Source organism: Haemophilus sp. HMSC61B11, from assembly GCF_001838615.1.
Taxonomy (GTDB): Bacteria; Pseudomonadota; Gammaproteobacteria; order Enterobacterales; family Pasteurellaceae; genus Haemophilus_D; species Haemophilus_D parainfluenzae_AD.
On the sequence record NZ_KV837971.1, the window covers coordinates 288,244 to 345,914 of the forward strand.

Annotated in this window: 49 protein-coding genes; 15 read left to right on the forward strand and 34 right to left on the reverse strand. The window is 39.2% G+C overall.

Annotation, left to right across the window (positions count from 1 at the left end):
* On the forward strand, positions 1-1,843 hold a 1,843-nt coding region (locus tag HMPREF3263_RS05590), incomplete at its 5' end, for a TonB-dependent receptor plug domain-containing protein (protein ID WP_256337413.1).
* A gap of 53 nt (positions 1,844-1,896) precedes the next feature.
* Here HMPREF3263_RS05590 and hldE read toward each other — a convergent pair.
* Complete coding sequence (gene hldE, locus HMPREF3263_RS05595) at positions 1,897-3,327, reverse strand: bifunctional D-glycero-beta-D-manno-heptose-7-phosphate kinase/D-glycero-beta-D-manno-heptose 1-phosphate adenylyltransferase HldE (protein WP_070853076.1); 1,431 nt, start codon at positions 3,325-3,327, stop codon at positions 1,897-1,899.
* A 97-nt stretch (positions 3,328-3,424) separates the two neighbouring features.
* Between hldE and HMPREF3263_RS05600 the strand changes: the two genes are divergently transcribed.
* From HMPREF3263_RS05600 to rnb, 4 genes are all read left to right on the forward strand, one after another.
* Positions 3,425-4,360 (forward strand): Kdo(2)-lipid IV(A) acyltransferase, encoded by a 936-nt coding sequence (locus HMPREF3263_RS05600; protein WP_070853077.1) that lies wholly within the window; start codon positions 3,425-3,427, stop codon positions 4,358-4,360.
* A 245-nt stretch (positions 4,361-4,605) separates the two neighbouring features.
* On the forward strand, positions 4,606-5,361 hold the full coding sequence (locus HMPREF3263_RS05605; protein WP_070853078.1) for a Nif3-like dinuclear metal center hexameric protein: 756 nt from the start codon (positions 4,606-4,608) through the stop codon (positions 5,359-5,361).
* Positions 5,362-5,446: 85 nt separating this feature from the next.
* Positions 5,447-6,235: an SDR family oxidoreductase gene (locus HMPREF3263_RS05610; RefSeq protein WP_005635869.1), complete on the forward strand. Its 789-nt coding sequence runs from the start codon at positions 5,447-5,449 to the stop codon at positions 6,233-6,235.
* A 66-nt stretch (positions 6,236-6,301) separates the two neighbouring features.
* Positions 6,302-8,281: an exoribonuclease II gene (rnb, locus tag HMPREF3263_RS05615; RefSeq protein ID WP_070853079.1), complete on the forward strand. Its 1,980-nt coding sequence runs from the start codon at positions 6,302-6,304 to the stop codon at positions 8,279-8,281.
* Between the two features lie 202 nt (positions 8,282-8,483).
* Here the strand turns inward: rnb and HMPREF3263_RS05620 are convergent, their stop codons facing one another.
* Genes HMPREF3263_RS05620 through malQ form a run of 3 tightly spaced genes read right to left on the reverse strand, consistent with a single transcriptional unit; the run spans position 8,484 to position 14,736 of the window.
* A complete protein-coding gene (locus tag HMPREF3263_RS05620; protein ID WP_005698781.1) occupies positions 8,484-10,151 on the reverse strand; it encodes a PTS transporter subunit IIBC in 1,668 nt (555 codons plus the stop codon).
* Between the two features lie 10 nt (positions 10,152-10,161).
* Positions 10,162-10,953 carry an endonuclease/exonuclease/phosphatase family protein gene (locus HMPREF3263_RS05625; RefSeq protein ID WP_005698783.1) on the reverse strand — a complete coding sequence of 264 codons (792 nt, stop codon included), beginning with the start codon at positions 10,951-10,953 and terminating at the stop codon, positions 10,162-10,164.
* Between the two features lie 9 nt (positions 10,954-10,962).
* Positions 10,963-14,736, reverse strand: a complete 3,774-nt coding sequence (gene malQ / locus HMPREF3263_RS10600) for a 4-alpha-glucanotransferase (RefSeq protein WP_005698729.1) — start codon at positions 14,734-14,736, stop codon at positions 10,963-10,965.
* Positions 14,737-14,931: 195 nt separating this feature from the next.
* Here malQ and HMPREF3263_RS05635 point away from each other — a divergent pair, with 195 nt between their 5' ends.
* Positions 14,932-15,645, forward strand: coding sequence for a UTRA domain-containing protein (locus HMPREF3263_RS05635; protein ID WP_032804129.1), 714 nt, complete (start codon positions 14,932-14,934; stop codon positions 15,643-15,645).
* A gap of 77 nt (positions 15,646-15,722) precedes the next feature.
* Here HMPREF3263_RS05635 and tehA read toward each other — a convergent pair whose 3' ends face one another.
* The gene (gene tehA, locus HMPREF3263_RS05640) at positions 15,723-16,667 is read right to left on the reverse strand and encodes a dicarboxylate transporter/tellurite-resistance protein TehA (RefSeq protein WP_005698756.1); all 945 of its coding nucleotides are present in this window, start codon (positions 16,665-16,667) and stop codon (positions 15,723-15,725) included.
* 155 nt (positions 16,668-16,822) lie between these two features.
* The gene (serS, locus tag HMPREF3263_RS05645) at positions 16,823-18,112 is read right to left on the reverse strand and encodes a serine--tRNA ligase (protein WP_005698735.1); all 1,290 of its coding nucleotides are present in this window, start codon (positions 18,110-18,112) and stop codon (positions 16,823-16,825) included.
* Between the two features lie 238 nt (positions 18,113-18,350).
* Between serS and HMPREF3263_RS05650 the strand changes: the two genes are divergently transcribed.
* Entirely contained in the window at positions 18,351-18,569 is a 219-nt protein-coding gene (locus tag HMPREF3263_RS05650; RefSeq protein ID WP_005698801.1) for an HP1242/YdcH family protein, read from the forward strand.
* Positions 18,570-18,620: 51 nt separating this feature from the next.
* Here the strand turns inward: HMPREF3263_RS05650 and HMPREF3263_RS05655 are convergent, their stop codons facing one another.
* Entirely contained in the window at positions 18,621-19,499 is an 879-nt protein-coding gene (locus HMPREF3263_RS05655; protein WP_005698797.1) for a DMT family transporter, read from the reverse strand.
* Complete coding sequence (locus HMPREF3263_RS05660; RefSeq protein WP_070853080.1) at positions 19,499-20,299, reverse strand: hypothetical protein; 801 nt, start codon at positions 20,297-20,299, stop codon at positions 19,499-19,501. The genes HMPREF3263_RS05655 and HMPREF3263_RS05660 overlap by 1 nt, the downstream gene beginning before the upstream one ends.
* A 133-nt stretch (positions 20,300-20,432) precedes the next feature.
* On the opposite strand from HMPREF3263_RS05660, the gene HMPREF3263_RS05665 reads away from it, so the two are divergent.
* Positions 20,433-21,095 carry a trimeric intracellular cation channel family protein gene (locus tag HMPREF3263_RS05665; RefSeq protein ID WP_005698795.1) on the forward strand — a complete coding sequence of 221 codons (663 nt, stop codon included), beginning with the start codon at positions 20,433-20,435 and terminating at the stop codon, positions 21,093-21,095.
* 15 nt (positions 21,096-21,110) lie between these two features.
* A complete protein-coding gene (proA, locus tag HMPREF3263_RS05670; protein WP_070853081.1) occupies positions 21,111-22,364 on the forward strand; it encodes a glutamate-5-semialdehyde dehydrogenase in 1,254 nt (417 codons plus the stop codon).
* 66 nt (positions 22,365-22,430) lie between these two features.
* On the opposite strand, the gene HMPREF3263_RS05675 is transcribed toward proA, so the two are convergent.
* The 10 genes from HMPREF3263_RS05675 to seqA all read right to left on the reverse strand — a co-directional run bounded on the left by HMPREF3263_RS05675 (position 22,431) and on the right by seqA (position 35,265).
* Positions 22,431-23,279, reverse strand: coding sequence for a DUF808 domain-containing protein (locus HMPREF3263_RS05675; RefSeq protein WP_005695749.1), 849 nt, complete (start codon positions 23,277-23,279; stop codon positions 22,431-22,433).
* A gap of 40 nt (positions 23,280-23,319) precedes the next feature.
* The gene (gene dnaX, locus HMPREF3263_RS05680; RefSeq protein ID WP_049371265.1) at positions 23,320-25,464 is read right to left on the reverse strand and encodes a DNA polymerase III subunit gamma/tau; all 2,145 of its coding nucleotides are present in this window, start codon (positions 25,462-25,464) and stop codon (positions 23,320-23,322) included.
* Between the two features lie 16 nt (positions 25,465-25,480).
* Positions 25,481-26,023 (reverse strand): adenine phosphoribosyltransferase, encoded by a 543-nt coding sequence (gene apt / locus HMPREF3263_RS05685; protein WP_049371266.1) that lies wholly within the window; start codon positions 26,021-26,023, stop codon positions 25,481-25,483.
* A gap of 113 nt (positions 26,024-26,136) precedes the next feature.
* Positions 26,137-27,096 (reverse strand): lauroyl-Kdo(2)-lipid IV(A) myristoyltransferase, encoded by a 960-nt coding sequence (lpxM, locus tag HMPREF3263_RS05690; RefSeq protein WP_049371267.1) that lies wholly within the window; start codon positions 27,094-27,096, stop codon positions 26,137-26,139.
* Between the two features lie 9 nt (positions 27,097-27,105).
* Positions 27,106-27,873, reverse strand: a complete 768-nt coding sequence (locus tag HMPREF3263_RS05695) for a TSUP family transporter (protein WP_049371268.1) — start codon at positions 27,871-27,873, stop codon at positions 27,106-27,108.
* A gap of 10 nt (positions 27,874-27,883) precedes the next feature.
* Positions 27,884-28,756, reverse strand: a complete 873-nt coding sequence (gene mepA, locus HMPREF3263_RS05700) for a penicillin-insensitive murein endopeptidase (RefSeq protein WP_049371269.1) — start codon at positions 28,754-28,756, stop codon at positions 27,884-27,886.
* A 63-nt stretch (positions 28,757-28,819) separates the two neighbouring features.
* Positions 28,820-29,893 (reverse strand): chorismate synthase, encoded by a 1,074-nt coding sequence (gene aroC / locus HMPREF3263_RS05705; RefSeq protein ID WP_049371270.1) that lies wholly within the window; start codon positions 29,891-29,893, stop codon positions 28,820-28,822.
* 15 nt (positions 29,894-29,908) lie between these two features.
* The gene (gene mscK / locus HMPREF3263_RS05710; RefSeq protein ID WP_049371271.1) at positions 29,909-33,253 is read right to left on the reverse strand and encodes a mechanosensitive channel MscK; all 3,345 of its coding nucleotides are present in this window, start codon (positions 33,251-33,253) and stop codon (positions 29,909-29,911) included.
* A gap of 13 nt (positions 33,254-33,266) precedes the next feature.
* Positions 33,267-34,619, reverse strand: coding sequence for an o-succinylbenzoate--CoA ligase (menE, locus tag HMPREF3263_RS05715; RefSeq protein ID WP_049371272.1), 1,353 nt, complete (start codon positions 34,617-34,619; stop codon positions 33,267-33,269).
* Positions 34,620-34,623: 4 nt separating this feature from the next.
* Entirely contained in the window at positions 34,624-35,265 is a 642-nt protein-coding gene (gene seqA / locus HMPREF3263_RS05720) for a replication initiation negative regulator SeqA (protein ID WP_049371273.1), read from the reverse strand.
* A gap of 70 nt (positions 35,266-35,335) precedes the next feature.
* Here seqA and HMPREF3263_RS05725 point away from each other — a divergent pair, with 70 nt between their 5' ends.
* The 3 genes from HMPREF3263_RS05725 (at position 35,336) to fur (ending at position 37,238) form a co-directional block, all read left to right on the forward strand.
* Complete coding sequence (locus tag HMPREF3263_RS05725; RefSeq protein WP_049371274.1) at positions 35,336-36,121, forward strand: alpha/beta fold hydrolase; 786 nt, start codon at positions 35,336-35,338, stop codon at positions 36,119-36,121.
* Between the two features lie 124 nt (positions 36,122-36,245).
* On the forward strand, positions 36,246-36,770 hold the full coding sequence (gene fldA / locus HMPREF3263_RS05730) for a flavodoxin FldA (RefSeq protein ID WP_005695733.1): 525 nt from the start codon (positions 36,246-36,248) through the stop codon (positions 36,768-36,770).
* A 33-nt stretch (positions 36,771-36,803) separates the two neighbouring features.
* Positions 36,804-37,238 (forward strand): ferric iron uptake transcriptional regulator, encoded by a 435-nt coding sequence (gene fur / locus HMPREF3263_RS05735; RefSeq protein ID WP_005695732.1) that lies wholly within the window; start codon positions 36,804-36,806, stop codon positions 37,236-37,238.
* Between the two features lie 93 nt (positions 37,239-37,331).
* Here fur and cysI read toward each other — a convergent pair whose 3' ends face one another.
* The 7 genes from cysI to HMPREF3263_RS05770 all read right to left on the reverse strand — a co-directional run bounded on the left by cysI (position 37,332) and on the right by HMPREF3263_RS05770 (position 46,618).
* Positions 37,332-39,098 (reverse strand): assimilatory sulfite reductase (NADPH) hemoprotein subunit, encoded by a 1,767-nt coding sequence (cysI, locus tag HMPREF3263_RS05740; RefSeq protein WP_049371275.1) that lies wholly within the window; start codon positions 39,096-39,098, stop codon positions 37,332-37,334.
* A gap of 17 nt (positions 39,099-39,115) precedes the next feature.
* On the reverse strand, positions 39,116-40,909 hold the full coding sequence (locus HMPREF3263_RS05745; RefSeq protein ID WP_070853082.1) for an assimilatory sulfite reductase (NADPH) flavoprotein subunit: 1,794 nt from the start codon (positions 40,907-40,909) through the stop codon (positions 39,116-39,118).
* A 60-nt stretch (positions 40,910-40,969) separates the two neighbouring features.
* On the reverse strand, positions 40,970-42,253 hold the full coding sequence (locus HMPREF3263_RS05750; RefSeq protein WP_070853083.1) for a sulfate adenylyltransferase subunit 1: 1,284 nt from the start codon (positions 42,251-42,253) through the stop codon (positions 40,970-40,972).
* A 227-nt stretch (positions 42,254-42,480) separates the two neighbouring features.
* On the reverse strand, positions 42,481-43,404 hold the full coding sequence (gene cysD, locus HMPREF3263_RS05755; protein WP_049362808.1) for a sulfate adenylyltransferase subunit CysD: 924 nt from the start codon (positions 43,402-43,404) through the stop codon (positions 42,481-42,483).
* A gap of 20 nt (positions 43,405-43,424) precedes the next feature.
* Positions 43,425-44,096, reverse strand: coding sequence for a phosphoadenylyl-sulfate reductase (locus tag HMPREF3263_RS05760; RefSeq protein ID WP_256337416.1), 672 nt, complete (start codon positions 44,094-44,096; stop codon positions 43,425-43,427).
* Between the two features lie 72 nt (positions 44,097-44,168).
* A complete protein-coding gene (gene cysG / locus HMPREF3263_RS05765) occupies positions 44,169-45,599 on the reverse strand; it encodes a siroheme synthase CysG (RefSeq protein WP_070853085.1) in 1,431 nt (476 codons plus the stop codon).
* Between the two features lie 11 nt (positions 45,600-45,610).
* A complete protein-coding gene (locus tag HMPREF3263_RS05770; protein ID WP_070853086.1) occupies positions 45,611-46,618 on the reverse strand; it encodes a sulfate ABC transporter substrate-binding protein in 1,008 nt (335 codons plus the stop codon).
* Between the two features lie 257 nt (positions 46,619-46,875).
* Between HMPREF3263_RS05770 and cysT the strand changes: the two genes are divergently transcribed.
* From cysT to HMPREF3263_RS05785, 3 genes are read left to right on the forward strand one after another with little or no spacing between them, the layout of a single operon-like run.
* Positions 46,876-47,697: a sulfate ABC transporter permease subunit CysT gene (gene cysT, locus HMPREF3263_RS05775; RefSeq protein WP_070853087.1), complete on the forward strand. Its 822-nt coding sequence runs from the start codon at positions 46,876-46,878 to the stop codon at positions 47,695-47,697.
* A 9-nt stretch (positions 47,698-47,706) separates the two neighbouring features.
* A complete protein-coding gene (cysW, locus tag HMPREF3263_RS05780; RefSeq protein WP_005695722.1) occupies positions 47,707-48,522 on the forward strand; it encodes a sulfate ABC transporter permease subunit CysW in 816 nt (271 codons plus the stop codon).
* A 17-nt stretch (positions 48,523-48,539) separates the two neighbouring features.
* Complete coding sequence (locus tag HMPREF3263_RS05785) at positions 48,540-49,616, forward strand: sulfate/molybdate ABC transporter ATP-binding protein (protein WP_070853088.1); 1,077 nt, start codon at positions 48,540-48,542, stop codon at positions 49,614-49,616.
* A 54-nt stretch (positions 49,617-49,670) separates the two neighbouring features.
* Here the strand turns inward: HMPREF3263_RS05785 and argG are convergent, their stop codons facing one another.
* The 9 genes from argG to HMPREF3263_RS05830 form a co-directional block, all read right to left on the reverse strand.
* Positions 49,671-51,005, reverse strand: coding sequence for an argininosuccinate synthase (gene argG / locus HMPREF3263_RS05790; RefSeq protein ID WP_005698733.1), 1,335 nt, complete (start codon positions 51,003-51,005; stop codon positions 49,671-49,673).
* Between the two features lie 51 nt (positions 51,006-51,056).
* On the reverse strand, positions 51,057-51,887 hold the full coding sequence (locus tag HMPREF3263_RS05795; protein WP_005698771.1) for a Rossmann-fold NAD(P)-binding domain-containing protein: 831 nt from the start codon (positions 51,885-51,887) through the stop codon (positions 51,057-51,059).
* Between the two features lie 72 nt (positions 51,888-51,959).
* Entirely contained in the window at positions 51,960-52,820 is an 861-nt protein-coding gene (locus tag HMPREF3263_RS05800; RefSeq protein WP_005698757.1) for a phosphoribosylaminoimidazolesuccinocarboxamide synthase, read from the reverse strand.
* Positions 52,821-52,965: 145 nt separating this feature from the next.
* Positions 52,966-53,499 carry a pentapeptide repeat-containing protein gene (locus HMPREF3263_RS05805; protein WP_005698777.1) on the reverse strand — a complete coding sequence of 178 codons (534 nt, stop codon included), beginning with the start codon at positions 53,497-53,499 and terminating at the stop codon, positions 52,966-52,968.
* Positions 53,500-53,531: 32 nt separating this feature from the next.
* Positions 53,532-54,572, reverse strand: coding sequence for a tetratricopeptide repeat protein (locus tag HMPREF3263_RS05810; protein ID WP_005698787.1), 1,041 nt, complete (start codon positions 54,570-54,572; stop codon positions 53,532-53,534).
* A gap of 22 nt (positions 54,573-54,594) precedes the next feature.
* Positions 54,595-55,995 carry a DUF4384 domain-containing protein gene (locus HMPREF3263_RS05815; RefSeq protein ID WP_005698798.1) on the reverse strand — a complete coding sequence of 467 codons (1,401 nt, stop codon included), beginning with the start codon at positions 55,993-55,995 and terminating at the stop codon, positions 54,595-54,597.
* Positions 55,996-56,195: 200 nt separating this feature from the next.
* Positions 56,196-56,570 (reverse strand): hypothetical protein, encoded by a 375-nt coding sequence (locus tag HMPREF3263_RS05820; RefSeq protein WP_005695714.1) that lies wholly within the window; start codon positions 56,568-56,570, stop codon positions 56,196-56,198.
* 80 nt (positions 56,571-56,650) lie between these two features.
* Entirely contained in the window at positions 56,651-56,947 is a 297-nt protein-coding gene (locus tag HMPREF3263_RS05825; RefSeq protein ID WP_005695713.1) for a hypothetical protein, read from the reverse strand.
* A 92-nt stretch (positions 56,948-57,039) separates the two neighbouring features.
* A complete protein-coding gene (locus HMPREF3263_RS05830) occupies positions 57,040-57,420 on the reverse strand; it encodes a hypothetical protein (RefSeq protein ID WP_005698794.1) in 381 nt (126 codons plus the stop codon).
* Positions 57,421-57,671 lie beyond the last annotated feature (251 nt).

The following is a 57,671-nucleotide window of genomic DNA, read 5'->3' on the forward strand; positions in this document are numbered from 1 at the left end:
AAAAAATAACCAAGATCGTGTGTCTGATATAGCCAAAAGCACACCAGGTGTATTTGTCGAACATGGTGGCGCACGCAACGAATACAACTTATTAGTACGTGGTTTTAATGCTCGCCGGGTACCCGTATTTATGGATGGTATTCCTGTTTATGTCCCTTATGATGGTGAAATGGACTTAGGTCGTTTTACCACCTTTGATTTATCTCGCATTGATATTTCTAAAGGCGCAAGCTCTGTGCTTTATGGCGCCAATACGATGGGTGGTGCAGTAAATTTAATTTCCAAAAAACCAACTCAACCCTTCGAAGGTTCTATTGGCTATGGCTTTTCACACGGTAAAAGTGGTGGCACAGCAACCAATAAAACAGATTTTAATTTAGGCACTAAACAAGAACTATTCTATGCGCAAATAAGTGGTTCTTTTGTTGAAAAACAAGGCTTACAACTTTCTCACCATTATCAACAAATCAATCCAAAAGGTGATGATGGCGGTCGAGCCGAAAATTCTAAACAACGTGATAAAAAATTAAGTTTAAAAGTCGCTTATACGCCAAATGAGAATGATGAATACGCACTGGCGTTCTCCACACAAAAAGGCACCAAAGAATCACCTTTCTATTCTGGCGCTGATAGCTTTGAACGCTATTGGCGCTGGCCGATGTGGGACAAAGACAGTATCTATTTCCTTTCCCATACTGAATTTGACGATCATCATCTCACATTGAACACGAAGGCATTTTACGACACCTTTAAAAATGACCTACGTGCTTTTGATGATGCCACATTCAGCACTCAAAAGAAAAAATCGAGCTTTAATAGCTATTACCGTGATTATTCCTACGGTGCAGGCTTTGATTTAGGTGGCGATTTAACCTCCAAAGACCGCTTAAAATTCTCTACCCTCATTAAATATGACGTGCATCGCGAACATAATGATGATGAACCGACCGCAGTCGATAAAGATCGTACCTACAGCTTTGGTTTAGAAAATACTCATCGTTTTAATGAGCAAACCTCTCTGATTACGGGCATCAGCTACGACAAACGTGATTCAAACCGTGCAGAGAAATTTGAAAAACAATGTGTTTCAACTCACCAAAAAAATGCGATTTGCCCGTTTGATATCGGTAATAAACACACCTTTAATTATCAAATCAAACTTGCTCATCATTTCTCTGAACATGATGAATTTGCACTAAGTTTTGCGAAGAAAACACGTTTTGCCACAATGAAAGAACGTTATTCTCGCCGATTTGGTCGTACTGAGCCGAATCCATTCTTAAGCCCAGAAACCGCTTACCATTACGAAGCTAGTTATATGCATACCTTTGGCAATTGGTTAAGAGTGGATAGCGCACTTTTCTATTCTGAAGTAAAAGATGCCATTGAAGAAGTCGCGATTAGCAAAAAACTCAATCAATATCAAAATGTAGGCAAAGAAGCCTTTAAAGGTGCTGAATTAGCCGTGAATCTTTTTGCAACAGATAATTTAACGTTAGGGGCAAACTACACCTATACGCATGCAAAAAATAAAACCCAAGATACCATTGTGAAGAATGTGCCAAAACATAAATTCTTTGCATTTGTTGATTGGAAAATATTACCAAACCTTTCACTTTATGTGAGCCAAGAAGCGGAACATGGCCGTTATTATTTAGATGGCGGTGAAACCGTGAAGCTCTCTGGTTTTGGAAACAGCAATGCGAAATTAATCTATGAACCGGTTTCAGGATTAAGTTTAGAAGCGGGTGTATCGAACCTCTTTGATAAAAACTACTACTATCAAGCAGGTTACCCAGAAGAAGGACGCGTTTATTTCGGCAATATCCGATATAAATTCTAAAATAAAAAACGGGCAACTTGTGAAACAGGTTGCCCGTTGTTTTTATAAAGTTATTAGTCCTTCAGCGCTTTGATTTTCTCAATCACGTTTGTGGTTGAACAGCCATTTTCGAAATTCAATACACGAACATCACCGCCATTTGCCCACACTTCTTTACTGCCAGCAATCTCTTCTGGTTTGTAATCGCCGCCTTTTACCAATAAATCTGGTAAAATATCGCCGATTAAACGTTGTGGTGTATCTTCATCAAAAGAAACCACCCAATCCACTGAAGCTAAACCAGCCAATACTGCCATGCGTGCATTCAGATTGTTAATTGGGCGACTTTCGCCTTTTAAGCGTTTGACTGAATCATCCGTATTCACGGCAACAATTAAACGATCACCAAGTTTGCGAGCATTTTCTAAATAAGACACGTGACCAGGGTGAAGAATATCGAAACAACCATTTGTCATCACAATTTTCTCACCACGCGCTTTAGCATGAGCTACTGCAGTTTTTAACTGACTTTCTGACATAATACCGAAGCCTGTTTCAGAACGACCATGGATCGCATTCTCTAATTCCACGGTAGAAACAGTTGATGTACCCAATTTACCGACCACAATACCTGCAGCCACATTAGCTAAATAGCAAGATTCTTCAAAAGAACGACCATCTGCAAGTGCGGTTGCTAAGACACTGATTACCGTATCACCCGCACCTGTTACATCAAACACTTCTTTTGCAACAGTTGGTAGATGGAACGGTTCTTGATTTGGACGAAGTAATGTCATGCCTTTTTCAGAACGCGTCACTAAAAGTGCGGTCAATTCGATATCTGAAATTAATTTTAAACCTTTCTCAATGATCTCTTCTTCAGAATCACACTTACCTACTACGGCTTCAAATTCTGACATATTTGGTGTCAGTAAAGTAGCACCACGGTAACGCTCAAAATCCGTACCTTTTGGATCGATCAACACGGGAACGTTCGCTTTACGTGCAATTTGGATCATCTTTTGCACATCTTTTAACGTGCCTTTGCCATAATCAGAAAGCACCAATGCACCAAAGTTTTTCACTTCCGCTTCTAATTTTGCAAGCAACTCTTGGCATTCCACATTTTTGAAATCTTCTTCAAAATCTAAACGAAGTAATTGTTGATGACGAGACAAAATACGTAATTTCGTAATCGTTGGATGAGTATTCAATGCTACAAAATTACAATCAATTTTTTGGTGCTGTAATAAATTGGTTAAGGCTGTCCCTGTTTCATCTTGACCAATTAAACCTAAAATTTGCACAGGTACATTAAGAGAAGCAATATTCATTGCCACGTTTGCTGCACCACCTGCACGCTCTTCATTATCTTGTACGCGAACCACAGGAACCGGTGCTTCCGGTGAAATACGATTAGTCGCACCAAACCAGTAACGGTCAAGCATCACATCGCCTAACACTAGTACTTTTGCTTGATTAAAATTGGCAGAATATTGAGCCATTTTGAAATCTCTCTGTTGGAATAATAAAAATTTGGCGCAATTTTACCACAACTCAAATTTGCGATAAACTACACGCCGAACTAACCAGAAAAGAATTATGAAAAACGAAAAACTCCCTCAATTTCAACCGCACTTTCTAGCCCCAAAATACTGGGGATTTTGGCTTGGTGTGGCGATTTGGCGAAGCCTTTTGTTACTTCCCTATCCAATTCTACGTCATATCGGCAATGGCTTAGGCTTGCTTTTCTCAAAATTAAAAGTGGGAAAACGTCGTGCGGCGATTGCCCGTCGAAATCTTGAGCTCTGCTTCCCTGAAATGCCCGATCAAGAACGTGAAGCTATTTTGCAAGAAAACTTACGTGCTATTGGGATGGCGATTATTGAAACCGGCATGGCATGGTTTTGGTCTGATGCTCGCATCAAAAAATGGTCAAAAATTGAAGGGTTAAATTATTTAAAAGAAAACGCCAAAGACGGCATCATATTTGTAGGCGTCCATTTTCTTACACTTGAATTAGGCGCGCGTATTGTGGGCTTACATCATCCTGGCGTAGGCGTTTATCGTCCCAATGACAATCCTGTATTGGATTGGTTACAAATCAAAGGTCGCTTACGTTCAAACAAAGACATGCTGAATCGAAAAGATCTGCGTGGTATGCTCAAAGCCTTACGTAAAGGTGAAACCATTTGGTATGCGCCCGATCACGATTACGGCAGAAAAAATGCGGTATTTGTGCCTTTCTTTGCAGTAAAAGAAGCCGCAACTACGACAGGCAGTTATTATCTGCTTAAATCTGCACCAAATTGTAAAGTTGTCCCTTTTGCTCCATTGCGTAATAAAGACGGCTCAGGCTATACGGTCAGTATTTCTCCACCAGTGGATTTTTCCGATCTTTCAGATGAAACAGCAATCGCTGCAAGAATGAATAAAGTTGTGGAAAAAGAAATCTTAAAAGGCGTGGAACAATACATGTGGTTACACCGCCGATTTAAAACGCGTCCAACTGAAGATGAGCCAAGTTTGTATTCATAAGTGCGGTTGATTTTTCATCTATTTTCGAACACAAAAACGACATATCGAAAAATAAGGAAAATTTTCCTTATTTTTTTCTTGATCTTTATATAATTAAATATATAATGAATCTCGTTTTAGATAGTAAACTTGTTTTATTACAAACACACTACTGGCTAGTGCATTCCCCCCCCACTCCTTTTGCACTAGCCATTTTTTTTTAAATCCCTTACCATATCTCACCTTTTTCTTTTCTCTCAAAAATGATGAACAATCTAGAACTTGAACGTTTACTAAACGAAAAACTTAGCACAGACAGAATAAATGATTACGCCCCTAACGGTTTGCAAGTAGAAGGCAAAGCAGAGATCAAAAAGATCATCACGGGTGTCACCGCAAGCCAAGCTTTGATTGATTATGCCGTTGCACAACAAGCTGATGCGGTGCTTGTCCACCACGGCTATTTTTGGAAAAGTGAAAATCCATGTATTCGCGGCATGAAAGGCAAACGCATCAAAACGTTGCTTGTGAATGATATCAATTTATACGGCTACCACTTGCCTTTGGATGTCCACCCAGAATTAGGTAACAACGCAAAACTTGCTCAGTTATTAGGGATTAGCGATCTTCAACCTTTAGAAAATAGCTCAACTAGCATTCCTGTTTGGGGAACGTTAAAAGATCCTGTTACCGCTGAAGAATTCGCACAACATATTGAACAAGTGCTTCACCGTAAACCCTTAATTTGCACAGAAAACGGACCGCACTTAATCCGTAAAGTAGGCATTTGTACCGGTGGCGGACAAGGCTATATTGATTTAGCGGCAGCACAAGGTTGTGATGCCTTTATTACGGGCGAAGTTTCGGAGCAAACAATTCACTCAGCTCGTGAGCAAGGTATTCATTTCTTTGCGGCTGGTCACCATGCAACAGAACGCTACGGCATTAAGGCATTAGGTGAATGGCTAGCGGCTGAATATGGCTTGGATGTAGAATTTAAAGATATTGATAATCCAGCCTAACTGGTACAAAGTGTGATTGATTGCCGAAAGCACACAAAACAAGTATAATCTCGTCGATTTTTTTAACTCAAACATAGGAGAAAATATGGGTTTCTTAACTGGTAAACGTATTTTAGTAACAGGTCTTGCAAGCAACCGTTCTATCGCTTACGGGATCGCAAAAGCAATGAAAGAACAAGGTGCTGAACTTGCTTTCACTTATTTAAACGATAAATTACAACCACGCGTAGAAGAATTTGCAAAAGAATTTGGTTCTGACATCGTCCTTCCTTTAGACGTAGCGACCGATGAAAGCATCCAAAATTGCTTTGCAGAATTAAGCAAACGTTGGGAAAAATTTGATGGTTTCGTACACGCTATTGCATTCGCACCAGGCGATCAATTAGATGGTGATTACGTAAACGCAGCAACTCGTGAAGGCTACCGTATCGCTCATGACATCAGTGCATTCAGCTTTGTTGCTATGGCACAAGCGGCACGTCCTTACTTAAATCCAAATGCAGCGTTATTAACCCTTTCTTACTTAGGAGCAGAGCGCGCAATTCCTAACTACAACGTGATGTGTTTAGCGAAAGCGTCTCTTGAAGCGGCAACTCGTGTAATGGCGGCTGATTTAGGTAAAGAAGGTATTCGTGTGAATGCAATCTCTGCAGGTCCAATCCGTACCTTAGCGGCATCAGGTATTAAAAACTTAAAGAAAATGCTTGCTACATTCGAGAAAACCGCAGCATTACGCCGTACAGTTACTATCGAAGATGTGGGTAATTCAGCAGCATTCTTATGCTCTGATTTAGCATCTGGTATTACTGGTGAAATCGTTCACGTAGATGCAGGCTTCAGCATCACCGCAATGGGCGAATTAGGCGAAGAATAATTTTTCGTACAAGCTATTTTTAGGCAGGCTTTTCAGTCTGCCTTTTCTCTTTTTTTAAATATAACTATGTTCCAAGATAATCCATTACTCGCACAACTTAAGCAACAAATCCACGACAGCAAAGAACACGTTGAAGGCGTGGTAAAAAGTACAGATAAAGCTTATGGTTTTTTAGAGTGCGATAAAAAAAGCTACTTTATTGCCCCGCCTGCGATGAAAAAAGTAATGCACGGTGACAAAATCAAAGCCGCCATTGAAAAGCAAGGCGATAAAGAACAAGCTGAACCTGAAGAATTAATTGAACCAATGCTCACTCGCTTTATTGCCAAAGTGCGGTTCAATAAAGACAAGAAATTGCAAGTTTTAGTTGATCATCCAAGTATCAACCAACCTATTGGGGCACAGCAAGCTAAATCCGTCAAAGAAGAACTACAAGAAGGCGACTGGGTCGTAGCAAATTTGAAAACGCACCCATTACGTGATGATCGCTTTTTCTATGCCACCATCAATCAATTTATCTGCCGTGCTGATGATGAATTAGCCCCTTGGTGGGTGACATTGGCACGCCATGAGCAATCTCGTCATCCTGTGCAAGGTGCAGAAAATTATGAAATATTAGATCAACAAACACGTGAAGATCTGACCGCACTTCATTTTGTTACTATTGACTCTGAAAGCACACAGGATATGGACGATGCTCTTTATATTGAACCTATCGAGCAAAATGGTACGCAAACCGGCTGGCGATTAGTCGTTGCCATTGCGGATCCCACAGCTTACATTGCATTAGATTCACAAATTGAAAAAGATGCGAAACAGCGTTGTTTCACCAATTATTTGCCTGGCTTTAACATTCCTATGTTGCCGCGTGAATTATCCGATGAATTATGTTCATTAATGGCAAATGAAACTCGCCCTGCTTTAGTGTGTTACATTGAAACGGATCTTGAAGGTAATATTACGGCTAAACCGCATTTTGTATCGGCTTATGTACAATCTAAAGCAAAACTAGCCTATAACAAAATCTCAGATTATTTAGAACAAGTACCGGATGCATGGCAACCGGAAACACCTGAAATTGCCCAGCAAATTGATTGGTTACATCAATTTACTAAAGCACGTATTCAATGGCGAAAAACGCATTCTCTTTTATTTAAAGAGAAACCAGACTACTCTTTTATTCTCGCTGAAAATGGCAAAGTGAAAGAAATTAAAGCGGAATATCGCCGTATTGCAAATCAAATCGTGGAAGAATCCATGATCATTGCCAACATTTGTGCCGCCCAATTCTTAGCGGAGCATGCTAAAACCGGTATTTTCAATACACACACTGGTTTTGATAAAAAATTCTTAGAAAATGCACATAATTTCTTAATGGCAAATTTAGCCAATGAAGAAAATCAAGCTGAACTTGCTGAACGTTATTCGGTAGAAAATTTGGCAACCTTAAAAGGTTATTGCCAAATGCGTCATGATATTGAACCGATTGAAGGTGACTATTTAGAATTCCGTTTACGTCGTTATTTAACCTTTGCGGAATTTAAATCAGAACTTGCTCCACATTTTGGGCTTGGATTAGAAGGTTATGCGACCTGGACATCGCCTATCCGTAAATATTCCGATATGGTGAACCATCGTTTAATTAAAGCCGTGCTCACACAGCAAGCTTGTGAAAAACCACAAGATGAAGTCCTTGCTCGCTTACAAGAAGCCCGTCGTCAAAATCGCTTGGTCGAACGTGATATCGCAGATTGGTTATATTGTCGCTATCTTGCTGACAAAGTCGCTGAAAATGCTGAATTTGATGCAGAGGTACAAGATGTGATGCGTGGTGGTTTACGTGTTCAATTATTAGAAAATGGTGCATCCATGTTCGTACCAGCTTCCACGTTGCATCCAAATAAAGATGAAATGCAAGTGAATGCTGATGAATTAGCGCTGTATATTCAAGGGGAGCGCCGTTACAAAATCGGTGATTTAGTGAAAGTAAAACTCACCGAAGTACGAGAAGAAACTCGCAGTATTGTCGGTCAATTAATCATTTAATAACCACTTCCTTTCTAATACTACAAATACCGCTCGTTACACAACGGGCGGTATTCTTTTATAGCACCAAAGTTGTGACAATATTTTTTACATTGATAGTATTATTTTGTGAATGGAATGAGGATGAGCAATATCGAGATGAAGTATTTATAATGATATCCCCGCCTTGAAGAGCGGGGATAAGATGAGGATTTAGGCAGAATTACATTTTAGGAATATCAACGCCAGATGAAAGCACGTCTTGAATATCCGATTTTAAGACATCTGCTTTTGGACCATAAATCGCTTGGATACCAGAGCCTTTCACAATAAAGCCCATTGCACCTGCTTGTTTCCAACTTGCTTCATCACCCACTAACTCTGGATTATGTACGGTGATACGTAAACGTGTCATACAAGCATCAACATCTGCAATGTTATTACGTCCACCAAGCAAGTTGATGATTTGGATAACTTGCGTACTAGCATTCGCCACTTTTGGCTCATTGCTAGGAGCTTCATCTGAAGAACCTTTTGCATCATAGTTACCATTACGGCCCGCTGTGGCAAGGTTAAATTTCTTAATCATAAAGTTCGCGATAAAGAACATAGCCACTGCAAAGAGGATCGATACCCAAATAAAGTTGATTACATCCATACCAATACCAGCTTTAATCGCCATCGGTGTACGCGTTAAGAACTCAATGTTACCGAATGAATGCACGCGTAAGTCCACAATATCTGCCATGGCGAAAGCACAACCTTGTACTAAAGCATAAACAATATAAAGCGGTAATGCGACAAACATAAACATATATTCAATTGGTTCAGTTACGCCTGTTAAGAACACCGCAAGTGCTGATGAAAGGAAAATACCTTTATAGAGTTTTTTCTTGTCTTCATCTACGTTGATATACATCGCAAGTGTCAAGCCCATTAGGATACCGGTTGAACCAATCATTTGCCCTACTTTGAAGCGAGCAGGTGTTACGGTTGAAAGAAGTTCATTATATTGCGTTAAATTACCTGCATCTTTAAGGTTAATTAAGTCAGTCACCCATGCGAGCCAAAGTGGATCTTGACCAAAGACCTGTTTACCTTGTTGCGCACCGGTTAAGAATTCATAAGTACCGCCTAATGAAGTGTAGTTCATTGGGATGGTCAACATATGGTGTAAACCAAATGGAAGTAAAAGACGCTCTAAAGTACCGTAAACAAATGGTGCTAAAATCGGTGCTGAACTTTGTGAGTTGGCAATCCATTGACCGAAATGGTTAATGCCGGTTTGAACTAAAGGCCAGAATAATGATAGGAAAATCGCCACTAATACAGAACGATAAATGACGACGAAAGGAACGAAACGTTTACCATTAAAGAAAGTGAGTACTTCAGGTAATTTACGGAAATTGTAGTAGCGATTGAAGGTTGTTGCACCCACAAAACCTGCGATAATACCGACAAATACCCCCATATTTAGCGCAGGTTGTCCAAGCACATTCACAAAGTAATTCGCCACAGGAATTTCTCCTGCAAATACAGTACTTACATGAGCATTTGGATCCGCTAACATTTCAATCTTCACGCCGAAAAAGTTACCGGTGATTAAGTTAATTAAAATGAAAGCAAGACCCGCTGCAAATGCTCCACCCGCACGCTCATTTGCCCAGCTACCACCAATCGCTAAAGCAAATAATAGATGAAGGTTACCGATAATCCCCCAACCAATTTGGGCGATAATATTTCCGACACGTGCTAGCCATTCAGCATCACTAATTAAAGGCAGCGAGTTACCAATACTCACCATTAAACCCGCGGCTGGCATCACGGCAATCACAACCATTAGGCACTTACCGAATTTTTGCCAAAATTCAAAACTGAGCATTTTTTTCATATTGATTCTCCTACAAGATGAGAGCTACTTCTACGCCAAAATGGTCGGAAACAATCGGTTTATTTTTTCCATTAAAAATAACCTGACTGGATAAAACCCTTTTTGCTTGGTTTAAAAAAATATAATCTAATCGCTTTTCTTGACTATGACCTTTCCAGCCGTCAATCGCTTTTTCCACAGTGATACCGCTATCCTTCTGCTCAGCCATTTCAAATGTATCAAATAAGCCTAAGGATTTAATTTGCTGGTAAGCTTGATGATCACTTATTGCATCAGTATTGAAATCGCCCATCAAGATTTTAAGATTCGCACTTTGACTCCGCTCTACAATATAACGAACATTATCGAGTTGGTTTTCCCCATCACAATTTGGCAAATTGATATGGCAAGAATAACATTCAATTAACTGACCGTGATATTCCACCGTCAAACCAATAATTTTACGCGAAAGAATTGAGTCAAGACGTTGGTGTTGGCTACAATAAAATGCATCAACATCATAAACAGGTAAACGCGTTAGAAACGCAATACCTTCATCATATTTATCATAACCAATATGCGAATTGCTCCAAAAAAGCGAATATTTTTGTGCAACGCGTTGATTGATTTTATTTAACAGAATGACACCATAGTTATCTTGCTTTAACGTTGGCGAAATAGCAGGAGCAGACATCAATTGATTAACCTCTTGTAAGGCAATGATGTCATAACCCTTTTCCACAATAGTCTCAGCAAGAATCTCTATTTTTTCCGCTTGGTTAGCTTCTAACCAAGCGTGTACATTCAGGGTAAGTAGTTTCATTGCTTCCCCTTAGCCCTCACTATGCCAAATGTCTGCATTATATTGAGCAATCGTGCGGTCTGATGAGAAGAACCCTGCTTTGGCGATATTGTGAACCACTTTCTCATTCCAACTATCTTGATCTTCATAATCGGCTAAGATTTGTTCTTTCGCATCAACATAAGCATTAAAGTCAATTAACGTCATAAACCAGTCTTTATTCAATAATTCGTTATAAAGACGTTCTAAACGTGTTTTATTGCCTAATTTCACCACGGCAGGATTTAGAATAAAATCGACCGCTCTTTTAATATCCTTGTCGTTTTCATAATACTCTTTTGAAACATAACCTGCTGTTTCATAAAGTTTAATAATGCTTTCTGAATCTTTACCGAATGTATAGATATTTTCAGCACCAGCTAATTCTGCAATTTCAACATTAGCCCCATCCATTGTGCCTAAGGTTAATGCACCATTGAGCATAAATTTCATATTCCCTGTACCGGAAGCTTCTTTAGAGGCAAGTGAAATTTGTTCTGAAATATCCGTTGCTGGAATGAGTTTTTCCGCCACACTCACATTATAGTTTTCAACTAAATGCACGTTTAAATACTTGTTCACTTCAGGATCATTATTGATTAACTCAGATAAACAAAGAATTAAGTGAATAATATCCTGTGCAATAATATAAGCAGGTGCCGCTTTTCCTCCAAAAATCACGGTAATTTTACGTTTTGGTAATTTACCTGCTTTAATTTCTAAGTATTTATGAATCACATAAAGTGCATTCATTTGTTGGCGTTTATATTCATGGAAACGCTTAATTTGCGTATCAATAATTGAGTTTTCATCTAACTCAATACCTTTATTTTCTTTAAGGTACGCTTTTAGCGCTAATTTGTTTTCAAACTTAATTTTCGCTAATTGTTGATGAACCTTTTTATCATCTTTAAAGGCTAACAATTTCTCTAATTTCGTTGCATCATGCAAATACTCATCACCAATCAATTCTTTAATGTAAGCCGCTAATGCTTGGTTAGAAAACTCTAACCAACGACGGAAGGTAATGCCGTTTGTCTTATTATTGAATTTTTCAGGATACAAAGCATAGAACGCTTTAAGTTCTGAATTTTTCAAAATCTCCGTATGTAACGCGGCAACACCATTCACAGAATTTGAAAAGTGAATATCCATATGTGCCATATGCACACGTTTTTGTTTATCAATAATTTGTACGGCAGGATCTTTATATTCTGCACGCACTAATTTATCTAATTTTTTAATGATCACCACCAAATGCGGCACGACTTCATCTAGATAATCGAGTGGCCATTTTTCTAGCGCTTCAGCCAAAATCGTATGGTTGGTATAGCCCACCATATTACGTACGATTTCAACCGCTTCTGCAAATTTAATCTGATGTTTTTCCGTTAATAAGCGAATTAATTCAGGAATCACCATTGAAGGGTGAGTATCGTTGATCTGAACATACGCATAATCGGCTAAATCATGTAAATTACTGCCACGCGCAATTGCTTCATCAATTAATAATTGTGCAGCATTTGATACCATGAAATATTGTTGATAAATACGTAATAATTCCCCATTTTTATCTGAATCATCTGGGTAAAGGAATAAAGTCAGATTTTCTTCAATCGCAGTTTTATCAAACTCAATACCTTTTTTAATCAATTTAGGATTTACTGATTTAATATCAAATAAATTGAGATAGTTTTTCGTTTCTTTCTTATAACCTAAAATATCAATGCGATCTAATTTAGAGGTTAATGTAAATTTCTTAAATGGCACCTCATAGCTAATATCGGTTGGAATTAACCAAGAGTTATCTTCAATCCAATCATTAGGCTCTGCATGTTGTTCATTCTTTTTAAAGACTTGTTTGAACAAACCATAATGATAATTTAAACCTACCCCTTCAGCATTTAAGCCAAGCGTAGACATGGAATCAATAAAACAAGAAGCCAAACGGCCTAAACCACCATTTCCTAAAGACGGTTCTGGCTCAATATCTTCAATATGACTTAATGATTTACCCGCACTTTCTAATTCCGCTTTAATATCTTGATACACACCAAGGTTAATGAGGTTATTAGAAAGTAATTTACCAATTAAAAACTCTGCTGAGATATAGTAAACCTTACGTTTACCTGTGTTTTTAGGTTTATCTGCAGAAAGTGTTTTTACGTAATTTAATAATTGAACATAAGTTTCTTTATCGCTTAATTGTTCAAGCGATTTATTGGTTTCATTTTTTACAAATGTACTAAATTTAATCATTGTCTTTTCCTGATTCGCACGTTGATATAACGTGGTCATTTTAGCTAAAAAGTCTTTTTTATCTTGCGTTAAATCAGATTCCTGCATTCTCCATTGCCAGTTTCCACCAATTGTTGAGGGAACATTCATTCTTGAACTGGCTGGCAAATCTAAAACATCTTGCATCATTGCAATCGCCGTATTGCTGACCGTCGCAAAGAGCTGACGAATCATTGCTTGGCAAATCGATTCATCCTCATGGCGATGCGTATAATCATTGATATATTGCTGCTGTTGTTCGGTAAGACCGTTATACCAACCATTGGTTACATCGTTATCATGTGTACCGGTATAAACAATGGAATGCGGAATGCAATAATGCGGGCTATCTAAGCTTTTCCCACTGACATCTTCAAAACCGAACTGCAGGATCTTCATGCCAGGATAGTTACAATCTGCAAGTAGCTTTCTGGCTTTATCATCAATATTACCTAAATCTTCGGCAATAATCGGTAAATCACCTAGTTGCTCTTTAACCGCTTTGAATAAATCATAGCCTGGGCCTGGCTGCCAACTACCATCTTTAGCAATATCGGCTTTTCCATCCACTTGCCAATAATCTGAGAAACCTTTGAAATGATCGATACGAAGTACATCATAAATCTTGAAGCTTTCTTCAATACGGTGAATCCACCAAGCATAGCCTTGTTTTTTATGTTCTTCCCAATCATAAAGCGGATTGCCCCAAAGTTGTCCCGTTGCACTGAACTGATCGGCTGGAACCCCTGCGACAAAAAGTGGATTACGTTCTTTATCTAATTGGAAGAGTTCTGGTTTTGTCCAAACTTCCACGCTATCTGCAGCCACGTAAATCGGCATATCACCGATAATCTTAATGCCTTTTTGATTCGCGTAATCTTTTAATTCGCCCCATTGTTTGAAGAAGAAATATTGCGTCACTTTAAAATACTGAATTTGCTCCGCTAACAGGGTGCGATATTTTTCTAATGTTTTTGGATCTCGTGCTACAGCTTTTTTATCATCCCATTTTTGCAATGCTTGATTGCCGAAATGCTCTTTAATTGCCATAAACTCAGCAAAATCGTCTAGCCACAAGCGGTTGTTTTTCTCAAAACTCTTGAAATCAACTTGGAATGATTGATTTGCTAAAAAATTTTTTACTGCGGTTTCTAAAATCGGACGGCGAGCATAGAAGATACGTTCATAATCCACGCTAGTTGGATAATCACCAAAATTGACCGATGCATAATCCGCTTCTTTCAACAAGCCCATTTGGGTTAATAGATCAAAATCAATAAGGTGAGTATTACCTGCAATTGCAGAGAAAGATTGATAAGGTGAATCACCATAACTGGTGGTGGTAAGTGGAAGAATTTGCCAATAAGTTTGTTTAGTTTCAACTAAAAAATCGACAAAATCATAAGCCGATTGCCCAAAGCTACCAATTCCGAATGCATTTGGTAGCGAGGTAATGTGCATAAGAACACCACTTGAACGAGTAAGCATAATATTTCCTCTAGGAAGTTATCATTTTGGCTCATTCTAACCTAACCGTATTTTTATGCAATAACTTATACGTAAAAGTTTTGAACATTTTCGTAAAAGAGTGACTAATATCACATTTTATGCGTATAACATTTATGATTTTATGATATGCTATGGCTATACCTATGGAACGAACGGTCGATAAAGGGATTAAAAATGAGCAAGTACAAGCAGGTCTATAATGAGATAAAGACCCAAATTAACAATGGCAGTTTAGCGCCATTGCAAGAGCTCCCGAGTGAAAATGAACTCATGCAAAACTATGGTTTTTCCAAAGACACTATTCGAAAAGCACTTTCTCTACTTGAAATTGATGGCTATATTCAAAAGCAACAAGGCCGAAATTCGATTGTCTTAGAGCATGACTTATCTAAGCCACAAATGCTTTCTGAAATTAAAACCGTTAGCGAATTAAATAGTGCCTCAACACACCACGTAAAAACGACATTAACCAGTTTGTATATTGTGCAAGGTGAAGAAGAGCTGATGCATATTTTTAATGTCGATGATCAGATCGATTTCTACCGCATTGCTCGTCTCCGTGAAATTGATGGTGAAGCGGTTGAATATGAGGTTTCTTATTTTGATCGCCGCATCGTGCCTTTTATTAGCCGAGAAATAGCAGAACACTCTATTTATCACTATTTAGAAAACGAATTAAAATTAAAAATTAGTCACTCACAACGAAAAATTGTCTTTCGTTATGCAAATGAAGAAGAAAAAAATGCGATCGATCTTGGTGAGTATGACATGGTTGTGAATGTAACGAGTACCACTTATTTGGCAGATGGTCGACCGTTTCAATATGGGAGTATTAGCTATCGACCAGATAAAATTGCATTTACATCAACAGCAAAACGACATGTCTAGTTTTTTGTAAATGATAGGTTGTTATTTAAAATTCATAAAAAAAGTGCGGTCATTTTTAACCGCACTTTTTATTTAAGCTATTTTAACCAAAATTGTCCTTTGAAAATTTTTCCTAATGTCATCAGCACTAAACCGCTCATCATCAAGTTAGCAAAGATAAATGCACCGTTTGCCAAGCCACTCAATACATTATGATGAACAAAAGAAACAGCCCCATTTGCTAAAGAAGCTAATCCGAATGAAAAAGCCCAGAAGCCAATATTAAGCCCTTTTTCACTAATCCAAGGGAACAGGCGAATTAAAAAGAACATTTGTAAAAAACCGTATCCCCATAAGAGTTTAACGAAAAGATCGATCTCTCCTCCATTAAGCGATAAGTAAGCCGACGAGCCCACAAATGCTGGGGCGAGAATGATCCCCATGGTTGGACGAAATTGTGGTTCAATCTGCAACACGCGCAAACGTTGGAATAATACCGGTTCATAAATAATCCAAGCAATCATCCCTGCACCTAAGAACAAATAGCCTAAATCGTGATAGCCTAACAAGGCCAATGATGAGGCACTTGTAAAGTTAGTCGCGACAGATGGCAAATAAAACGGTGGCAGTGTCGATTTTTCTTCAAATGTGCCATCTTTCCATAATGCACTAATACGTACTGAAGCAAACAACAATTGTCCAATTGTTCCAATCCAAATTAATCCCTCACCAATGAGAGGAAACCAACGATATAGAACATCCCCGCTTAACATGGTTGTAATCGGTATTAAGGCGATAAACGAAAAACGTATCGGACAGCAATATTCATCTCGCACTTCGTGAGAAAAATAAATCATTTTATAAATATAGAGCAAGATGAAAAGTGCCCATACTGAAACAGCCGTTATACCAATAATATCACTCACATTTCGAGAAAAAGAGAGCGTATCGCCCATATGCAACCAAGCTAAAGATAAGGCGCTTAAACCTAATGGAATCGCAAAATACCCTGTTGGTAATGGAAATGGTCGTTTATCAGTCATTATTATTCTCCTAAAAATTGATACCTTATTAGATTACCTATAAATGCATAAATATTGATGTGGATTTATCTCAAAAACTAGAATAAAAATCTCATTTCTCTAAATAAAAGAAAGGGCTAAAAACATTAGCCCTAAATTGAATTAATATATTGTAATTATTTGCAGATCACTTCTAACCCGCCCATGTAAGGACGTAATACTTCAGGCACCGTAATTGAGCCGTCTGCATTTTGATAGTTCTCAAGTACGGCCACTAATGTACGGCCTACCGCTAGACCAGAACCGTTTAATGTGTGCACCAAGCGAGTTTTCTTATCACCTTTTGCTTTGCAACGTGCTTGCATACGACGCGCTTGGAAATCCCACATATTTGAGCAAGAAGAAATCTCACGGTAAGTATCTTGTGCAGGCACCCATACTTCTAAGTCGTAAGTTTTGCAAGAACCAAAGCCCATATCACCAGTACAAAGCAAGACTTTACGATATGGTAGATTTAAAAGTTGTAATACTTTTTCTGCATGGCCTGTTAATTCTTCAAGCGCTTCCATAGATTTATCTGGATCTACGATTTGTACCATTTCCACTTTATCGAACTGGTGCATACGAATTAAACCACGGGTATCACGACCATAAGATCCCGCTTCAGAACGGAAACATGGTGTATGTGCGGTCATTTTGATTGGCAATTCTGCTTCATCAATAATCACATCACGTACAAGGTTGGTCACCGGCACTTCCGCTGTCGGAATTAATGCGTAAGGTTGTTCGCCTTCTAGCGCCAAAGTATGGAATAAATCTTCACCGAATTTAGGTAATTGACCTGTACCATAAAGGGTCGCATGGTTAACTAAATAAGGCACATAAGTTTCTAAATAGCCATGTTGTTCGGTATGAAGATCTAACATAAATTGCGCTAATGCACGATGCATTTTAGCAATTTGACCTTTCATCACCGCAAAGCGTGCACCCGCTAATTTAGCCCCTGCGGCAAAATCTAAGCCATTTGCCTCTTCACCTAATGACACGTGATCTTTGATCTCAAAATCAAAGGTACGCGGTGTACCCCAACGTAAAATTTCTTTATTTTCAGTGTCATCTTTACCTAATGGAACTTCATCCGCGGGGATGTTTGGAATGCTTAACGCGATTTGATTGATTTCTGCTAATACGGCATCAAGTTGGGACTTCGCTTCGTTAAGCTGTTCACCCATGTTATCTACTTCAGCCAATAATGGTGCAATGTCTTCACCACGTGCTTTTGCCGCACCAATGGCTTTGGAATGCGCGTTACGTTCTGCTTGTAATGTTTCAGTTTTTACTTGTAAATCTTTGCGTTGTTCTTCTAATGCGGTAAGTTTTTCCGTATCAAGAATAAAGTTACGTTTTACTTTTAATTTCTCTGCTACTTCAGCCAGATTATTACGGAGTAAATTTGGATCGATCATTGGAATTCCCTATTTTTCATTATGAAACAGATACCTTTATTCTAGCGTGCTTTGAGCAAATAAACCAGTTAAAACCCTGATTTTTCTTTTATTAATCTCGTCAAAAACATCCCATTTTATGACCGCACTTTGCCATGATTTAATTTTGTGATCTCTGTCAAATTCTGAGAATGAGACACTAGAAACAGCAAAAAAAAGTTCTATAATGAAAATGAACGTTAACCAAGAGGAGTAACCTATGTTTCCTGAATTTCGCGATTTAATTACTAATCTCAAAAATAAAGATGCTTATTTCGATCGCTTGTTTGAAAAGCACAATGCATTAGACCAAGAGATCAAAAATAAGATTGATAACATAGAACTCGCTACTCATACGGAAATTGAGAACTTGAAAAAAGAAAAATTACGGATTAAAGACGAGCTCTATCAATACTTGAAAAAGAAAGCAGCTGAGTAATTGGTTTAATGTGAAGACAAAGTGCGGTGAAATTTACCGCACTTTTTTGTCTTAAGACGTTTTGCTTTTTTGAGTGCCCAGATAAATCGCCACTAATGTCAGCACTGCCCCCGCCCATTGCCAATGATTAATTGGTTTATCCAATCCAAAATAATCAATTACGAGCGCTACCACGGGTTCAGAAAGCAGTAATAAGCCGGTTAAGCCCAATGATAAATAAGGAATCGTATAAGCAATCATACCCCAGGCTACACATTGCATCACCGCGCCATAAATGAAGACTAATCCCCAATCGGTGAAAGTGGTGGGATAAAGATTATCGGGATTAAAAATCAACGAAGGAATAATTAAGACAAGCGCACCACTTAAACTCAAAATAAACATGAGTGAGAATAAAGCCGTTGGTTCTTCTTCATGCACTTTTTTAATCATAACCATGGAGGCTGCAAGAAAGCCAGCAGAAATGAGCCCGATGATAATGCCGTACATGCCATCAAAATTATGTTGTAGCTCTTCCCCTGAGATTAAAACAACGCCAGCAACCGCTAAAAAAAGGCTTAACATTTGTAGTTTAGTTTGCCGTTCACCAAAGAAAAAATAGCCAATTGCTGCCAAAAAGAAAATCTGTAAGCTATTCAGCAACGTTGAAATACCCGGTCCTACCGCATATACACTTTCATGCCAAAAGGATAAATCAAAAGCTAAAAAGATGCCGGCTAATGCGGCATACATCATCGCTTTACGGCTTTTCGGAAAACGCTGTCTTTTTAATTTCATTAAGAACCAGAAAATAAAAGAAGCAATGAGTAAGCGCCAAAATGCGATAGCATAGCCACCCACTGGCACAAACTTAACAATCAGGCTTCCTAAACCAAATAGCACGCAGCCCACGACTAACATCGGGGCGGCGTAAGATTTTATTTTATCCATTAAATAAACATCGCCCAAACAGCCAAACTCGCTGCCATAAAGAACAAAATGAGCAAGCTGTTATAACTGAGTTTCCATTTATTCACACTATGTAAAAGCAGAATACCTGCCATCACTAAGTGAAGCAGGAAATAAATGCCGTAGGCAAAAACACCGTCAAAACTGACCGCACTTACACCTTGATAAATAATAAAAATCAGTACTGCCAAGGCATTTAGCGCAAGCAATAAAATCATCAATAATGGCAGTAGTGCAATAAAACCTTGTAAACGGTTACGAGAAACGGACAAACATAAATTCGCTAACAATACGCCCATCACCGCTTGTGCCAATGGATTATATTGCACGAAATTTGGTGTTGGATTGCCGAAGAAAATCATCAAATACGCAATCACACCCAATCCACTTACCAACGATGCCATTAAGAGAAAACCACGGCGAGCGACTTCATCCTTAGGTTGTTTCCATACTGCATATACAGCAGATAATCCACATAAACTGACAATATCAGTCATCATATAATAATGTGGGGAGGCTAAGCTCATTCCAAGCCAAACTAACCAATAAAGTGCAAAACAGACATTTGCTTTGATTAAACGTCCGCGCTGTCCTGGGCAAATTTCGCCTTTAATAAACGCAACCAAACAAAGTAACTGAGCAATCAGCACACCAAAGGCTAAATGAGGAATCTGTTTTTCAGCAGATTGCAAAGACTCTGCAAAAAATTCAATAATTAATAGCAACCCAATTGGCAAGAGAGCAAGAAATGCGGCTAAGGGTTTGGATTGTTCTTCTGACATAAGATTCTCGATTAGAAAAAGAAGGCGTCATTATGCCAAAATTTACAGCTTTTTTTAATGGCTTTCGTGCATTTTGACTCATTCCCTTTTAAAATAAGCAAAATGATAACCGCACTTTAGGAACCACAAAAAAATGCTATTAAGCGTACTTTATATTATTGGAATAACTGCCGAAGGAATTACCGGCGCATTAGCCGCTGGACGAGAAAAAATGGATATTTTCGGGGTCATTATTATCGCCTGTGTAACGGCGATTGGTGGCGGTTCGGTACGCGATGTCTTACTTGGACACTACCCACTTGGCTGGGTTAAACATCCTGAATATTTCATTATGGTGGCCGGTGCAGCTGTATTAACCGTTTTTATCGCGCCCTTCATCAAACATTTTATGCGCTACTTCCGCACGATTTTCTTGGTATTAGATGCCTTAGGATTAATCGTGTATTCCATTATTGGTGCACAAATTGCCATTGATATGGGTTATGGCTTCACCGTGACATCCATTGCGGCAACCGTGACCGGTGCATTTGGTGGTGTATTACGTGATTTACTGTGTAACCGCATTCCCCTTGTGTTCCAAAAAGAACTTTACGCCAGCGTATCATTCTTCTCTGCCGCTATGTATATGGCATTACAACACATTCAAGTAGAACACACGCTTTCAATTTTACTCACGTTATTCAGTGGTTTTGCATTACGTTTACTTGCTGTTCGATTCGGTTGGGGATTACCGGTTTTCGATTTCCAAGAGCAAGAAGAGGAAACTCATGATAAATTACCGAAGAAAACGAAATAATTAAAAGGAATAATTATGTTAGAACAAATGGGCAAACAGGCCAAATATGCGGCCTTTATTTTAGCACAGTTAAACACCACTGAAAAAAATCATGCGCTCAGTATCATTGCGGAACAATTAGAACAACAAGCGGATCGTATTCTTGCTGCAAACCAAAAAGATATTGAAATCGCGAAACAAAATGGTTTATCTGAAGCCTTAATTGACCGCCTCTTATTAACCAAAGATCGCCTAAAAGGCATTGCAAATGATGTGCGCCATGTGATTTCGCTTGCGGATCCAGTGGGAAAAATTATTGATGGGGGCACCTTAGATAGCGGATTAAAAATCGAGCGAGTTCGTACACCGCTTGGCGTAATTGGTACCATTTACGAAGCTCGTCCAAATGTCACTATTGATGTGGCAAGCCTTTGCTTAAAAACCGGTAATGCCGTGATTTTACGTGGTGGAAAAGAAACACAACATTCCAACCAAATTTTAGTGGAAGTGGTACAAAATGCCCTTGAACAAGTAGGATTACCACGCCATGCAGTCCAAGCCATTACCGATCCGAATCGTGAGCTTGTAATGCAACTACTTAAATTGGATCGCTATGTAGATATGATTATTCCTCGTGGCGGTGCTGGTTTACATGAGCTTTGTAAACAACATTCTACCATTCCAGTGATTGTTGGTGGTGTGGGGGTTTGTCATCTTTTTGTGGAAGAAAGTGCTGACCAAGAAAAAGCCCTTGCGGTGATTGCGAATGCAAAATGCCAACGTCCAAGCACATGTAATACGTTAGAAACGCTTTTAGTTCAACGTTCAATTGCAGAAACCTTCCTGCCAAAACTCACGAAATATTTAGCTGAGAAAAAAGTAAAATTCCATGCAAAATCGACCGCACTTTCGATTCTTCAAGCTGCAAATGTCGATGTGCAAGAAGTGACCGAACAAGCGCTACGCCAAGAATGGGGCTCACTCGATCTCAATGTCGTGGTGGTTGAAGATATGGATGCGGCAATTGCTCACATTCGTGAATATGGTACACAACATTCAGAAAGTATCTTGACGGAAAACCAACGATTAGCCACACAATTTATCAATCAAGTAGATGCGGCAGCCGTGTATGTTAATGCAAGTACTCGATTCACCGATGGCGGACAATTTGGTTTAGGTGCAGAAGTGGCGGTAAGTACCCAAAAACTTCACGCACGTGGCCCAATGGGATTAGAAGCCTTAACCAGTTATAAATGGGTCTGTGTCGGCGATTACACTTCTCGTAAATAATCTATTTCGCCCATAAAAAAACCGCACCTTGAAACAATCAAAGTGCGGTTATTTTTTATCTCGTTTTTAGTGTTTGCCAAATAATTTCATCGCGGGTAATACAATCGCACAAGCAATCGCGCCTACGATCACACCCACGACTAACGTCGCTACATTACCTAATAAGCCATCAGCTAATTGATAATCAGCGAGCAAATGATGAATGAAATCCACATTATGCACAAAAATACCGCCACCGACTAAGAACATCGCAAGCGTACCGATAAAACTAAGTGAACGCATAAATTTTGGCATAATCACTAAAATTGCATTCCCGATTGACTTCGCCACACCACCTTTTTTGATAAGATATAAACCGAAATCATCCGCTCTAACAATCAATGCGACCAAGCCATAAACAAAAATAGTAATTCCGATACCCACTATCGAAAGAGAAATGATGCGAGTCAGCAAGCTCGCTTCGGTTAATTCACCCAATGCAATAATGATAATTTCAGCGGAAAGAATAAAATCGGTACGAATTGCCCCTTTAATTTTAGCGGCTTCATTAAAGGTTGTTTTTTCTTCGTGCTCTTCATGAGCAATAAATTTATGTAGAATTTTCTCTACACCTTCAAAACATAAATATGCCCCACCAATCATCAGAAGTGGCACGATCAACCAAGGTAAAAATGCAGAAAGCAGTAAAGCAATTGGAATTAAAATGACTTTATTGACTAACGATCCTTTGGTTACTGCCCAAACAATGGGTAATTCACGATCGGAAGATGCCCCTGTTACCTGATTAGCATTTAAGGCTAAGTCATCACCTACTACACCAACGGTTTTCTTGGCTGCTATTTTGGTCATCAAGGCGACATCATCAAGAATCGATGCAATGTCATCAATAAGAGTAAAAAGAGAGCTAAACGCCATATTTTTTCCTTTATAAAGTTAAAATTTAGAGAAACGAGTTTTAAACTGGTCGAATGCTTTCAACATCCAACTTCGCATCAAACTCTTTTTGTAATAAAAGTAGTTTTTTATCTTGCTGTAAATCCGTACGCGCCTGTTCACGCAACTCCTGATAAACTTTTTTACGGTAATCCATTGGTGTTAAAACATCGGAATCTTCAACAAAAATCGACAATTTGACTGGTTTTTCATATAAACGTTCAAGATGTTCCACTAAATTTTTAATATTTCGATCTTGTTTTAAATGGGCTTTTTCAGAATGAAGCCCGAGTTGAATTTCATCTTCTGTTTGCGACTTAATAAAGCAATTTAATGCCAACTCTTTTGAAAAGCCAACCACGCCAGAGCGTTCAACAATATCCGTCCAAGGATCTTGTTTTTGCGTAATTTGAATAATTTTCTCACGCAATTCTGGTGTCACATCTTTCAACATCGCCTGTTTAATATCAGAAGGACGCACACCACTATCTACTTTGGCTAAATCCGGATTACTCCACTCCCAACGGTAGGTTTCCGCATCGAGAATTTCTTGCTCTTCCGCATCCATTTCAGCATTGTCATCAATGGTATTTTCAACCGTCTCAATACCTTGCTTTAACTCGTCAGCTTGTTGAGTCATTGGATTTGGTACCGCGGCTTTCGTTTGCGCAGCTTTCGGTGGTGTCATCTCTCGCACAGGAAGTGCGGTCATTTTTGGCGAATTTTTTTGCTCATCTAACTCTTGGAGGTGATGCAAGGTTTCTTCCACTGCGGCTTGCTGTTCATCATGATGATGCTGGCGCTCTGATTGCTCAATTTTCGTTAATTGATTCAATGCCTCTAGCGCAGCAAGGCTGGCTAAATTCAATGAAGATGAGGTTTGAGTGGAAATAGGTTGAGAAGGTGAAGAATGCACAGCCGCTGATTGAACCATTGGCTTTTGCACTTGTGCAGAATAATTTGCTTTGATGTTTTGCGACAGCACCGGCATATCCACATAACCAGAAACAGGCTGATTTTCAACCGCACTTTTCTGTGTATTTTGTTCAGGGAATAGCCCGCCTTGTTTAGGCGTTTGTACTGCCGTAAGGAACTTTGGGTGGAATGCCAATGCCCTCAATAATGTCATTTCTGCACCAATTCGACGATTTGGTGCGGTGGCCAATTCTTTTCGACCCGATACAATCACTTGATAGAAAAATTGTACGTCTTCGGGTGAAATATGTTTGGCTAGAAAACCTAAGTGATCGTTTTCATCAGTGGCATTTTTAGCAAGTAACTGCATTAACGCAATTTGATGTAATTTCTCGGCTGTTTCTGCCAATAATTCATCCCAATCGCCCGCTTTTTCTGCCACCGTTTGAATGGTTTTCATTAAACGCTCACCGTTACCTTGATGTAAGGCGTAAATGATTTCAATCGGCTGATCTTCATCTAACAGCCCAAGCATGGTATTCACCACATCGGTGGACACTTTACCATTGCCCATGGCAATGGCTTGATCCGTTAAACTTAAGCTATCACGAATACTGCCCTGTGCAGCTTTGGCTAATTTATCTAATGCAGGCGCATCAAAAGGAATATTTTCTGCCGTAAGCACGCGATTAAGATGCGCTGAAATTTGCGGTTCATCTAATGCTTTGAGATGAAATTGCATACAACGGGATAAAATCGTAATCGGTAATTTTTGAGGATCCGTTGTAGCGAGTAGGAATTTCACATATTCAGGCGGCTCTTCCAAGGTTTTTAATAACGCATTGAAAGAATGGCGAGAAAGCATATGGACTTCATCGATAAGATAGACTTTATAACGCCCCACTACCGGCTTATATTGCACATTGTCTAATAGCTCACGGGTATCTTCTACTTTAGTACGAGAAGCCGCATCGATTTCAATTAAATCAATAAAGTTGCCCGCTTCGATCGCTTTACAGTTTTCACATTCACCGCAAGGATCGGCAGTAATACCGTTTACACAATTCAAGCCTTTCGCAAATAAACGAGCAATGGAGGTTTTACCCACGCCACGGGTGCCGGAAAATAAATAAGCATGATGTAAACGGTTTTCTTTTAAACCGTTTTCCAAAGCAGTGAGCACATGGCTTTGCCCCACTACTTCAGAAAAGTTTTTTGGTCGCCATTTTCTGGCTAAAACTTGGTAGCTCATCGCATCCCTTTAAAAATTAATGGCCTTCAAAATTCACTAGGGTGTAGCAATCAATGCCTAAATCACGTAAGCGTTTTTCGCCCCCTAATTCTGGCAAATTAATCACAAAGGCAGCATGTTTCACTTCACCACCTAAACGTTGAACTAATTTCACGGTAGCTTCAACTGTTCCACCCGTTGCCAACAAGTCATCAATGATTAACACGTTATCGCCTTGTGAAATGGCATCCGTGTGCAATTCAAGGGTGTCTTGACCGTATTCTAATTGATAAGACTGTGCAATCACTTCACGAGGTAATTTGCCCGGTTTACGAACAGGGATAAATGGCAAGCCTAATGCTAATGCAACTGGCGCACCAAAAATAAATCCACGAGACTCGGTACCAATTACTTTTGTGAGACCTTTATCTTTATACTTTTCAACGATCAAATCGATTGTTGCCTTGAAAGCCGCAGGCACTTCAAGCAAGCTCGTGATATCACGGAAAATGATGCCTTCTTTTGGATGATTTGGGATAGATTTGATAGAAGATTTGATTAATTCAAGTTGTTTGTTCATAAATAATTGCTCAAAAAAGAGTAAGAAAAAATCCTGTTTTTAGGCTCGCATTCTAGCATAGAAAAATGCAAAAGTGCGGTGAATTTTGACCGCACTTTTGTAAATAAAATGAATTAATCTGGGTAAATATCTTCCCCGTCTTTTCGGGTACGAAGAAGCTGTAAAATCCAGACATATTGTTCGGGGGTTGGTGTAACAAAATATTCAATTTCCTCGTTCATCGCACGGGCTGATTGCTCAGGATCGTCGCTTAATTGCATCGGTGGGCGAATTTCCATTTCATACTTGCCACTCTTAGCGTTATAGCGTGGGAACATTGGAATAACCACCGCTTTTGCTAATTTCGCCATTTTGTTTAACCCAGGAAGCGTGGCTTTATAAGTGGCAAAGAAATCCACAAAGACACTTTGCTCGGCTCCAAAATCTTCATCAGGAAGATAATATCCCATTTGACCTTGTTTGATGTGTGCTAAAAACGGCTTAATACCATTTTGGCGAGCATGCATTTTCCCGCCAAAACGCTGACGCGCTAAAGTCCACAACCAGTCCACCAACGGATTTCGGTGAGGGTTATACATTGAAGTCATTGGCATGCCATGTGTATGCAAAATAATGCCAGAGGCATCAATCGCCCAACCATGTGGCACCATCAAAATGATGTTATGTCCTTCGGCTTTGGCTTGTTTGATATGCTCAAGGCCAATAAACTCGCTACGTTTTTGTAAATGTTTTTTTGAACGAATAGCAATCTCACCAATACCAAGCATCACTTGCGCGACGGTGACAAACATCTCTTCAATCACTTTGTTACGTTGCTCATCCGTCCAATCTGGAAAACAGAGTTTCAAATTAATCTCAGCACGAATGCGTGGCTTACCAATTTTTTTCGTCAGTGCACGCGCCAGTTTCTCAGCCATTTTATCTCGTAAACGAAATGGCACAAAAGCGAGTAACAAAAGCACAAAAATACCGAGCCAAATGCCCCAATTTTTCGGATGCAAATATGACCATGAAAAATGTGGTTCATAGCCTGTTCGTGCCGTAATACGTAATTTTTTCTGAGAGTCTGTCATAATCAATCGTTAAAAATGAAACCAACCTTGATCATACGCCATTTTTATCGTCATGATAAATGACATAATCACCACCATCGGTCTGATCAGTTGTTTGCCTTTTGCCATCACCATTTTAGCCCCTAAATTGGCACCTATCAGGCTTCCTGCCATCATGACTAACCCAACGGTCCAAATCACATGACCACCAATAAAGAAGAAAATTAATGAAGCAAAATTAGAGGTTAAATTCATCACTTTGGCATGCGCAGTCGCTTTAGTGAGGTTAAATCCAAGTAACGTCACACAAGCCAGATTCATTAATGAACCCGTCCCTGGTCCGAAAAAGCCGTCATAAAAACCCAGTAATGAACCAAAACATAACGCAAAAACAGCGTAAGAAATTCGTTGTTTACGATCACTTTCACCCAATTTAGGCGTAAATAAAAAGTATAAGCCGATCGCTAAAATGAGAAATGGAAGCCCTTTTTTAATTAATGATGCATCTAAATTTTGTATGAGTAACGTACCAATCACCGAGCCGATAAAAATCACCAGTAAGATGAAAGAAAACTCCGGTAAATTGACCGCTCTTTTACGCAGAAAGTAAATACTTGCCGACAATGCACCGCCGAATGCTTGTAATTTATTCGTGCCTAATGCCATTGCTGGTGGCATACCTGTCATTAATAAGGCAGGGATTGTAATTAAGCCTCCGCCACCCGCTATCGCATCAATAAATGCGGCAATAAAGGCAGCAGCAAAAAGCATGGCTAATATATCAATCCCCAACTCCATGATTTAACTCCTACTCTAACCATTCGCTACTATTTGGCGAACTCAACACTTGTTGGCACAAGAACGGTTCTGGCGGTGTCACTTTTGGTTTAGAAGAGCCTGAACCTGGTTTTGCCGGTTCAAACCAAGAATAAAGCTCATCGCCACATCCATCACCTGCGGGTACCGGTGCTTGATCTTCACAATAAGCGGCATCTTTAGGACAAGCGATACGCACGTGGAAATGTGAATCATGTCCAAACCATGGGCGAATTTTATGCAACCAAGCACGATCGTCTCCCGCAGTTTGACAAAGTTTTAATTTAATCGCGGGGTTCACAAAAATACGCGTGACTTTTGGATCTTGTGCTGCCAGTTTAATTAACGTGGCGTGATTGTTATTCCACACATTTTCATCAACACGTTGTGTTTGACGGTTTACAACAAGCAGGCCTTTTCCATCAGAATTTAACGCTTCACTGTCTGTCATAGTGCCCATACGCAACCAAATATCCGCATCTAATCCCATTTGATGGCTTGCATGTCCTGTTAAAAAGCGACCACCACCTGGCATAGCAATATCCCCAACTAACATCGTTGGTAAGCCTGCTGACTTCGCCTTTTGTCCAAGGCGTTGTAAGTAGGCAATCATATCCGGATGACCATAGTAGCGATTTTTATTCATACGAATCACTTGGTATCCCTCACCTTTATAAGGCAAAGGTTCAGCCCCGATAATACAACCATTCGAATAGCTACCAATTGGATTCGCTTTACCGTCTGTTGCTGGAATTGGACGTTTAATTCGTTGCCAGTCTTGTGGCGAGGCCATTGTTTGTAGCGAGAAAAAAACGCACCCTAAAACAACCGCACTTGAAAGTAATTTTGCTAAAGATCTACTCATAAAATTTCCTAAAACGAATCTTCTTATCTTTAATGAAAGAAAAATAAGCTTAATTTAAAAGAGTTATTTGCATTGCGCTTTAAAACGTAATAAATGATCGAGTAACACAATTGCGACCATGGCTTCTGCAATAGGGACTGCACGGATTCCCACACAAGGATCATGACGGCCTTTTGTCACCACTTCGACAGGATCACCCTCTAAATTAATAGAACGCCCTGGAATGGCAATACTAGATGTTGGTTTTAGAGCAATCGTTGTAATAATTGGCTGACCTGAGCTAATCCCCCCTAAAATACCGCCAGCATGGTTGCTTTCAAAACCATTTGGTGTCATTTCATCACGATGTTCACTTCCACGCTGTTCAACCACCGCAAAACCATCGCCAATTTCTACACCTTTAACGGCATTAATCCCCATTAACGCATGGGCTAAATCAGCATCAAGTCGATCAAAAACAGGCTCTCCTAAACCGACAGGAACATTCTCTGCAATCACGGTTAGTTTTGCCCCAATCGAATCGCCTTCTTTTTTCAATTCACGGATTAATTCATCAAATTTTTCGACCGCACTTTCATCCGGACAGAAAAATGGATTGCTATTCACTTTATCCCAATCAATTTTTCCTACAGTCTGCGGTGCAATCTTCACTTCGCCAATTTGACTCAAAAAGCCACGCACTTCAATGCCAAACTGCTCACGTAAATATTTCTTCGCAATAGCTCCCGCAGCTACACGCATGGCGGTTTCACGCGCAGAAGAGCGTCCACCACCGCGATAATCACGAATGCCGTATTTTTGCTGATAGGTAAAATCTGCATGTCCTGGACGGAAACGATCTTTAATATCACCATAATCTTGTGAACGTTGATCACCATTTTTAATGATCATTCCAATGCTGGTACCCGTTGTTTTACCTTCAAATACCCCAGATAAAATCTGTACTTCATCGTTTTCACGACGCGGTGTGGTATAGCGTGATGTACCGGGTTTACGACGATCTAAATCAGGTTGAATATCAGCTTCCGATAATTCAAGATTCGGTGGCACACCATCAACGATGCAGCCTAATGCAATACCATGTGATTCCCCAAAGGTTGTCACACGAAAAAGTTGTCCGATAGTATTCCCTGCCATATTTTCTCTCTTTAATTAATGATTTTGGGCTAATTTTGCCACATCAATAAATGGAATCTCTTCGCCAGTATCTTTATTTTTAATAAAGATATCTAATTGATTGAATGCAATATCAATATTATTTTCTGCAAATAACTCATTCACACGGCGATTGAGAGCATCAAGCGTATCATTTCTCTCAGATACTTGCCCTACATAAACACGTAATTCGTGATCTAATGTACTTGCCCCAAAGGTCAAGAATAATGCTCTTGGTTCTGGATCTTTTAAGACACTTGGTTGCTCATGCGCGGCTTGCAATAATAAGCGTTTCACTAAGTCTAAATCTGAACCATACGCCACACCAACGGAAACCACTAAACGAGTAACGGTATTAGATAATGCCCAGTTGATCACTTGACCTGTTACAAAAGATTTATTTGGCACAATCACTTCTTTTCGATCAGGATCAATCATGGTAATGGCACGAATACGGAATTTCGCCACCGTCCCCGTAACACCATTAATTGTCACGGTATCGCCCACACGAATTGGACGCTCAAATAATAAAATGATGCCAGAAACAAAGTTCGCAAAAATTTCCTGCACACCAAAACCGAGACCAACGGAAAGGGCGGCAAATAACCATTGTAATTTAGACCATGACATCCCAAGCGTCGAAAATGCCCATGCGCCACCCACTGCAACCAAGATATAGGTTAATAATTTTGTAATGGTATAAGGCGTACCTGGTGAAAGTTTCACTCGAGAGAAGATTAATACTTCTAAAATACCTGGAATGTTACGCACTAAAATATAGGTAATCACAACAATGATTAACGCAACAATCAAGTTAAAGAGTGAAATCGTTTCTGTCACCACGCCCGCTTCAGTCGTTGAGGTTTGTTGCCACAAGGTAATATCACGCAAATAACTTACAACCGTAACTAAATCTGACCAGACATAATAGAAGATGGCAAAAAGTGCGGTCCAAATAAAGAGATCGGCAAAACGTAGTAACTGGCTCCGTACTTCATTTAAGGCTAATCCCTCTTCTTGTTCGGTAATCACGACCACATCATCAGAGGCTGAAGTATCACTTGAATCTTGTTGTTTTTGCTGACGTTTTTCTTGTAAACGTCGATAAGCTAAACGTCTTGATGCAACCGTAATACCACGATAAATAGTATGACGCACCAACGACCACACCACCCATGCAATGTAGGTATTAATAATATGCGTAATTAAATTTAAGGCGGTGTAATAATAGCCTAAAGCAACTAGTGCAATTAAAATAACAGGGACCAATTGCAATAAAACGCGCATAATTTTTAAAAGCGTTCTATCACGCTGATCCGTTACGCTTGAATTCAACGATTTTTCTGTGCGAACAAAACGTGGCGCAATAATCACAATACAGAAAAGCAAGGCAACAATGGTATTTATTTCACCCAATACGTCATTTGCTAAGCCTGTATCCATTACATTACTGAAAATTGATGTATTCAGTAATAACACAACAGAAACAATAATACGTTTCGTAACATCTTGTAGGCTAGCTGCACTCTCTTTAGCAAAACCAAAATGGCGCACTAAAATACCATTCGGACGAAGAATAGCTAAAACAAAACTAAAGAACCACCAATAGCCCGCCATACTGAGCGACCATTCCCAAAACTCCTGTGGATTTTTCACCAAGAAAAAGCCTAACAATTGGCAAGCCGCTAAGAACCAAAGGGTACCTGATAAAGATAAAAGTGCGGTATAAAATAACGCAAGTGGTGTATGCCATTGGCTATCCGAACGAAGCGTATTTATTTCGCCATTAATCACGCTCAAACGGTGTTTAATCGATTCTTTAAATTTGAAAATCAATCCACCAATCACAAACAAAATAAAGACATAAGTAAGTAAATACGGCAAATTATCGAAATTTGTCGGGAAGCCGATTTTCTTTCCAATACCATCAAGTTGTGCCTTGAGTGACATTGGCAGTTTTTTGATCCAATCTAAATTAATTGGATTATTACTTTTTACCCAGAAACTTTGTTGATCAAGTTTAGACTGGATCTGATCACTGATTTGTGTAATTTGTTGCTGGGTTAGCTCTAAGGAAATCGCCAAATTCAACTGATTATTCAATGACTTAATCAAATCAGAAGCCACTTTTCGACGTTCTGTCAATAAATTGGTTAATTGTGCTTTTTCCGCCGGTGTAAACGATTTGTTTTCATCCTGCTCAATTTTACTGATGTAGGCATCAATATCATAAAGCTCATTACGTTTTTGCGTAATATCGAAGATCTGTACACGCAAATCCGCAATTTGCTTTGAAAGACCTTGAATATTTAAATTGGTCGGTAATTTTTGTTTTTGTTGCTGAATAATGCGAGAAAGCACCAACGTGCCTTGTAACGCACTGATTTGCTCATCAATGGTACGTTGTGTCTGCGTTAAGTTATCCAACACATTTCGCATGCGTAATTCATCTTGCGTTAATGTATTGGTTTTCTCTGTTTGCTCAAGTAAATATTGGCTAAGCTGCGCATTCAAATTCAATTCTTTCTGAATCAACGGATTTTGCTCAACATTTTGGCTTTGTTGTTGTGCTTGCTCAACTTGGTTTTGTGTTTTAGCCAAATTCTTTTGATTAATCGCTTCTTGAATGGCTGCAATTTGTTGCTGCAATGCTTGAACACGAGTATTTAATAACTCATATCGACTTCGATAAAGCACAGTCAACTGATCGCTATTTTTTAATAGCACTTGATTATAGATATTTTTTAGCTCAATCAGTTGTAATTCAAGCTGAATTTGCTGTTTTAATAGTGAACTTGTCGTTGGATCAGCTAATTTCTGATTCAATTCTTGCGTACGTTTAACATTATCTGTTAAGGCTGTTTGAGCACGTTCCGACACAGAGCTCTGCCCTGCAAGTTGCGTATTCACCGCACTTAATGCAGATTGGGCATCTTGTTGTTGATTGGTCAGTTTCTCAACCTGAGCCTGTAGATTAGCTAAACTTTGTGAAGCATAATCGGTGTTACTTGGCGTGCTTAGCTGTTTTTTAAGATTTTGAAGATCAGCACTATTCTTCTGAATTTCAGAATCTGCATCAATAAGCGTATCTTGCAAATCGTTATTATTTTTTTGCTGTGTTTGAATTTGTTGCAAGAAATCAAGCGAAGCCTGGATTGTCGTGACGTTATTTGTTTTTTCATCACCATCTGGTAATTTTTGTGCCTCGGCTAATTCACTTTTTAGTGTTTTTTCCGTCGGTAAATCAGCATTATTATTCTCTGCCCAAACAGGCTGAGAAAGCGCCAGCGTAAAAACAAATGAAAGACCAAGTGCGGTCAAAACTCGAGAGATATTTTTCATTAAACTAACTTTCCTATTGTTGCAACAGCCAATCGGCGAGTGCTTTGCGAGAAATCTTTATTGCCCCTTGGATTAAATCCTGCGGGAGTTCATAGTAGGCAACGGGTTGCTTAAATCGTTCCAATCGTCCTTGTAAAAAAACGTTGAGAGATTCGACCGCACTTTCATTAAATGAGGTATGAAATTCAACAATCGCGACAGGGCGATGGCCAAATTCCTCATCATGTTGAGGCAAAACAAAGACTTGTTTCACCAAATCTGATTGTGCAATCACTTTTTCAATTTCTTCTGGTTGAATATTTTCACCTCCAGAAATAAACATATTATCCAATCGGCCTTGAATAACTAATTCGTCATCAAGCCATTGAGCTTTATCTTTTGTTTGGAACCAACCTTCGGCATTGGTGAGTGGAACAATATGTCCTTCTCGCCAATAGCCCATGGCAAGTCCAGCACCTTTTAACCAAACTTCTTCATTCACTAACTTGAACGCTCGCCCAAGCAAAGGTTGACCTACACCAACTTTTCCATCCGATTGTTTAGCGAATACAGTAGAAGCCATTTCGGTCATACCATAACCTGAATAACTGCGAATCCCTAATTCATTTAATGCTTGAGTTAATTTAACAGGGATTTGTGTTCCCCCCAATAATACCGCTTGCGTATGAATAGATTGAGGATGCTCTACCAAATAATCAAACCAACGTTGTAATTGCGTTGGCACGAGAGAAACATGGGAAACCTCTCCAATAGATTGATAAAAATCTTCTTTCGGTAAAACTAAGGTTGCACCTGCGTAAAGCCAGCGCCACACAATGCCTTGTCCGGAAACATGATAAAGCGGCAAAGAAAGTAGCCACGATTGATCTTTGCCAAAACTCATTAAGGCACAAACGCCTTCTGCATTAGCTAAATGAGCAGACACATTATGCACCACTGCTTTAGGTAAACCTGTCGAACCTGATGTGAGCGTCATTGTGGCTGCTTTTGTCAAATCCGCTTTATGCTCGGGTAATGCTTCAGCAGCTAAATAACGAATATCTTCAGTTTGATAACAAAAATCTATGCCGTGTACTTGGCACAATTCTTCTCTTTTTTCTTGAGGAAATGCAGGATTGATCCCTAAAATTTTTGCACCTAGCTGAATAACGGCTAAATAAAGAAATAAGATCTGTTCTGAATTTTTACCGCAAAAAGCGACCGCACTTTGCGCTGTCACACCTTGTTGTAAGAGAAAGACTTCTACTTGATTAATTTTCTCGGCAAGCTCCGCCCAAGTAAAAGGATCGCCCTGCGAATTTCGCAACGCGACCTGATTTGCATACGCTGAATTTTGGGCAAATGCTTGCCAAGGGAATTTTTGCATCGAATTAGTTGCTAACGAAATAAGGGCGAACTTCGTCAATTAAATATTCCGGCAAATGCATAGATTGCATCGCCCCTTCTAGCATCAGCATCTTACGACCACTATTGGTATTGGTAATCACCCAATATGGCGTGTCAGGAATTTGTTTCGGTTTCGTGTGATTACCCGCCACAAGCAAAGTCCCTTCGTCACGAGCAAAATAAACACGAGTACGACCTTGTAGGCTTTCTGTTGCCTGTGCGAAACTTTCTGGATTGGTACGATAAAGCGTCCGTAATATACTTAAAAAACGCACCACTGCTTTTGGCTCTTCTTTAAATTCAGCTGAATTCAAGAGTGCACGCACTTTATCAACAATGTGATTGATTGCTTCATCCGATTGTTTTTTCACTGCTTTTGGCGGCTCTGCAGGTTCAACTTTTGGTTGAGATGCTTCGGTTGTTTTATCCGTTAAAACAGGCTCAGAATGCACCGCACTTTTTGGCGTTTCAGCTGACGCGACTGATTCAAAGGTATCAACCGAGCTTGTTGCGTGAATAGGTAAATTCAACAAACGGCGAAGAATATCAGACGCACTTTCTCCAATAGATTGAGTTTGTGCCGCAATGTATTGATATAATTCTTCATCGACTTCAATTATCTTCATTTTTTTCTCTCCGTTTGCTAAAATTTTCGTCTATTATAACGATTTCTAACCAAATTCTCACGCAAAATATATGTCATCTTCCCAATTATTAAACCATCAATTTCACCAAACAAAACAATCAATTAATTCACCTACCTTAGTTTTCATTCATGGCTTGTTTGGAGATATGAATAATCTTGGTGTAATCGCCCGTGCATTTAGCGATAACTATAATATTTTGCGCGTAGATTTACGCAATCATGGACATAGTTTTCATTCAGAAACAATGAATTACGATGTCATGGCTGATGATGTGTGGCAACTTATCGATCACCTTCAATTAGATAAAGTGATTTTAATTGGTCATTCAATGGGCGGAAAAACAGCAATGAAAATGACCGCACTTCAACCGCAGCGTGTGGAAAAATTGATTGTTATTGATATTGCTCCAGTGGCTAATAGTAGTGCAGGACACGATGATGTGTTTCGTGGTTTATTTGCCGTTAAAAAAGCGCAGCCACAAACTCGTCAACAAGCTAAGCCTATTTTAGAAACTGAAATTGCCGATCCAAGTGTGGTGCAATTTATGTTGAAATCTTTTGAACCTACTTCAAGTGAATATTTTCGTTTCAATTTGACCGCACTTTTTGAACATTATGCAGAGCTAATGGATTGGCAAGAGATCTTTGCTAATACGCCTACTCTCTTCATCAAAGGCGGGCTTTCATCTTATATTAAACCTGAATATACAGAAACTATTCTTAAACAATTCCCGAATGCGACATCCTTTACCATTAATGGTTGTGGACACTGGGTTCACGCAGAAAAACCTGATTTTGTGATACGTGCGATTGATAGGTTTCTAAATAAGAATTAATCGTTTTAAATGAGAATTATTCTATTCAAATGAGAATTCATTTATGATATAGTTCGCACAAATTGTAGGGTTTTAGTCTCTCATCTTTATTTATTAACTAATTATATTTCAAAAGGAAAGAACGATGGCAGTTGTCGGTTTATTTTATGGTAGTGACACGGGTAATACAGAAAATATTGCAAAAATGATTCAAAAACAATTAGGCAATGAATTAGTTGATATTCGTGACATAGCAAAAAGCACGAAAGAAGATATCGAAGGTTATGATTTTTTACTTTTCGGTATTCCGACTTGGTACTACGGTGAAGCACAAGCAGATTGGGATGATTTCTTCCCAACCCTAGAAGAAATTGATTTTACTGACAAATTAGTGGGTATTTTTGGCTGTGGTGATCAGGAAGACTACGCTGATTATTTCTGCGATGCGATCGGTACAGTTCGTGATATCGTTGAACCACACGGTGCAATTATTGTCGGAAACTGGCCAACAGATGGTTATACCTTTGAATCATCAAAGGCACTATTAGATGATGGAAACTTTATCGGTTTATGTATTGATGAAGATCGTCAACCCGAACTCACTGCAGAACGTGTCGAGAAATGGACAAAACAGATCTATGATGAAATGTGTTTAGCAGAGTTAGCTTAACCATCTCTAATTTAACAAATTTAAGGGAATATTATGTCTGAAGAAAACATCAAATTACTCAAAAAAGCAGGGTTAAAAATTACTGAACCTCGACTCACTATCCTTGCATTGATGCAAGAGCACAAACATGAACATTTCTCAGCTGAAGAAGTGTATAAAATCTTGTTAGAACAAGGCAGTGATATTGGCCTTGCAACCGTATATCGAGTACTTAACCAATTTGATGAAGCGCATATCTTAATTCGTCATAATTTTGAAGGTAACAAGTCTGTTTTTGAACTTGCTCCAACAGAACACCACGATCACATTATCTGTGAAGATTGCGGTAAAGTATTTGAGTTTACTGATAATATTATCGAACAACGTCAAAAAGAAATCAGTGAACAACATGGCATCAAATTAAAAGCACACAGTTTATATCTCTACGGCAAATGTAGCGATATCAGCAAATGTGACGAGAAAAAATAATTCTTACTAAAAAACAAAAACCTTAGGCTAAAACCTAAGGTTTTTTATTCTCTCAACTAAAAGTACGGTCAAAATTAACCGCACTTTTGCGCATTAAGCCGCTGATTTAATAATCACTTTTGAGTCATCCCAGAAATCAACCGGTGCATTTACTACTGGTTTGATAATGCCCGCACGAATGGTAAAATCACCAAAGCCTTCGTTTGCATGACGCTCATTTGCCCAGCGGCCAATCAGAGTATCAAGTTCAGTGATAATTTCCGGAATCGTGATATTTTCTTTATAAAGACGTGGAATACGCACACCTTCACGATCCCCACCAATATGCAGATTGTAACGACCAATTGCTTTGCCCACTAAACCGATTTCCGCCAACATTGCGCGACCACAACCATTTGGACAACCGGTAATTCGCGTAACAATATAATCATCAGCCACATGATATTTCGCCATCACTTTATCCAGTTCATCAATAAAGCTTGGAAGAATTCGCTCTGATTCTGCCATCGCTAATGGACAGGTTGGGAAAGAAACGCAAGACATTGAGTTTTCACGTAATTTACTCACATCATCACGAATTAAACCGTAATCACGCGCAATTTGTTCAATTTGTGCTTTATCCTCTTCCGCTACATTTGCCACGATCAGATTTTGGTTGGCGGTGATACGAAAATCGCCCTTATGAATTTTGGCAATTTCCAATACCCCACTCAGTAATTTTTTCTCATCGTTATCCACCAAGCGGCCGCTTTCGATAAACAGGGTCAAATGCCAGTTGTTATCGATGCCTTTTACCCAACCAATACGATCGCCGCGTTCAGTAAATTTAAACGGACGAATCGGTTCAAATGGAATCCCCATACGACGTTCGACTTCGGCGCGGAAATTATCTAATCCCATGTTTTGAATGGTATAACGACTACGTGCATTTTTACGATCACTACGGTTACCAAAATCCCGTTGGGTTGTCACCACGGCTTCCGCTGCTTTTAAAGTGTATTCCAACGGCACATAACCCAGTTCAAGGGAAATATGCGGATAGGTTTTGGTATTGCCATGTTCAAGGGATAAACCACCGCCCACCAATACATTAAAACCAACCAAATTGCCGTTCTCGTCAGCAATCGCTACAAAATCTAAGTCATTTCCGTAACAATCCACATCATTGAGTGGTGGAATCACCACAGCTGTTTTAAATTTACGTGGCAAATAAGTTTTACCGAGAATCGGTTCTTCCTGTAAAAAATCATCGCTACTTTGGACTTTCTTACCATCAATCCATACATCTAAATATCCTCGTGTACGTGGTAACAGATGTTCTGAAATTTTCTTGGCATATTCATACGCCTGTTGGTGTAATGCCGATTCAATTGGATTGGAAGTACATAACACGTTACGGTTCATATCTGAAGCCGTAGCAATTGAGTCTAATCCCAGACTATGCAATAAACGATGCATGGTTTGTAATTGGCTTTTCGGCACACCGTGATATTGGAAAGTTTGACGATTGGTCAAACGAATCGAACGATAATAACTGTGTTCACGGGCGAATTTATCCAATTCAATCCATTGGAATGGTTTGATGATTCCCCCCGGTAAACGGCAACGTAACAGCATAAATTTCAACGGTTCGAGTTTTTCCTCTGCACGTTCGGCACGAATATCACGATCGTCTTGTTCATACATACCGTGGAAACGGATTAATTGAAAGTTATCCCCACGGAAACCACCGGTTAAGGAATCTTCTAAATCATCTAAAATGGTACCGCGTAAAAAGTTACTGTCGGTTTTTAAGCGTTCATTGTCAGAAAGCGGTTTCTCTTGCCATTCCAAGCCTTTTTGTTTGTTTTGCTCTGTCATTTTTTCACCCCACAAATCTAGTACACATCGCGTTGATAACGTTTTACTTCACGCAGTTCATTTAAATAATCTTCTGCTTCATCCGAACTTAAATTACCTTCTTTAGCAATGACGTCGAGTAATGCTTGTTCCACATCTTTTGCCATTTTTGATGCATCACCACAGACATAAAAATAAGCGCCCTCTTGTAACCATTGCCAAAGTGCAGTCGAATTTTCACGAATTTTATCTTGCACATAGATTTTCTTCTCTTGATCACGTGACCAAGCAAAATCGTATTTATGCAAGAAGCCATCTTTGGCAAATTGTTGCCATTCGGTTTGATAAAGAAAATCGCTGGCAAAATGCGGATTACCAAAAATCAGCCAGTTTTTCCCACTCGCCTCATCGGCTACACGTTGCTGCATAAAGGCACGGAATGGCGCCACGCCGGTACCAGAACCAACCATGATAATTGGCTTAGTCGTGTCATTTGGCAGACGGAAATTATCGTTATGTTCTACAAATACGCGCACAGCGCCATCTTCTTCTACGCGATCCGCTAAAAAGCTTGAGGCTGCGCCACTACGTGCTCGACCTTCATATTCAAAACGTACCACGCCAACGGTTAGATGCACTTCTTCCCCAACCTCTGCTGGAGAAGATGAAATGGAATACAAACGAGGCGTTAAAGGACGCAATAATGAAACCAGTTGTTCAGCGGTTAATTTTGCAGGAAATTTATGTAACACATCCACAATCGGTGTGCGTTGAACCAATTCTTGCAATGCTTGATTATCCGCAACCAAATCGTTTAACTGTTCGTTATGCGCCAAGGCTGCATAGCCTTTCACAAAAGCCGGCGTGTTTTGAGTAAGCTCTAAATGCGATAAAAGTGCGGTCGAAATAGTTTGCGCTTTTCCCTCAATTGTCACTTCTGTAGTAGGATCAATCTGTGCGAGCGATAAAATTTCATCGACTAACTTAGGATCATTGTCAAACCATACGCCGAGTGCATCCCCCGCTTGGTAATGAAGATCTGAGCCGGCTAAATCAAACTCTAAATGACGAACATCTTTATCAGACTGACGACCAGTAATTTTCTGGTTAGTGATTAACGTTGCAGAAAATGGATTGGCTTTATTGTATTGGCTTTCCTTGGCTACCGGTGCGGTTGTAGCAGTACCAATACTTTGCACAGCCGGTGAAGCCTGCGCAGCCTTTTCTTTTACGATAGCCACAATATCTCTGATCCATTGTTCCACGGTTGCACTGTAATCTAAATCTGCATCCACTCGCTTAAATAAACGCGTCGCGCCTAATTCGGCAAAACGCTGATCAAAATCCTTGCCTGCTTGGCAGAAATTTGGATAAGAACTATCCCCTAATCCCAACACAGCAAATTGCAATTCGGTGAGTTTTGGTGCTTTTTTACCGTTTAATAACTTATGCAATACCACACCTTCTTCCGGTGGCTCGCCTTCACCTTGCGTAGAAGTCACTAAGAGCAGGTATTTTTCATCAGCAATGGTTTTCGCTTTATAATCTTTTAAAGCGACACGTTTCACGGCAATACCGGCTTCTGTAAGCTCTGCGGCAACTTTATCTGCCACCGATTTAGCATTGCCGGTTTGGGAGCCTGAAAGCACAGTAATTGAAAAAGGTTCTGCCGAAAGTGCGGTCAAATTTGCTGCCAAATGTTGCCCTGCGACCTGTTGTTCTACACCGGAAGCTTGCGACCATGCATAACCGGAAAGCCATGCCAATTGAAGAGGAGTTAGCGTTGGTAAGAGATTCAGTATTTCTGTTGGTAATGGATTGTTGTGTTGCATAAGTTTCCCCACAAAAAAATGAGTAATATCAGTAAATTCACATATTAAAGAAAGCGCGACTTAGAGAATCATACCAGCTGCTACTGTGTTATAAGTTGCTTCATCAACTAAAATAAAAGCGCCACCAGCAATATTTTCTTCGTAAGTTGTGGCAACAATCGGTTTCTGTAAACTTAAACGCACTCTAGCAATATCATTCATCTTTAAGGCTGTAGCACCACTTTCTTGTTCTAGTGTATGAACGTTTAACACACTTTCAATTTCACTGATTTTGGCAAATACGGTTTGCGTACCATGTTTAAGTAAATATTTACGGGCGGTATTTAATGGGCGTTCATCAAACCAACAAATTGTGACTTCAAGTTGTTTTTTTGGTGTAAGTGGTGAACTTTCATCCACAAATAAATCACCACGGGAAATATCAATATCGCGATCTAAACGTAAGGTAATCACTTCCCCGGCCACCGCCTGTGTCACCTCACCTTTTGGCGTAATAATCTCAGTCACTTTAGCGGTTAATCCATTCGGTTCAATTCGAATAGTCTGCCCCTGTTGCACGGAACCGCGCTCAATTCGACCTTGATAACCGCGGAAATCATCAGCTTTATCCGCATCCTGACGTACGACTAATTGCACGGGGAAATAAAAATCAGCATTGGAATGACTCACCTCATCCACACTTGGTAAATTTTCTAAAATGGTAAGTAAAGGTTCACCTTGATACCAAGGGGTACTTTCACTTACATATACCAAGTTATCGCCAAGCAATGCAGATACCGGCACAAAATGTACATCTTTTAAACCAAGTTGTGCCGCCAATTGACGATACGCCTCCACAATGGCATTGAATTTTTCTTCGCTGTAATCCAATAAATCCATTTTATTTACCGCCACTAAAATGTGCGGGCAATTTAATTGACGTAAAATTGCTGAATGACGTTTGGTTTGTGGTAAGAGTTGTAACGGTTCCTCATCAAAATTCAGCTGAGAAGCATCAATTAAGACGATTGCAGCTGATGCAGTGCTCGCACCTGTCACCATATTACGGGTGTATTGCTCATGTCCTGGGGTATCGGCAATGATGAATTTACGTTTTGCCGTAGAGAAATAGCGATACGCCACATCAATGGTAATGCCCTGTTCACGTTCTGCTTCCAAACCATCTGTCAAAATAGAAAAATCAATGGCTTCTTTATTACCTTTCTCTTTTCCTGCGTTGAGGGTTTTAATTTGGTCGGTTAATAAAGCTTTACTATCGTAAAGTAAGCGGCCGATTAAGGTACTTTTCCCATCATCTACACTACCGGCAGTAATAAAACGAAGTGGAGTTGAATGTTGTGTCATATTTCTTCCTTATATTCTGTTAATTATTCTTTTGTATTTCATCATCTTTGAATAATGCCCCATATAAATCGCCTGAACGACTTTCAATTTTTAGAAAAATTTGTACTGTTCGAGCGTAGCGAGTTTACAAATTTTTCGTTAAGAAAATTGAAACAAAGTGAAGAGGAGCGATTTAATTGGGGGTGTGTTCTTTGCTACTTTCTTGCACAAGCAAGAAAGTAGAAATACTAAAAATACCCTTCTTTTTTTCTTTTCTCCATGGCGGCTTCGCTGGCTTGGTCATCTAGACGAGTCGCGCTGCGTTCAGAAATGTCGGCAATAGCGGTTTCTTCAATAATTTCTAATGGTGTTGATGCGGTGCTAGCCACTGGACAAGTACAGCTAATATCGCCCACAGTACGGAAACGAACATCTAATACTTCGCTGACTTCATTTGGCAATTTAGGGGTTAATGGCGTCACTGGTACTAACAAACCTTTACGACGTACAACTTCGCGTTTATGGCTGTAATAAATCGGAGGCAATTCCAAATTCTCACGAGCGATATATTGCCAAATGTCTAATTCCGTCCAGTTGGAAATCGGAAACACTCGCATATTTTCACCTTTATGTAATTTAGCATTGTACAGAGACCATAATTCCGGACGTTGTGCCTTAGGATCCCATTGGCCGAACTCATCACGGAACGAGAAAATTCGTTCTTTAGCACGAGCTTTTTCCTCATCACGACGAGCACCGCCCATCAAGGCATCAAATCCATTCTCTGCAATGGTTTCTAATAAAGTGACCGCCTGTGCCGCATTACGCGAATCCGTTTCTTTGCGTAATACCACCGTGCCTTTGGCAATGGAATCTTCCACATGCCCAACGACTAAGCGCGCGTTAAGTTTTGCCACTTGTTCATCTCGAAATTGGATCACTTCTGGATAGTTATGGCCGGTATCAATATGCACCAATGGAAACGGCAAATGTACCGGACGATCACCTAACTGGAATGCTTTACGGGCTAATGCCAGCAATACCACCGAATCCTTTCCACCGGAAAAAAGCAACGCCGGGTTTTCACATTCCGCAACGACTTCACGAATAATATGAATCGACTCTGCCTCGAGCCAGTCTAGATGTTGGTTGTTGAGTTCAGTTTTTGTCATGTTTTGCTTCCTATATTTTTCTACTTATGTAATCCACATTCCTTACTATCTTTACTCTCCCACCACCAGCGGCCAGCGCGAATATCTTCGCCCTGTTTAACTTGGCGGGTACAAGGTTCACAGCCAATGCTTGGAAAACCTTGATGGTAAAGCTCGTTATAAGGCACATTGTTCGCTAAGATATAAGCCCACACATCTGTTTCTGACCAATCAAAAATAGGATTGTATTTATCAATACCACGAGACTGATCTTGCTCAGCAAAAGGGAGCGCAGTACGTGTGGCCGATTGTTCTCGACGCTGTCCGGTCAGCCATGCATCTGCACCTTGAATCGCGCGATTTAACGGTTCGATTTTACGGATATGGCAACACTCGCGACGTAATTCCACGCTTTCATAAAAAGCAAATTTCCCTTTTTCTTCCTCGTAGCGAATCACTTCATCAGCAATCGGCTGAAAGCGTTCTATTTGAAGATGTGGATAGACTTTCTCAAGGTTGTCTAATAAATTTAACGTATCTTGATGAAGTAAACCGGTATCTAAAGTAAAAATACCAATATCTAAGTTTTCACGCGCAATGACATCGGTAATGACCATATCTTCTACAGCTAAACTGCTGGCAAAGCGTGCATCATGATGGTTATCAGCTATTTGATGTAAACGTTGCTTCAATGTGGCTGTTTTTTCTGCCAAACTCTCTTGTACATCAAAGCTAACAAGTGGAATTTGCCAAAAGTCGGTTTAAATAAACTCATCATCCACTCCTTACGCCACTTGACCGATGGTTAAATTTTCTAAGGTAAAGTGCGGTTGTTTTTGACGTTGTTTTTCTTCGCCAAACCATGCTAATTGTTCGTGTAATTTCACCACTTCTCCCACCACAATTAAGGCTGGTGTCTCTGCTTTTTCAGCTAATTCAGCTAAATTTGCAAGTGTGCCAATCGCTGTTTTTTGAGTAAGTTGAGTACCTTGGCTGATAATCGCAACAGGCGTATTCGCAGCTCGACCATATTGTTGTAAACGTTCAGCAATGACTTGAACTTTTAACGTCCCCATATAAATAACTAAGGTTTGATGACTTCTTGCTAAGGTTTGCCATTCAATATCAGACGCATCGGCTTTACGATGACCTGTCACAAAAATGGTACTTTGTGCATAATCACGGTGAGTTAATGGAATACCAGCATAGGCTGTTGCACCAATACCTGCTGTAATACCGGGTACAACCGAAAATGGAATTTGATGTTGAGCTAATACTTCTAATTCTTCGCCACCGCGTCCAAAAACGAAAGGATCGCCGCCTTTTAAACGCACTACTCGCTTGCCTTGTTGGGCAAGGGTTAATAACAATTGGTTGGTTTCTTCTTGTGCGACAGAACGACCATTGGCACGTTTCCCCACAAAAATACGTTCTGCATCACGACGAATCAAAGAAAGAATCTCACCAGAAACCAATGCATCGTAAAGCACCACATCAGCTTGTTGAATTTCCTGTAAACCGTTAAGAGTTAATAACCCAGCATCGCCAGGACCTGCACCAACTAAAGAGACAAAACCACCTTGATAGTTATTTTCTAGTTGCTCAGCCAATTCCTCTTCAGCTTGTGCCTCTTGTTGATTCTTAACGAGACTTGCAAAACGTCCGCTAAACATTTTTTCCCAAAAACGGCGACGTTCGGTGACCGATGCCAATTTTGCTTTTACTTGATCACGCCACTTACCAGAAATCTCAGCGATTTTGCCCAAATGTTGTGGCAATAATGCTTCCAGTTTCTCACGTAATAAACGGGCTAATACCGGCGCCTTGCCACCACTCGAAATCGCAATTTGGATCGGGTTACGATCAATAATAGAAGGGAAGATAAAACTACAATGAGGTTGATCATCCACCACATTGACTAATTTATGTTGGCTTTCGGCTAAATGGAAAATACGGTGATTTAATACCTCATCATTTGTTGCCGCGATCACTAACATCACCGTTCTCATTTGTTCGACATTAAATTCTTTGGCAATCCATAGCACTTTATTTTGACGTTCAAGCTCGCTTAATTCCTCATTTAATTGGCGAGCAACAATACGGACTTGAGCATTTGCTTTGAGCAACAACCCAACTTTACGAGCAGCCACTGAACCACCGCCGACAACAAGTACTGGGCGACCAGTTAAATCAGCAAAAAGTGGAAAATAATTCATGGGTATCACTCCTATTTATTCACTTTATCAGCACGTTGTGCACTGATATATAGACGATCAAATAAGCCGTTATCGACAAAATGTTTGGTATTAATCGCCTCCCACGAACCAAAACGTTGGTTCACATCAAATTGATTCACTTCGGGAAAAAGTGCGGTCGTTTTAGCAATAATTTTTTTATCTGTCGGACGGAAATAATTTTGGGCAGCCAGTTCCTGTGCTTGGGGTGACCATAAATAGCTCAAATAATCATGGGAAAGTTGATGCAAACCATCTGCCTGCGTATTTTTATTCACTTCCGCCACATAAATTGGGGTATAGGCCGTTATACTTGGGTACACCACTTCAACGCTATTTTCACCCAGTGTTTTAGCGGCTAACGCTGCTTCATTTTCCGGGGCAATTAAAACATCACCGATATTACGCTGCGTAAAAGAAATACTGGCACTGCGCGCACCCGCCTCTAAAACCGGCACATTTCTTAGCAGGCGTAACATAAAATCTTGTGGTTTATCACTATGCTGTTCGGCATAAGCTAAAGCCGATAAATAAGCAAAGCGCCCGTTCGCAGAGGTTTTAGGATTAGCAAACACCACTTTGACATCATCACGTACCAAATCCGACCAGTCTTGAATGTGTTTTGGATTTCCTTTTCTCACCAAAAGCACCATCACCGAACCAAAAGGAACGGCACCATTCGGTAATACTTGCTGCCAATCTGCATCCACTAAGCCTTTTTTAACTAAAGCGTCGATATCATTACTTTGTGTCAACGTCACCACATCTGCAGGCAAGCCATTTAACACGCCTAACACTTGTTTACTGGCGCCACCATGCGATTGTGAAATCATCACATCTGAGGGAAATTCACGTTGAAAGGTGATGTTATATTCCTTATAGAAATCACGAATCACGTCATAGGACACATTCAATAGCACCGTTTTTTGTTCCGTACTGGTATGCCATAAACAAGCTGCCAAACCGAAAGAAAGCACTGAAAATAAAGCGATTTTTTTCATTTTTACTCTCCTCCGTTATTACCCTCAATTTCGTGTGGCTAAATTTATATCGCAAAATGTTAAGTACAAAAAATAACGAAAAAGCATTTTATAGAACAAAATGAAATATAAAATGAAAAACCAAACGTTTTCTTATTTCACTTTGGAATATTAAATAAATTTCCGTTCTTTGCCATTATGGAAAAGAGCGGTTATTTTTTTGAACATTTCAAAACGCTTACAAAGCTTAGGTATTTATCTGTTGTGAAGGTGGGATAATGAAAACCGTATTACCAGGATTTAAACGAAGTATATTGATTACATTAGCCTGGCTCGGCTCAATGGTATTATTGCCATTAACATTACTTGTGCTCACTGCCTGGCAGTTAAAATGGGCTGATATCGTTCAAATCATCACGAGTGAACGAGTGATCTCATCCTTAACGCTATCCTTTGAAATGGCGGTAATCGCGACGTTAATTAATATCGTTTTTGGCTTTTTATTGGCATGGGTTTTAGTGCGTTATGACTTTCCAGGTAAGAATCTCGTCAACGCGTTAGTGGATTTACCTTTTGCTTTACCCACTGCCGTTGCTGGTATCGCACTTGCCTCGCTTTATGCTCCGACTGGACTGATTGGGCAATGGCTAAGCCATTTAGGGATTCAACTCGCTTATACTCCAAGTGGTATTGCGATTGCGTTGATTTTTGTCAGCTTGCCTTTTACCGTTCGAGCGATTCAACCCGTATTAGCAAATCTCGATCCTAGCTATGAAGAAGCAGCTCAAATTTTAGGTGCATCTAGATTAACAACGTTGCGAAAAGTCATCATCCCGGTGGTATTGCCTGCATTAATAGGTGGCGCAGGTATGGGATTTGCGCGATCGCTTGGTGAATACGGCTCGGTAATTTTTATTGCAGGTAATGTGCCACTTGTATCCGAAATTGCACCATTGATTATTATGTCAAAACTTGATTTATATGACGTGCAAGGTGCATCTGTGGTTGCATTATTAATGCTTGCCATTTCATTTCTGTTGATTTTATTCATTAACTTAGCGCAGTGGTCTGTTGCCAAATGCATTAGTCCAATTCGATAAGAGGTATTTATGAAAACCCAATCGTGGCAAAAATGGATCTTAATTCTGACCGCACTCAGTTTTTTTACGATCATATTATTGCTCCCATTATTTACCGTATTCTATTCAGCCCTTGAACAAGGAATTGGTCTATTTTTCGCTGCATTAAAAGAACCTGAAGCCTTAGCGGCTATTTGGCTTACGATTAAAGTCTCTTTAATTGTATTACCTATTAACATTTTTATCGGTGTGGTTATGGCTTGGGCTATTGCTTATTTTGACTTTAAAGGGAAAAGCTTATTAACCGCACTACTCGACCTCCCCTTTTCCATTTCACCAGTGGTTGTAGGATTAATGTTCTTACTGCTGTTTGGGTTAGATGGACTTTGGGGCGCATGGCTTGCTGAACACCATATTCGTTTTATGTTTGCTACGCCAAGCATTGTTATCGTGACTTTATTCGTCACCTTTCCACTTATTGCAAAATCATTAATTCCAACCATGTCAGCACAAGGCACAAGTGAGGAACAAGCTGCGTTAATCTTAGGTGCATCCACTTGGCAACTTTTCTGGCACGTAACGCTACCAAAAATAAAATGGGCATTAATTTATGGTGTGATTTTAAGTAACGCTCGTGCAATGGGTGAATTCGGTGCCGTGAGTGTTGTATCTGGGCATATTCGCGGTTTGACTAATACCATCCCACTTTATGTAGAAATCAGTTACAACGAATATCAATTTGTTGCCGCATTTGCTTGCGCCAGTTTATTAGCATTAATCGCAGTGGGAACACTGGGATTGCAAAACGTAGTGAGATATGTGGAAAAGAAAAAAATCCAAGAATAACAACAGGAACACAATACATGACAATCAAAATCCAGCAACTAAACAAACACTTTGGACAGTTTCATGCGTTGAAAGATATCAATCTCAGCTTTCCGGAAAATCAGCTAACCGCCTTGCTTGGACCTAGTGGTTGTGGAAAAACAACGCTATTAAGGATCATTGCCGGATTAGAATTTGCTGATAATGGACACATTTGGTTTGGTGAAAAAGAGGTGACTCAACTTTCAGCTGCTGAACGCGGTGTCGGCTTTGTGTTTCAGCATTATGCACTGTTTCAAAATATGACCGTCTTTGACAATGTCGCTTTTGGCTTAACGGTGAAACCTCGTAGAGAACGTCCCTCTGCAGAAGAAACTCGCGAAAAAGTCACCGCACTTTTAAAGCTAGTAAAACTTGAATGGCTAGCCGATCGCTACCCTAATCAACTTTCTGGAGGACAAAAACAACGTATAGCCTTAGCTCGCTCCCTTGCTGTTCAACCGAAAGTCTTATTACTTGATGAACCCTTTGGTGCATTGGATGCTCAAGTTCGTAAAGAATTACGTCGTTGGCTACGGGAATTGCAACATGAACTCAATGTGACCAGTATTTTCGTTACCCATGATCAAGATGAAGCATTAGATATGTCTGATCGTATTGTGGTGATGAATAAAGGTCAAGTGGAGCAAATTGATGAGCCTAGCCAAATCTATCATGCACCGCAAACCCCTTTCGTCACGCAATTTGTGGGGGATGTTAATGTGTTCCATGGACACATTGATCAAGGCAATTTAGTCATTGGTGAATTTGCTCATAATTTACAAACACATAGCAATGCGACTCATGCAGTCAATAACCAATCTGCAACGGCTTATATTCGCCCTTACGAACTGACGCTTTCGCGTGAATCTCATAATGCCTTAGCGAGTGGTACGATTCGTCATATTAATGCTATTGGTTTTATCGTGAGAATTGAAGTAGAAAGTTCGCAAACTGAACAACCTATTGAAGTCATTCTTACCAAAGAAAACTATCTCAATGCGCAATATAAAATAGGTGATCAAGTTTATCTCGTTCCGGATAAATTAAATCTATTTCAAGAAATGAATATCTAGAAAAGTAAAAGTGCGGTCAAAATCAACCGCACTTTTTATATTTAAAGGAGAAAATTATTTTTTACCTAATTGCGGTAACACTGAATCTTTACCCGCAGTTAATAAACCAACTTGAGAGTAGATACTTAATTTGCCACGTGTATCTGCTACGTCTAAATTACGCATAGTTAATTGACCAATACGATCGATTGGATCAAATGGTGCATTTTCCACTTTTTCCATACTTAAACGTTCAGCCGCATAAGTTAAGTTTGGTGATTCAGTATTTAAGATTGAGTAGTCATTACCACGACGAAGTTCTAATGTCACTTCACCAGTCACCGCACGAGCGACCCAACGTTGTGCTGTTTCACGTAACATTAACGCTTGTGGATCAAACCAACGACCTTGGTATAACAAACGACCTAAACGTAAACCGTTGATACGATATTGTTCAATAGTATCTTCATTATGAATACCCGTTACTAAACGTTCATAAGCGATATGGAATAATGCCATTCCCGGTGCTTCATAAATACCACGTGATTTAGCTTCGATAATACGGTTTTCAATTTGGTCTGACATGCCTAAACCATGACGACCACCAATACGATTTGCTTCTAAGAAAAGATCCACCACATTATCAAATGTTTTACCGTTTAATGCAACCGGCACACCTTCTTCAAAACGAACAGTCACCACTTCTGGTTTTACTTGAACATTTTCATCCCAAAATGCCACGCCCATAATTGGTTTCACAATTTTAATACCAGTGCTTAATTCTTCTAAGTCTTTCGCTTCGTGTGTCGCACCTAACATATTAGAGTCAGTTGAATACGCTTTTTCTACCGACATTTTGTAGTCAAAACCATTTGCGATTAAGAATTGTGACATTTCAAAGCGACCGCCCAACTCATCGATAAATTGTTGATCTAGCCATGGTTTGTAAATTTTTAAATTTGGGTTGGTTAATAAGCCATAACGGTAAAAACGCTCAATATCATTACCTTTGAAAGTTGAGCCATCACCCCAGATATTCACATCATCTTCTTTCATTGCCGCAACAAGCATCGTACCTGTTACCGCGCGACCAAGTGGTGTGGTGTTGAAATAGGTTGCTCCACCAGTAGAAATATGGAATGCGCCACATTGAATAGCCGCAATTCCTTCATGAGCTAACTGCGCACGACAATCCACTAAACGCGCATTTTCTGCACCATATTCCATCGCTTTTTTAGGAATTGCATTGTAATCATCTTCATCTGGTTGACCTAAGTTTGCCGTATAAGCATAAGGTACTGCACCTTTTTGACGCATCCAAAGTAATGCCGCACTAGTATCTAGCCCGCCTGAAAAAGCAATACCAACTTTTTGACCTTTAGGTAAATGTTGCAGAATCGTATTTGACATATTTTATTTCCTTCATTTTGGTTATGGTGAATGAGTATTTAAAAAGTGCGGTCAAAAATCACTGCGCTTTTCTAACATATCATCGGGACTTGGATAACGATAAGTAAAGCCTAAATCTCGACAAATTTTATCTGCCATAATGATTCGTTTTGGATCCGAATCACTACATTCAAATTGTGGTATGGATAAATCATAAAATACCGCTGCTTTTGTGTAATATTCTGTTCGAGTAGGATGAATTGGGGCGCAAAGATGGTAAGTTCGCAATCCATTTGGATTCATGAGTAAGGCAGTAATAGCTTGAATGCAATCTTCAAGATGCACCAAATTAACAGGCGAATTACCTTGTTTTAAATTGCATTTTCCTGCTAAAAATTTAACCGGATGGCGTTGTTTACCAATTAATCCTGCAAGTCGAAGAACATCACAATAAGATATTTCTGATTGGAATAAACACTGCTCGGCTTGTATCAGTGTTTTGCCAATTTCTGTTTCAGCTGAAAGTTGGGCACCTTCATCAAATTGCCCCGAAATATTAGAAAAAACAGACGTTGAACTGGTAAAAATCAAGTGCTGTACACCTTGCTTCTTGGCTTGATTAATTAAAAAAGCAAGATATTCACAATACTGTTGAGAAGAAAAACTGCTAGGTGGTAGGGTGATAATGAGAGCATCTACATTAAAAAGAGGGCGAATATGGTCTGGTAAACTCATCATTTCCTCAGAAAGCGAAAAAGGATAAGTTTCAATGCCTAGCTGATGCAATTTTTGAGCATCCTCAGGGGATTGTTTTGAGCCCTTTACACACCAACCAAGCTCTTTTAAATGCAGCGCCAGCGGTAAGCCTAACCAACCTAAACCAACTATCGCAACAGATTTCATACTCTTTTATTCACAATATTTTATCCATAAAAATCCCTGCTATTCTAAAGCATAGCAGGGAGTTTGTTAATGTTATTTTGTTAATAAATCCAAAGCTTCTTGATATTTAGCCACTGTTTTTTCAATCACTTCTGTTGGTACTTTTGGTGCTGGCGGTTGTTTATTCCAGCCACTTTGTTCTAACCAATCTCGTACAAATTGCTTATCAAATGACGGTGGATTTGTGCCTTCTTTATAAGTATCAACTGACCAAAAACGGCTAGAATCCGGTGTTAATACCTCATCCATTAAAGTGAGCGTGCCATTTTCATCTAAACCAAATTCAAATTTAGTATCACAAATAATAATACCTTTAGTCAGCGCATATTTTGCTGCCTCAGTATAAAGCGCAATCGCTTTTTCTCTCACTTGTGCTGCTAACTCTACGCCAATTGCTTTTTCACATTGTTCATAGCTGATATTGATATCGTGGTTGCCCACTTCTTCTTTACTTGATGGTGTGAAAATCGGCTCTGGTAATTTACTTGCCTCAACTAATCCTTCTGGCAATTTCAAACCACAAATAGTGCCAGTTTGCTTATAATCTTTTAGCCCACTACCTGTTAAATAACCACGCACGATAGACTCAATTTTAATTGGATTCAAACGTTTGCAAACCACTGCTCGAGCTTTCACTAAATCAGCTTCTTCTTTTGGTAACACATCATAAACTGAATCGCCAGTAAAATGATTTGGCATAATATGGGCTAACTTATTAAACCAGAAATTGGAAATTTGAGTCAGGATTTCACCTTTGCGTGGGATAGGATCATCTAAAATCACATCAAATGCAGACAAACGGTCACTGGCAACCATTAACATTCGTTTATCATCGATCTCATAAAGATCACGCACTTTTCCCGAATAGATTTTTTTTAGACTAAGTTGTGTCATTACTTGCACCTTTAATTATAAGAATAAAAACTCGGTGGATATTGTACCGCACTTTTAGCGCAAACGTTTGCTTTTTTTTTAAAAAATAAAAGCGAATAAAAAAACAGGCTATAAAAAGCCTGTTTTTTGTATATCACTTGTCGCCTTATCGCCAAATTGCCCCTTTGGTTTTTGCTCCACGGGTATTGATATTCGTTTTGATTGCACCTTTTAAATTGGCGCCAGTAAGATCTGCGCCTGCTAAGTTAGAATTGGTTAAATTAGCGCCTTTTAAGTTAGCTTTATGAAAGTTAGCCCCACTTAAATTTGTATTTGTGAAGTCAGCGCCTTGCAAATTCGCATTGCTAAAGTTTGCATTGGCAAGATCTGAATTGGTAAATGACTGTCCTGCCAAATCTTGACCAGAGAAATCTTGTCCACCTAAAGCAGCATTAACTTTATCTGAAGATGAATCACCACTAGGGATATATGTCGTTTCGCCGTTGTGAGTAATAACTGTACCATTTACAACAGTACTTTTTTTACCCGAGATAGTTTGTACTGATTCTCCGCCATCCGTTGCACTATTAATAATTTTACCCTTTACTGTAACTGATTGATGATTATCAGCTTGAGCATAGCTAGATAATGCTGCAAAACTAAATAATGCGATAGCTAATTTTGAATAAACGTGCTTCATGTTTACCTTCCTTTATGTTTACTTTAAATAAATTAACGACTTGGTTCCAAACTTAATAATCCTTCTAATGGATCATCTTCCTGCAATGTTGTTATAGCTTTCGTGGCTTTTTCTGTATCAAAACCCGCAATATTATTTTCAGTTTTGCCTGTATGCATACGGTTAGTATCCTGTTGTACTACAACTGGACTTGGAAGCATATTTGACATTCGTTGCATCCACATACTATTAATATTGCCGCCAGTTGTTCTTCTTGATAACAAAATTGGCAAGACTTTTTGAGCTTCAGTACTACCTTGTTCTGCAGCTAATTGATATAAACGAATTGCTTCACCAAAATTTACTGCAACGCCAACACCTTTATGGAAACGAACCGCTAAATCATAGCTTGCACTTGAATCACCCGCTTGAGAACGCTCTCTTAGCTCACCAATTACACCTACATTTGGTGGTGAAGAAACAGTTTTAGGTACCATTTGAACTGCTTGCTCATTTTGGCGATTTGATATAACGCGTTGATTTAGTCTTGCAGCAGGACTTCCTAAGCTAATCGCTTTTTCATTCCAACGTTGAGCTAATGCATAATTCCCTTTTTGGAAATGGTAGTTAGCCAAAGCATTCGCGGCAACGTAATCTCCCATAACTGCAGCATCATTAACCAATCTTTCGGACTTTGCATTAAATTGACTTAGGCCTTTTTGGTATTTTTCCAATAGCCCCTGCAAATATATTGCTCGAGCATATTTTAGGGAAGATACTTGCGCTAAATATTTATTAGCTCTAGCAAAATCTCTTGGTAAATTTCCACTAAACAACAAATAGGCATTCGCCATTAACGCTTTTGGATTATTCTGTAAAACAAAATGATCAAATTCATCATAAGCATTTTGATAATCCTTATTACGGTAGCTTTCATAAGCAAATTCCATGGAAAACCCCGTATTTTGCTCTTGCTGAACGGTTGAATTCCTAGGCTCAATCGGCTTATTAATCACGATTTGTGCATAAGAAACCGGAATCCCCGCTAGCAAGGCATAAACAAATAATTTAGATGCTGAATATTTTTTTGACATATCGTCCCCAATGATTATTTGTTTACTTCACTTGATAACTAACTGTTTGGATACCTTTTAAATCATCACCAAAGATTGTTTTTAATTGCTCAGATAACGCATTCATATCCTTCACTTTAAGAGGATTCAAAGCATCCCCAAAGTTGCTCTGAAGCTTATCAGATACACTATAATATGAAGCCATACACATCACACTTTCTTTACCTTTTTCATTTAAACTTAAAGTAAATGCATCAGAGCCTGGAATTTTCAGTGGATTATTTTTAGAGGTTATACCCTCTCCTTGGATAGGATTTGGATAAACCTGAGTAATGCTTTTCGATGCGTCTTGGTAGAAACACGCTAAATAAGTTGAATCTCTATCCACATTAACATCTAACTCTAATGCATCGCCTCGACGATAGGATGATTTATTTAAGTTAATGCCTACATTAATTGGTGCATCTTTATCAGAATTTAGTACTGGATATCCTCCTCGAGGTTGCTCTTCTTTATCATCTGATGCTTCTACTCCTACTTTCTTAAAGTTACCATTTGCATCTGTTTTTACATAATTTTTCATTAAGCGTTCATAGCTTTCGAAATTAATAAAACCAGAAGGTGTCGCTTTATTATCTTTTTGGAATGCCGATAATGCATCACGGAATTCTTTTGAACTCTTGCCATCTACTTTACCGCTGTAATAACCTAAGTTTTTCAAGCCAGTTTGGAAGAATTTCACTTTGCTACTATCTCCCATTCCACCGTACCAATCTAACAATTCACGTTGGAATTCCGGATGAGCTTGGTCAAGCGATAAACATTGCCAATAAGGCACTTTAGTTAATTTACCCACTAACTCTATCGTACCTAAATCAACTAAGGTTCGCATTGAACCTCCCAGCCCTTGAGAAAGCGCTCGTTCTAAAGAAAACTGAACACCTGTTTTCTTAATTTTTGCACCAGCATCGAGTCCAAAACCCTTACCAGCAGCAACAATTTCATTAGATGAATCAATACCTGGATAAAGCGTACGAGTTAAAAAGTCACCCATGTGCAACTCCAACCCCAATGCGGTTGTCATCAAATCACCTGAAATACCAAGCTCACCATCTTCTGCATAAGAAAGTCCTAAGCTATTGGACTTACGTAATACATTCTGATCCACATAAGATACGGCCCCTGAAATATAAAGTTGAGGAGCTGGAATTTGCATACTTCCAGTTGGTAATAAAAGATTTGTTAACGTTTGTACTGTATCTTGTTTTAAAGGATCGATTTCAAAATCAGCGACTTTAAAAGCACCACTAGTTTTCGACATTTGTGACAACGCAGTCATAATCATTTCACTTGCTGCTACACCAGCTTTAGTTGATGGATCTTTAATAGTTTTTACCGCAATAACTGTTTCACCAATATTACTTTGACGTAGCAAATCATCCATACAATTTAAACTATCACTGAAACTTGATATCGATCTAACTGGTTCTACTGCCGGGAGATTATGAGTTGTTGTCGAACCAATATATGGTCTATCCTCCTTTAGATTTGTAGCAGACAAAGAACACCCAACTAGATTAGAAATCAAAACATAAGAAATAATAGTTCGAGAAAATTTCATAAGATACCTTAAGTTATTATTAATTATTTACAGACATTGATTACATCGCCTTTAACAACGACGACATTATTATTTTTATTTTTAGGACCATATCGACCAGAACTAGCACCTTTTTGAGCAGTAACATTTCCAACATTTGTAGAACAATTTTTAGAACGTCCTCCAAATGAACTGCCACTAGAAGTGTTGTTATACTGAGATACACTATTCTCAGCCTCATCTTCCATCTCTATTCCCATTCCAATTCTTGACCACTTTTGAGCCTGAACTTCATGAACTTTTGCTTTATCCAAAGGTCCTAAACCTTTTCTTGGTACAAGTTCACCATTTCCAGCAAAAGTATTCAGAGATAAAAAACATGAAGCCCCAAATAGTATCAACATGTAAAAAACTTTCATGACTTCGTCCCCAACAGAATTTTAAAACATATAAAAAATTGGTTATTGGATAACCAATAACCAATTAATTTTATTTATGACTATTCGCTGCTATTAGAACTTAGGTTTTGTATAGCCTTACTTCCACCAACCGCAGTATTAGCTACCGCACCTTGAATATTAGTGGTTTGTGTGTTATTACCACCGATAGTTACTTTACCATGGTTAGATGAAATATTTTGAATCGCTTTACTACCACCCACAGCTGTATTAGCTACTGCACCTTGAATATTGGTAGTTTGTGTGTTGTTACCACCAATTTTAATTGCAGCATTAGTAGATAAAGCTAAACTTGCTGCAAAGATTGCTGCTGCACTAATCTTAACTAGATTTTTCATTGTTTTTCCTCTTTTTTTAAAAGAAATTGAGCATTACTATGCTTATTGAAATTAATGATTACTTAATACAATCATTAATTCTGAGCTAAAGATTAATAATCTTTAACAACAGAACCGATATTCACTTCAGATTTACCACCTGAAGAAGAATTGACAATTGAACCAACACTAACTGACTGATTATGACTTCCACCATCATTTACTGATGATCCAATATTAATGCTGGCTTTACCGCTGCCAGATGCTCTATTTACTAAAGAGCCATTCACAACAACATTTTGGGTATTATTGCCAACACTCTTACCTACGGTAGAACCAACATTAATCATTGCTTTACCGCTGCCAGAAGAAGAGTTATTTACAGCTCCACTAACAGTTACATTTTGAGTGCTCCCATAAACGAACGTTGATACAGAGCAAACTCCAAATGCAATAAGCAATAATTGTTTAAAACAAAAAGTTTGTTTTTTCATTTTTACCTCAAGATTCCTCATGAGAAAATATTATTCAATCAAGGATTGAAAACTGAAATCGGTATATTCCAGTCAGAGGGTAATCTATCACGGCAAAATAAACTCAGTCATTAGACCAGTTATTTTTGAACTATAATAAGCAATATATGCCGCATATTTTTTACGAAAAGTAAATAATGTATTTTTAATACAAATAAAACATTTAGTTAAACAAAAAACTCACAAATAAGCGTCCTTATTATCTAATAATT

Coding starts and splice junctions, on each gene's coding strand:
- HMPREF3263_RS05695 (WP_049371268.1), bottom strand. CDS start 27,873: ATGGAGTTGGGGATTGATATATTAGCCATGCTTTTTGCTGCTGCCTTT.
- cysT (WP_070853087.1), top strand. CDS start 46,876: ATGAAAACCGTATTACCAGGATTTAAACGAAGTATATTGATTACATTA.
- HMPREF3263_RS05820 (WP_005695714.1), bottom strand. CDS start 56,570: ATGAAAGTTTTTTACATGTTGATACTATTTGGGGCTTCATGTTTTTTA.
- HMPREF3263_RS05665 (WP_005698795.1), top strand. CDS start 20,433: ATGCTATTAAGCGTACTTTATATTATTGGAATAACTGCCGAAGGAATT.
- HMPREF3263_RS05805 (WP_005698777.1), bottom strand. CDS start 53,499: ATGAAGCACGTTTATTCAAAATTAGCTATCGCATTATTTAGTTTTGCA.
- HMPREF3263_RS05815 (WP_005698798.1), bottom strand. CDS start 55,995: ATGGATGATTTGCTACGTCAAAGTAATATTGGTGAAACAGTTATTGCG.
- HMPREF3263_RS05750 (WP_070853083.1), bottom strand. CDS start 42,253: ATGACACAACATTCAACTCCACTTCGTTTTATTACTGCCGGTAGTGTA.
- HMPREF3263_RS05660 (WP_070853080.1), bottom strand. CDS start 20,299: ATGTCAGAAGAACAATCCAAACCCTTAGCCGCATTTCTTGCTCTCTTG.
- HMPREF3263_RS05635 (WP_032804129.1), top strand. CDS start 14,932: ATGAGCAAGTACAAGCAGGTCTATAATGAGATAAAGACCCAAATTAAC.
- HMPREF3263_RS05725 (WP_049371274.1), top strand. CDS start 35,336: ATGTCATCTTCCCAATTATTAAACCATCAATTTCACCAAACAAAACAA.
- cysG (WP_070853085.1), bottom strand. CDS start 45,599: ATGAATTATTTTCCACTTTTTGCTGATTTAACTGGTCGCCCAGTACTT.
- HMPREF3263_RS05625 (WP_005698783.1), bottom strand. CDS start 10,953: ATGAAACTACTTACCCTGAATGTACACGCTTGGTTAGAAGCTAACCAA.
- HMPREF3263_RS05605 (WP_070853078.1), top strand. CDS start 4,606: ATGAACAATCTAGAACTTGAACGTTTACTAAACGAAAAACTTAGCACA.
- mscK (WP_049371271.1), bottom strand. CDS start 33,253: ATGAAAAATATCTCTCGAGTTTTGACCGCACTTGGTCTTTCATTTGTT.
- cysD (WP_049362808.1), bottom strand. CDS start 43,404: ATGACAAAAACTGAACTCAACAACCAACATCTAGACTGGCTCGAGGCA.
- dnaX (WP_049371265.1), bottom strand. CDS start 25,464: ATGAGCTACCAAGTTTTAGCCAGAAAATGGCGACCAAAAAACTTTTCT.
- cysW (WP_005695722.1), top strand. CDS start 47,707: ATGAAAACCCAATCGTGGCAAAAATGGATCTTAATTCTGACCGCACTC.
- proA (WP_070853081.1), top strand. CDS start 21,111: ATGTTAGAACAAATGGGCAAACAGGCCAAATATGCGGCCTTTATTTTA.
- serS (WP_005698735.1), bottom strand. CDS start 18,112: ATGATCGATCCAAATTTACTCCGTAATAATCTGGCTGAAGTAGCAGAG.
- HMPREF3263_RS05655 (WP_005698797.1), bottom strand. CDS start 19,499: ATGGATAAAATAAAATCTTACGCCGCCCCGATGTTAGTCGTGGGCTGC.
- aroC (WP_049371270.1), bottom strand. CDS start 29,893: ATGGCAGGGAATACTATCGGACAACTTTTTCGTGTGACAACCTTTGGG.
- lpxM (WP_049371267.1), bottom strand. CDS start 27,096: ATGACAGACTCTCAGAAAAAATTACGTATTACGGCACGAACAGGCTAT.
- tehA (WP_005698756.1), bottom strand. CDS start 16,667: ATGACTGATAAACGACCATTTCCATTACCAACAGGGTATTTTGCGATT.
- HMPREF3263_RS05620 (WP_005698781.1), bottom strand. CDS start 10,151: ATGAAAAAAATGCTCAGTTTTGAATTTTGGCAAAAATTCGGTAAGTGC.
- menE (WP_049371272.1), bottom strand. CDS start 34,619: ATGCAAAAATTCCCTTGGCAAGCATTTGCCCAAAATTCAGCGTATGCA.
- HMPREF3263_RS05800 (WP_005698757.1), bottom strand. CDS start 52,820: ATGACACAACTTAGTCTAAAAAAAATCTATTCGGGAAAAGTGCGTGAT.
- HMPREF3263_RS05770 (WP_070853086.1), bottom strand. CDS start 46,618: ATGAAAAAAATCGCTTTATTTTCAGTGCTTTCTTTCGGTTTGGCAGCT.
- fldA (WP_005695733.1), top strand. CDS start 36,246: ATGGCAGTTGTCGGTTTATTTTATGGTAGTGACACGGGTAATACAGAA.
- mepA (WP_049371269.1), bottom strand. CDS start 28,756: ATGAGTAGATCTTTAGCAAAATTACTTTCAAGTGCGGTTGTTTTAGGG.
- cysI (WP_049371275.1), bottom strand. CDS start 39,098: ATGACAGAGCAAAACAAACAAAAAGGCTTGGAATGGCAAGAGAAACCG.
- HMPREF3263_RS05785 (WP_070853088.1), top strand. CDS start 48,540: ATGACAATCAAAATCCAGCAACTAAACAAACACTTTGGACAGTTTCAT.
- HMPREF3263_RS05830 (WP_005698794.1), bottom strand. CDS start 57,420: ATGAAAAAACAAACTTTTTGTTTTAAACAATTATTGCTTATTGCATTT.
- malQ (WP_005698729.1), bottom strand. CDS start 14,736: ATGCTTACTCGTTCAAGTGGTGTTCTTATGCACATTACCTCGCTACCA.
- HMPREF3263_RS05650 (WP_005698801.1), top strand. CDS start 18,351: ATGTTTCCTGAATTTCGCGATTTAATTACTAATCTCAAAAATAAAGAT.
- HMPREF3263_RS05810 (WP_005698787.1), bottom strand. CDS start 54,572: ATGTCAAAAAAATATTCAGCATCTAAATTATTTGTTTATGCCTTGCTA.
- hldE (WP_070853076.1), bottom strand. CDS start 3,327: ATGGCTCAATATTCTGCCAATTTTAATCAAGCAAAAGTACTAGTGTTA.
- HMPREF3263_RS05610 (WP_005635869.1), top strand. CDS start 5,447: ATGGGTTTCTTAACTGGTAAACGTATTTTAGTAACAGGTCTTGCAAGC.
- HMPREF3263_RS05675 (WP_005695749.1), bottom strand. CDS start 23,279: ATGGCGTTTAGCTCTCTTTTTACTCTTATTGATGACATTGCATCGATT.
- argG (WP_005698733.1), bottom strand. CDS start 51,005: ATGTCAAATACGATTCTGCAACATTTACCTAAAGGTCAAAAAGTTGGT.
- HMPREF3263_RS05825 (WP_005695713.1), bottom strand. CDS start 56,947: ATGAAAAATCTAGTTAAGATTAGTGCAGCAGCAATCTTTGCAGCAAGT.
- apt (WP_049371266.1), bottom strand. CDS start 26,023: ATGAACAAACAACTTGAATTAATCAAATCTTCTATCAAATCTATCCCA.
- HMPREF3263_RS05600 (WP_070853077.1), top strand. CDS start 3,425: ATGAAAAACGAAAAACTCCCTCAATTTCAACCGCACTTTCTAGCCCCA.
- seqA (WP_049371273.1), bottom strand. CDS start 35,265: ATGAAGATAATTGAAGTCGATGAAGAATTATATCAATACATTGCGGCA.
- HMPREF3263_RS05795 (WP_005698771.1), bottom strand. CDS start 51,887: ATGAAATCTGTTGCGATAGTTGGTTTAGGTTGGTTAGGCTTACCGCTG.
- fur (WP_005695732.1), top strand. CDS start 36,804: ATGTCTGAAGAAAACATCAAATTACTCAAAAAAGCAGGGTTAAAAATT.
- rnb (WP_070853079.1), top strand. CDS start 6,302: ATGTTCCAAGATAATCCATTACTCGCACAACTTAAGCAACAAATCCAC.
- HMPREF3263_RS05745 (WP_070853082.1), bottom strand. CDS start 40,909: ATGCAACACAACAATCCATTACCAACAGAAATACTGAATCTCTTACCA.